The sequence below is a fragment of the Lentzea cavernae genome (assembly GCF_014653695.1).
Lineage (GTDB): Bacteria > Actinomycetota > Actinomycetes > Mycobacteriales > Pseudonocardiaceae > Lentzea > Lentzea cavernae.
This window is the reverse complement of the sequence record NZ_BNAR01000023.1, coordinates 1-57163: the sequence shown is the minus strand read 5'-3', so window position 1 is coordinate 57163 and position 57163 is coordinate 1. Positions and strand designations below refer to the sequence as shown.

The 57163-nt window shown below is 68.8% G+C and carries 53 protein-coding genes and 1 tRNA gene; 28 read left to right on the top strand and 26 right to left on the bottom strand.

The window, feature by feature from the left end; translation table 11 throughout:
- Positions 1 to 138: 138 nt before the first annotated feature.
- A complete protein-coding gene (locus IE307_RS41960; protein ID WP_191305068.1) occupies positions 139 to 2901 on the bottom strand; it encodes an AfsR/SARP family transcriptional regulator in 2763 nt (920 codons plus the stop codon).
- A 101-nt stretch (positions 2902 to 3002) separates the two neighbouring features.
- Between IE307_RS41960 and IE307_RS41955 the strand changes: the two genes are divergently transcribed.
- Complete coding sequence (locus IE307_RS41955; protein ID WP_191305067.1) at positions 3003 to 4037, top strand: ADP-ribosylglycohydrolase family protein; 1035 nt, start codon at positions 3003 to 3005, stop codon at positions 4035 to 4037.
- A gap of 172 nt (positions 4038 to 4209) precedes the next feature.
- Here IE307_RS41955 and IE307_RS41950 read toward each other — a convergent pair whose 3' ends face one another.
- From IE307_RS41950 to IE307_RS41940, 3 genes are read right to left on the bottom strand one after another with little or no spacing between them, the layout of a single operon-like run.
- A complete protein-coding gene (locus tag IE307_RS41950; RefSeq protein WP_191305066.1) occupies positions 4210 to 4944 on the bottom strand; it encodes an FAD:protein FMN transferase in 735 nt (244 codons plus the stop codon).
- 9 nt (positions 4945 to 4953) lie between these two features.
- Positions 4954 to 5460, bottom strand: coding sequence for an FMN-binding protein (locus IE307_RS41945; RefSeq protein ID WP_191305065.1), 507 nt, complete (start codon positions 5458 to 5460; stop codon positions 4954 to 4956).
- 14 nt (positions 5461 to 5474) lie between these two features.
- The gene (locus IE307_RS41940) at positions 5475 to 6833 is read right to left on the bottom strand and encodes a ferredoxin reductase family protein (protein ID WP_191305064.1); all 1359 of its coding nucleotides are present in this window, start codon (positions 6831 to 6833) and stop codon (positions 5475 to 5477) included.
- Positions 6834 to 6969: 136 nt separating this feature from the next.
- Between IE307_RS41940 and IE307_RS41935 the strand changes: the two genes are divergently transcribed.
- Both IE307_RS41935 and IE307_RS41930 read left to right on the top strand, forming a co-directional pair.
- Complete coding sequence (locus IE307_RS41935; RefSeq protein ID WP_229905577.1) at positions 6970 to 7668, top strand: response regulator transcription factor; 699 nt, start codon at positions 6970 to 6972, stop codon at positions 7666 to 7668.
- A gap of 7 nt (positions 7669 to 7675) precedes the next feature.
- Positions 7676 to 9088, top strand: a complete 1413-nt coding sequence (locus IE307_RS41930; protein WP_191305062.1) for a sensor histidine kinase — start codon at positions 7676 to 7678, stop codon at positions 9086 to 9088.
- On the opposite strand, the gene mgrA is transcribed toward IE307_RS41930, so the two are convergent.
- On the bottom strand, positions 9089 to 10117 hold the full coding sequence (mgrA, locus tag IE307_RS41925; RefSeq protein WP_191305061.1) for an L-glyceraldehyde 3-phosphate reductase: 1029 nt from the start codon (positions 10115 to 10117) through the stop codon (positions 9089 to 9091).
- Positions 10118 to 10127: 10 nt separating this feature from the next.
- On the opposite strand from mgrA, the gene IE307_RS41920 reads away from it, so the two are divergent.
- A complete protein-coding gene (locus IE307_RS41920; RefSeq protein WP_191305060.1) occupies positions 10128 to 11816 on the top strand; it encodes a hypothetical protein in 1689 nt (562 codons plus the stop codon).
- 60 nt (positions 11817 to 11876) lie between these two features.
- Here the strand turns inward: IE307_RS41920 and IE307_RS41915 are convergent.
- A tRNA-Thr gene (locus tag IE307_RS41915) sits at positions 11877 to 11952 on the bottom strand.
- A gap of 175 nt (positions 11953 to 12127) precedes the next feature.
- On the opposite strand from IE307_RS41915, the gene IE307_RS41910 reads away from it, so the two are divergent.
- From IE307_RS41910 to otsB, 3 genes are all read left to right on the top strand, one after another.
- Positions 12128 to 13555 (top strand): threonine/serine exporter family protein, encoded by a 1428-nt coding sequence (locus tag IE307_RS41910; protein ID WP_191305059.1) that lies wholly within the window; start codon positions 12128 to 12130, stop codon positions 13553 to 13555.
- Between the two features lie 70 nt (positions 13556 to 13625).
- Positions 13626 to 15059: an alpha,alpha-trehalose-phosphate synthase (UDP-forming) gene (locus IE307_RS41905; protein WP_191305131.1), complete on the top strand. Its 1434-nt coding sequence runs from the start codon at positions 13626 to 13628 to the stop codon at positions 15057 to 15059.
- Positions 15060 to 15106: 47 nt separating this feature from the next.
- Positions 15107 to 17638: a trehalose-phosphatase gene (otsB, locus tag IE307_RS41900; RefSeq protein WP_191305058.1), complete on the top strand. Its 2532-nt coding sequence runs from the start codon at positions 15107 to 15109 to the stop codon at positions 17636 to 17638.
- 30 nt (positions 17639 to 17668) lie between these two features.
- Here otsB and IE307_RS41895 read toward each other — a convergent pair whose 3' ends face one another.
- The 3 genes from IE307_RS41895 to radA all read right to left on the bottom strand — a co-directional run bounded on the left by IE307_RS41895 (position 17669) and on the right by radA (position 20234).
- Positions 17669 to 18202 (bottom strand): hypothetical protein, encoded by a 534-nt coding sequence (locus tag IE307_RS41895; protein WP_191305057.1) that lies wholly within the window; start codon positions 18200 to 18202, stop codon positions 17669 to 17671.
- Between the two features lie 349 nt (positions 18203 to 18551).
- A complete protein-coding gene (locus tag IE307_RS41890; RefSeq protein ID WP_191305056.1) occupies positions 18552 to 18695 on the bottom strand; it encodes a hypothetical protein in 144 nt (47 codons plus the stop codon).
- Between the two features lie 111 nt (positions 18696 to 18806).
- A complete protein-coding gene (gene radA / locus IE307_RS41885; RefSeq protein ID WP_191305055.1) occupies positions 18807 to 20234 on the bottom strand; it encodes a DNA repair protein RadA in 1428 nt (475 codons plus the stop codon).
- A 155-nt stretch (positions 20235 to 20389) separates the two neighbouring features.
- Between radA and IE307_RS41880 the strand changes: the two genes are divergently transcribed.
- Positions 20390 to 20818 (top strand): hypothetical protein, encoded by a 429-nt coding sequence (locus IE307_RS41880; protein WP_229905575.1) that lies wholly within the window; start codon positions 20390 to 20392, stop codon positions 20816 to 20818.
- Between the two features lie 58 nt (positions 20819 to 20876).
- Here IE307_RS41880 and IE307_RS41875 read toward each other — a convergent pair whose 3' ends face one another.
- Positions 20877 to 21677, bottom strand: coding sequence for a copper chaperone PCu(A)C (locus IE307_RS41875; RefSeq protein WP_191305054.1), 801 nt, complete (start codon positions 21675 to 21677; stop codon positions 20877 to 20879).
- 260 nt (positions 21678 to 21937) lie between these two features.
- Here IE307_RS41875 and IE307_RS41870 point away from each other — a divergent pair, with 260 nt between their 5' ends.
- From IE307_RS41870 to ispF, 3 genes are read left to right on the top strand one after another with little or no spacing between them, the layout of a single operon-like run.
- A complete protein-coding gene (locus IE307_RS41870) occupies positions 21938 to 22426 on the top strand; it encodes a CarD family transcriptional regulator (RefSeq protein ID WP_012782996.1) in 489 nt (162 codons plus the stop codon).
- A 42-nt stretch (positions 22427 to 22468) separates the two neighbouring features.
- Positions 22469 to 23161 carry a 2-C-methyl-D-erythritol 4-phosphate cytidylyltransferase gene (gene ispD / locus IE307_RS41865; RefSeq protein WP_191305053.1) on the top strand — a complete coding sequence of 231 codons (693 nt, stop codon included), beginning with the start codon at positions 22469 to 22471 and terminating at the stop codon, positions 23159 to 23161.
- Positions 23158 to 23625, top strand: a complete 468-nt coding sequence (gene ispF / locus IE307_RS41860; RefSeq protein ID WP_191305052.1) for a 2-C-methyl-D-erythritol 2,4-cyclodiphosphate synthase — start codon at positions 23158 to 23160, stop codon at positions 23623 to 23625. Before ispD ends, ispF begins: the two co-directional genes overlap by 4 nt.
- A gap of 6 nt (positions 23626 to 23631) precedes the next feature.
- Here ispF and IE307_RS41855 read toward each other — a convergent pair whose 3' ends face one another.
- Positions 23632 to 23928 (bottom strand): DUF6191 domain-containing protein, encoded by a 297-nt coding sequence (locus IE307_RS41855; protein ID WP_191305051.1) that lies wholly within the window; start codon positions 23926 to 23928, stop codon positions 23632 to 23634.
- A gap of 53 nt (positions 23929 to 23981) precedes the next feature.
- Here IE307_RS41855 and IE307_RS41850 point away from each other — a divergent pair, with 53 nt between their 5' ends.
- From IE307_RS41850 to IE307_RS41825, 6 genes are all read left to right on the top strand, one after another.
- The gene (locus IE307_RS41850) at positions 23982 to 24926 is read left to right on the top strand and encodes a toll/interleukin-1 receptor domain-containing protein (RefSeq protein WP_191305050.1); all 945 of its coding nucleotides are present in this window, start codon (positions 23982 to 23984) and stop codon (positions 24924 to 24926) included.
- Between the two features lie 25 nt (positions 24927 to 24951).
- On the top strand, positions 24952 to 25575 hold the full coding sequence (locus tag IE307_RS41845; protein WP_191305049.1) for an HAD family hydrolase: 624 nt from the start codon (positions 24952 to 24954) through the stop codon (positions 25573 to 25575).
- Entirely contained in the window at positions 25572 to 26966 is a 1395-nt protein-coding gene (gene cysS, locus IE307_RS41840; RefSeq protein WP_191305048.1) for a cysteine--tRNA ligase, read from the top strand. The genes IE307_RS41845 and cysS overlap by 4 nt, the downstream gene beginning before the upstream one ends.
- A gap of 5 nt (positions 26967 to 26971) precedes the next feature.
- Complete coding sequence (gene rlmB / locus IE307_RS41835) at positions 26972 to 27943, top strand: 23S rRNA (guanosine(2251)-2'-O)-methyltransferase RlmB (RefSeq protein WP_191305047.1); 972 nt, start codon at positions 26972 to 26974, stop codon at positions 27941 to 27943.
- A gap of 576 nt (positions 27944 to 28519) precedes the next feature.
- A complete protein-coding gene (locus tag IE307_RS41830) occupies positions 28520 to 29746 on the top strand; it encodes an MFS transporter (RefSeq protein ID WP_191305046.1) in 1227 nt (408 codons plus the stop codon).
- A gap of 255 nt (positions 29747 to 30001) precedes the next feature.
- Positions 30002 to 31423, top strand: coding sequence for a GGDEF domain-containing protein (locus tag IE307_RS41825; protein WP_229905574.1), 1422 nt, complete (start codon positions 30002 to 30004; stop codon positions 31421 to 31423).
- A gap of 556 nt (positions 31424 to 31979) precedes the next feature.
- Here IE307_RS41825 and IE307_RS41820 read toward each other — a convergent pair.
- The 4 genes from IE307_RS41820 to IE307_RS41805 form a co-directional block, all read right to left on the bottom strand.
- Positions 31980 to 32798, bottom strand: a complete 819-nt coding sequence (locus IE307_RS41820; protein WP_191305044.1) for a metal ABC transporter permease — start codon at positions 32796 to 32798, stop codon at positions 31980 to 31982.
- The gene (locus tag IE307_RS41815; RefSeq protein ID WP_191305043.1) at positions 32795 to 33586 is read right to left on the bottom strand and encodes a metal ABC transporter ATP-binding protein; all 792 of its coding nucleotides are present in this window, start codon (positions 33584 to 33586) and stop codon (positions 32795 to 32797) included. Before IE307_RS41815 ends, IE307_RS41820 begins: the two co-directional genes overlap by 4 nt.
- On the bottom strand, positions 33583 to 34500 hold the full coding sequence (locus IE307_RS41810) for a metal ABC transporter solute-binding protein, Zn/Mn family (protein WP_191305042.1): 918 nt from the start codon (positions 34498 to 34500) through the stop codon (positions 33583 to 33585). Before IE307_RS41810 ends, IE307_RS41815 begins: the two co-directional genes overlap by 4 nt.
- Before the next feature lie 98 nt (positions 34501 to 34598).
- Entirely contained in the window at positions 34599 to 35693 is a 1095-nt protein-coding gene (locus tag IE307_RS41805; protein ID WP_191305041.1) for an ABC transporter ATP-binding protein, read from the bottom strand.
- 172 nt (positions 35694 to 35865) lie between these two features.
- On the opposite strand from IE307_RS41805, the gene IE307_RS41800 reads away from it, so the two are divergent.
- Positions 35866 to 36396, top strand: coding sequence for a dihydrofolate reductase family protein (locus IE307_RS41800; protein WP_191305040.1), 531 nt, complete (start codon positions 35866 to 35868; stop codon positions 36394 to 36396).
- A gap of 4 nt (positions 36397 to 36400) precedes the next feature.
- On the opposite strand, the gene IE307_RS41795 is transcribed toward IE307_RS41800, so the two are convergent.
- The 3 genes from IE307_RS41795 to IE307_RS41785 are packed head-to-tail and all read right to left on the bottom strand — an operon-like array spanning position 36401 to position 39533.
- Positions 36401 to 37270 carry a sugar ABC transporter permease gene (locus IE307_RS41795; RefSeq protein WP_191305128.1) on the bottom strand — a complete coding sequence of 290 codons (870 nt, stop codon included), beginning with the start codon at positions 37268 to 37270 and terminating at the stop codon, positions 36401 to 36403.
- A 28-nt stretch (positions 37271 to 37298) separates the two neighbouring features.
- Complete coding sequence (locus tag IE307_RS41790) at positions 37299 to 38216, bottom strand: carbohydrate ABC transporter permease (RefSeq protein ID WP_373306082.1); 918 nt, start codon at positions 38214 to 38216, stop codon at positions 37299 to 37301.
- Positions 38217 to 38273: 57 nt separating this feature from the next.
- Entirely contained in the window at positions 38274 to 39533 is a 1260-nt protein-coding gene (locus IE307_RS41785; RefSeq protein ID WP_191305039.1) for an extracellular solute-binding protein, read from the bottom strand.
- 222 nt (positions 39534 to 39755) lie between these two features.
- On the opposite strand from IE307_RS41785, the gene IE307_RS41780 reads away from it, so the two are divergent.
- Positions 39756 to 40793 (top strand): LacI family DNA-binding transcriptional regulator, encoded by a 1038-nt coding sequence (locus IE307_RS41780; RefSeq protein WP_191305038.1) that lies wholly within the window; start codon positions 39756 to 39758, stop codon positions 40791 to 40793.
- A gap of 134 nt (positions 40794 to 40927) precedes the next feature.
- The gene (locus IE307_RS41775; RefSeq protein WP_191305037.1) at positions 40928 to 42031 is read left to right on the top strand and encodes a LacI family DNA-binding transcriptional regulator; all 1104 of its coding nucleotides are present in this window, start codon (positions 40928 to 40930) and stop codon (positions 42029 to 42031) included.
- Here IE307_RS41775 and IE307_RS41770 read toward each other — a convergent pair whose 3' ends face one another.
- Positions 42032 to 42700 (bottom strand): hypothetical protein, encoded by a 669-nt coding sequence (locus IE307_RS41770; protein WP_191305036.1) that lies wholly within the window; start codon positions 42698 to 42700, stop codon positions 42032 to 42034.
- 153 nt (positions 42701 to 42853) lie between these two features.
- On the opposite strand from IE307_RS41770, the gene IE307_RS41765 reads away from it, so the two are divergent.
- From IE307_RS41765 to IE307_RS41755, 3 genes are all read left to right on the top strand, one after another.
- Positions 42854 to 43366 (top strand): beta-class carbonic anhydrase, encoded by a 513-nt coding sequence (locus IE307_RS41765; RefSeq protein ID WP_191305035.1) that lies wholly within the window; start codon positions 42854 to 42856, stop codon positions 43364 to 43366.
- Between the two features lie 103 nt (positions 43367 to 43469).
- Positions 43470 to 44459 carry an HhH-GPD family protein gene (locus IE307_RS41760; protein ID WP_191305034.1) on the top strand — a complete coding sequence of 330 codons (990 nt, stop codon included), beginning with the start codon at positions 43470 to 43472 and terminating at the stop codon, positions 44457 to 44459.
- On the top strand, positions 44459 to 44968 hold the full coding sequence (locus tag IE307_RS41755) for a 2'-5' RNA ligase family protein (RefSeq protein WP_191305033.1): 510 nt from the start codon (positions 44459 to 44461) through the stop codon (positions 44966 to 44968). The genes IE307_RS41760 and IE307_RS41755 overlap by 1 nt, the downstream gene beginning before the upstream one ends.
- Here IE307_RS41755 and IE307_RS41750 read toward each other — a convergent pair.
- Positions 44917 to 45663 (bottom strand): alpha/beta fold hydrolase, encoded by a 747-nt coding sequence (locus tag IE307_RS41750; protein ID WP_191305032.1) that lies wholly within the window; start codon positions 45661 to 45663, stop codon positions 44917 to 44919. The two genes, IE307_RS41755 and IE307_RS41750, sit on opposite strands and share 52 nt — an antisense overlap.
- 15 nt (positions 45664 to 45678) lie before the next feature.
- On the opposite strand from IE307_RS41750, the gene IE307_RS41745 reads away from it, so the two are divergent.
- Genes IE307_RS41745 through IE307_RS41735 form a run of 3 tightly spaced genes read left to right on the top strand, consistent with a single transcriptional unit; the run spans position 45679 to position 48243 of the window.
- A complete protein-coding gene (locus tag IE307_RS41745) occupies positions 45679 to 47127 on the top strand; it encodes a M1 family metallopeptidase (RefSeq protein WP_191305031.1) in 1449 nt (482 codons plus the stop codon).
- A 10-nt stretch (positions 47128 to 47137) separates the two neighbouring features.
- Complete coding sequence (locus IE307_RS41740) at positions 47138 to 47449, top strand: antibiotic biosynthesis monooxygenase family protein (RefSeq protein WP_191305030.1); 312 nt, start codon at positions 47138 to 47140, stop codon at positions 47447 to 47449.
- The gene (locus IE307_RS41735; protein ID WP_229905580.1) at positions 47449 to 48243 is read left to right on the top strand and encodes an SIR2 family NAD-dependent protein deacylase; all 795 of its coding nucleotides are present in this window, start codon (positions 47449 to 47451) and stop codon (positions 48241 to 48243) included. Before IE307_RS41740 ends, IE307_RS41735 begins: the two co-directional genes overlap by 1 nt.
- On the opposite strand, the gene IE307_RS41730 is transcribed toward IE307_RS41735, so the two are convergent.
- Positions 48215 to 49237, bottom strand: coding sequence for an endonuclease/exonuclease/phosphatase family protein (locus tag IE307_RS41730; protein ID WP_229905572.1), 1023 nt, complete (start codon positions 49235 to 49237; stop codon positions 48215 to 48217). The genes IE307_RS41735 and IE307_RS41730 overlap by 29 nt on opposite strands.
- Before the next feature lie 96 nt (positions 49238 to 49333).
- Here IE307_RS41730 and IE307_RS41725 point away from each other — a divergent pair, with 96 nt between their 5' ends.
- Positions 49334 to 49966, top strand: coding sequence for a DUF6928 family protein (locus tag IE307_RS41725; RefSeq protein WP_191305029.1), 633 nt, complete (start codon positions 49334 to 49336; stop codon positions 49964 to 49966).
- Position 49967: 1 nt separating this feature from the next.
- Here IE307_RS41725 and IE307_RS41720 read toward each other — a convergent pair whose 3' ends face one another.
- The 5 genes from IE307_RS41720 to IE307_RS41700 form a co-directional block, all read right to left on the bottom strand.
- Positions 49968 to 50747 carry a hypothetical protein gene (locus IE307_RS41720; protein ID WP_191305028.1) on the bottom strand — a complete coding sequence of 260 codons (780 nt, stop codon included), beginning with the start codon at positions 50745 to 50747 and terminating at the stop codon, positions 49968 to 49970.
- A 30-nt stretch (positions 50748 to 50777) separates the two neighbouring features.
- Positions 50778 to 51893 (bottom strand): hypothetical protein, encoded by a 1116-nt coding sequence (locus tag IE307_RS41715; protein WP_191305027.1) that lies wholly within the window; start codon positions 51891 to 51893, stop codon positions 50778 to 50780.
- 12 nt (positions 51894 to 51905) lie between these two features.
- Positions 51906 to 52226: a WXG100 family type VII secretion target gene (locus tag IE307_RS41710; protein WP_191305026.1), complete on the bottom strand. Its 321-nt coding sequence runs from the start codon at positions 52224 to 52226 to the stop codon at positions 51906 to 51908.
- Positions 52223 to 52921, bottom strand: coding sequence for a YbaB/EbfC family nucleoid-associated protein (locus IE307_RS41705; RefSeq protein ID WP_229905571.1), 699 nt, complete (start codon positions 52919 to 52921; stop codon positions 52223 to 52225). Before IE307_RS41705 ends, IE307_RS41710 begins: the two co-directional genes overlap by 4 nt.
- 172 nt (positions 52922 to 53093) lie before the next feature.
- A complete protein-coding gene (locus IE307_RS41700; protein ID WP_191305024.1) occupies positions 53094 to 55658 on the bottom strand; it encodes an ATP-dependent Clp protease ATP-binding subunit in 2565 nt (854 codons plus the stop codon).
- Between the two features lie 323 nt (positions 55659 to 55981).
- On the opposite strand from IE307_RS41700, the gene IE307_RS41695 reads away from it, so the two are divergent.
- On the top strand, positions 55982 to 56779 hold the full coding sequence (locus tag IE307_RS41695) for a (2Fe-2S)-binding protein (protein WP_191305023.1): 798 nt from the start codon (positions 55982 to 55984) through the stop codon (positions 56777 to 56779).
- Positions 56780 to 57163: the final 384 nt, after the last annotated feature.

Below are 57163 nucleotides of genomic sequence, written 5' to 3'. Positions count from 1 at the left end.
AGAAGGCCCGACCGGCATTCTCCCCCGAGTGCCGGTCGGGCCTCCCAGAAGCAGGCGCCTTACCCCCTCGGTAATCCCCCATTCGGCAGCCTGCTCGTCCAACATCCCATGCTTTGGGACCAGACGACTAAACGCGCGCTAAACCTCGGACGAGAGCGAGTCCAAAAGCGTGCGCACCTCGACCGCGCGCGCCGAGTTGACCTGCGCGTACAGGCGCAATGCCTCCGTCAATTCCGCTGTCGCAGCAACCCATTCCGCCCGCCGGAGCAACACGCCGCCGAGCACGTGCCTGCCGAAGCCCTCGAGGTAGGTCACCCCGGCCACCGACGCCTGGTCGACGACCTGGCGGGCCAGCGCCTCCGCCTGGTCCAGCGCGCCGGCCTCCAGGTGCAGTTCGGCGAGGTTGGCGAGACCGCGGATCAACGCCACGTCGTCGCCGGAGCGCCGGTACACCTCGACGGCGTGGGCCTGGTGCTGCAGCGCGACCTCCCCGCGGCCGCGGGCCTGCTCGACCTGCGCCACGTTGTTCAGGCCGTGCGCCTCGCCGACCACGTCGCCGGACTGCTGGGCGAGCTGCACGGACTCCCAGAAGTGCAGCAGCGCCTCGTCGTGCAGCTCCAACCGGAACAGGACGTCGGCGAGCTGGGCGAGCGTCAGCACCAGGTACTGCCGCTCGCCCAGCTCGGTCGCGAGCCGGTGCGCGCGGCGAGCGTCCGGCAGCAGGACGGCTCGTCCCAGCCGGGCGTTCGTCGTGTAGGTCGTGTCCAGCATCAGGACCTGTCCGAGGCGGCTCCCCGTCACCTCGGCCGCGGCCAGACCGAACCCGACCAGCGCCACCCACTCCCCGGTGAGCGCGCGCACGGTCGCGTAGTGGTGCAGCAGCCGGACCAGCTGCCACACCTGGTCGTGCAGGCCCCTTTCCGCCGCCGCGTGCACCACCGCGACGATGTTGGGCCACTCCTGGTCGAACCAGTCGACTGGGTCCTCGAACGCCGGCAACGCCGTGGAACCGTTGTCCGCCAAGGCGAAGTCCAGTCCGTCACGGGCCGGCCTGATGGCTCTGCGGACGTGGTCGCACGCGACGAGGTAGTAGTTCACCAAGCGCCGCAACGAGTCCAGGTCCGCCCGTCCCGCGCCCCGCACGTACAGGCGCACCAGCTCGTGCATCGTGAAGCCGTCCGGCCACGGTTCGACCAGCAGGTTCACCCCGACGAGCCGGGCCAGCCGCGAGCGGGCCGCCTCGACCCGGATGCGGGTCAGCGCGGCGACGGCGTGCGGGGACATCCAGCGGCCGGGCGCCATGCCGACGGAGTGGAAGACCTCGTCCAGCTCGGACGGCAGGTCGCGGGTCGACAGGTCGAGCGCCCGCGACACCCCCACGCCCGCCTCGGGCAGGTCGAGGCCGCGCATCCGCTGCCCGTCGTCGGCGAGCTCCCCCACCAGTTCCTCGACGGTCCACTCCGGACTGATCACGAGCTTGGCGGCGGCCACGCGCAACGCGAGCGGCAGGCCTCCGCACAGCTCGGCGAGCTTCTGCGAGGCCGCCGGGTCCTCGGTGGACAACGGCCTGCCCAGCACGTCGTCCACCAGCGCACGCGCCCAGTGGTCGTCCAGCGGGCCGAGCTTGCGCACGCGGGCGCTGTGGGTGACGACCAGCCGTTCCATCTGGGACCGCGACGTCACCAGCACCACCGAGCCCGACCCCGGCGGTAGCAGCGGCTGGACCTGGTCGAACGCCGTCGCGTCGTCCAGCACCACCAGCACGCGGCGGCGGTGCAGCAGCGAGCGGTACAGGCCGACGCGGTCCTCCACGCCGACCGGCACGCCGTCCGCCGGCACGCCCATCGCCACCAGGAACCGGGTGAGCACCTCGCCCGGTTCGGTCTCGCCCAGCGACGCGAACAGCACGCCGTGCGGGAACATCTCGGAGTTCTCGTGCCCCCACGTGATCGCGAGGGCGCTCTTGCCGACACCGGGCGCACCGGTCAGCACGGCGACGGTGGTCGCCAGCAGGTTCCTGGCCGTGACGATCTCGTTCAGCCAGTCGCCGTCGTCGTCGCGGCCGAACAACCTCGAGGCCGAGGCGGGCAGCAACGCGGGCGCCACGATCCCCGCACGCGGCGCGACGGGACGTTCCACCGGGCCGATCACGCTCAACGACGGGTCGTCGCGCAGCACCTGCTCGTGCAACGCCCGCAGCTGCGGCCCGGGATCGATGCCCAGCTCGTCCACGGCACGGCGCTGGAAGCGCTGGTAGGCCTCGAGAGCGTCGGCGCGCTGCCCCGACCGGTAGAGCGCGCGCATGCTGTGGGCCACCAGGCGTTCCCGGAACGGGTACTCGGTGCACAGCCCGCGCAGCTCGCCCACCAGTTCCAGGTGGCGGCCGAGTTCGAGCTCGGCGTCGATGCGCTCCTCCAGCGCGGAGAGCCGCAGCTCCTCGAGGTCCGAGGTCATCGGGTCGCCCGGCACGTCCGCGAGCACCGGTCCGCGCCACAGGCCCAGCGCCTCGCGCAGCAACCCCGCCCTGATGGCGGCGGGCTTGCCGCGGGAGGACGCCACGAGCTGCCGGGCGCGGTGCAGGTCGAGACGCCACGGGTCGACGGTCAGCTGGTACCCGGTCGGCGTGGTGCGGATCGTCGCGGAGCCCGCGGGATCGGACTCCTCCAGCACCTTGCGCAACCGCGAGACGTACCCGTGCACGATCGTCCGCGCGGTGGCCGGAGGCGTGTCCGTCCACAGCGCGTCGACGATCTGGTCGATCGAGACGGGCCGGTTCGCCTCGACGACCAGCATGGCGAGCAGGCCGCGCATGCCGCGGCGGCCCAGCTGGACCAGCCGTCCGTCCGCGAGCACCTGGAGTGGACCGAGCACGCCGAACTCGAGTCCGGTTTTGCTCCGCATGCCCCTCCTCAAGTGCGCTGACCTCGTCACTTCAGAAGGTGCGTGAGCCCGAGTCTCAGATACAAGTACGGCCCAGATTCGCGGGACGCTACTGTTCACACGTGCCGCGAGACAGGAACTCCGTGGTTGACCGCGGCGCCGGGTGTCTTCTCGGCGGCGCTCTCGGTGATGCGCTCGGTGCCCCCGTGCAGTACCTCGGCTGGGCCGACATCCAGCGCGAACACGGTCCCGAGGGCGTCCTGGGGCCGCCGAAGCCCGCGCTGTTCACGGACGACACCCAGCTGACCCTCTTCACCGCCGACGGTTACCTGCGCGCCTGGGTGCGCGGGAAGCGCACCGGCGAGTGGGAACCGTCGGAGATGGTCTGGCACAGCTACCGGCGCTGGCTCGTCACGCAGCAGCAACCGGCCCCCGAGCGGGGTTCGGTCGGGCTGCTCGCCGACGAACGGCTGTACGAGAGCCGTTCACCGGGCCTGACGTGCCTGCGCGCCCTGGCCGCCGAGACACCGTCCACTCCGGAGAACCCGCACAACGAGTCGTCCGGCTGCAACGGCGTCACGCGCACCGCACCGGCGGGCTTCGCCCCGTCCGCGGCGATCGCGTACGACCTCGGCTGCCGTTTCGCCGCGCTGACGCACGGCGGCACGGGCGGCTGGGTGTCCGGTGGCGCGCTGGCGTTGCTGGTCCACCTGCTCGCCGTGAAGGCACGGCCGTTGCGTGAGGCGATCGACCAGGTCATCGGCCGCGTGCTGCGCGACGACACGTACACGGCGACGGTGCTGACACGGGCCGTGGTGCTGGCGGACGAGCACGACGGCTCCTCGCCCGTGCGCGTCGACCGGCTCGGCAGCGGCTGGACGGGTCCGGAGGCGCTGGCGATCGCGGTCTACACCGTGCTGACGCACCCGAAGCCGTCCCAGTTCGTCGACGCGATGCGCGCCGCCGCCAACCACTCCGGTGGCAGCGACGCCACGGCGGCGTTGACCGGCAACGTGCTCGGCGCGTTGCACGGCACCGACGCGCTGCCCCGCGACTGGCTGATGGGCCTGGAGATGGTGGACGTGCTCGACGCGATGGGCCGCGACCTCGGCATGTCCGCGGTGAACCTGGACTTCAACGAGGACCGCTACGCCTGACCAGAACAGAAAAGGCCCGCTGTGGTGCGCTCCCGAATTCGCGCCACAGCAGGCCTTCTCGCACGAGCAGTTGGTCGACAGCAGGCCGGGACTTGCCCCGAGCGCGAGCTCCGATCCAGCTCTTGATCAACGAAAACGTGCCCCGGAGTCCAAGCTCCGTTGGGCGAACATGTTAACAGATGTGTACGGGAAGTCCAGGGCTCGAGTGCACGCGACGATCTTCGTCGACGATGAAGACCTCGCAGTCCTCCTGCGCCGCAGCCCACTCGATCCCGTCCCTGCCCAGCGCAAACGCTGCTGTAGCAGTGGTGTCCGCGATCGCGAGGTCGTCGGAGAAGACCGTCACCGAGAGAATTCCCGAGACCGGCTGACCGGTGCGGCCGTCGAGGATGTGCTGTCCGCGTTCGTACAACGCTGACGTGGCAACGGCTCCGTCGCGCACGCCGAGCACGACGCTGAGCTGGTCGGCGAGATCGGGATGCCGAACGCCGACGCGCCAAGGCTTTCCGGGTTCGGGCTCGCCCGCGGTCACGACGTCGCCGCCGGCGTTGAGGCAGAACGACGTGGCGCCGCCCTCGCGCAGCATGTCCGCCGCCCGTTGCACGGCCCAGCCCTTCACGACCGCGCACGGGTCGAGCCCGCGTCCCGGCACCCGTGCCGTGAACGCGCCGCCCGTCGACTGCTCGTAGAAGTCGCACAACGACAGGACCTCGACCAGGTCCGGGGTGAGCTCCTCCCTGGTGAGCTCACCCCGGTCCAGCCGCGACACCTCGCTGTCCGGCTTGAACGGCGAGAACTGCGCGTCCGCCGCACGAAGCCAGGCGAAGGCGCTCTCGGCTAGTTCGGCGTCCCCGTCACGCAGGTCCACCGAGATCGGCAGACCCATGACGTGTTCGACGCGCCGCACCGCCACTCCCTACTTCGCGCTGTCGATCGCGGCCTGCAGCGACTGCTTGTAGCCACCGGAGGTCGCGGTCGCGCCGGACACCGTGTCGATGTCCGCGCTCTGCGCCTTCAGGGCCGACTGCTTCAGCAGCGGCAGCGCCATCCTGGTCGGTTCGCTGTTGGGCGCCCGCAACGCCTTCACGTCGACGATCTTGGTGCCCTGGAGCGTCACCTGCACCTGGACGACGCCCTCGGACGTGTTCACCGCGGGCCCGGACACGGTCCGGTTCTGGGCCTGTTGCTGCTGGGTCGTCGTCCTGGGCGCGGACCCCGTCGTCTTCGGCGCGGAGCCGGTGGTCTTCGGCGCAGAGCCCGTGGTCTGCGGAGCGGTGGTCTGCTGCTGGGTCTGCTGTTGTTCCTGGGCGGGCGGCGCGGCGGCCTCGTTGATCTCGCCCTCGTGCGCCGCACCCGGCGAGTAGAGCCAGACAGGAACCAGGCCGGCCACGCTGAGCACCGCTACGGGAATTGCCCACTTCACGTCGTCGAACCCCTTCAGTTGGCCAGCGCGAAGCGCTCGGCGTGGATCTGGTTGCTGGGCACTCCGAGTTCGTCGAGGCTCGTGATCACCGCGTCGGTCATGCCGCCGGGGCCGCAGATGAAGACGTCGCGGTCCTGCACGTCCGGCACGAGCGCGGCGATGTTCTCCGGCCCGAGCAACGGGCCGTTCGCGGTGATGGTCTTCGACGAACCGGTGACCAGGCGCAGCACCGCGCCCTTCGCCCGTGCGAGGCCTTCGAGCTCGCGCAGCAGCACCGCTTCGCGCGGGTCGCTGACGCGGTAGAGCACCACGACGTGGCCCTTGATCTCCTCCAGCAGCGCGCGGACCGGCGTGACGCCGACGCCGCCCGCGACGAGGAGCGCGTTGGGCCTGGTCTGGTGCATCGTCGTGAACGCGCCGTACGGGCCCTCGGCGAACACGCGGGTGCCGACCTTCACGTTGCGGATGTCCGCGCTGCCGGTGCCCAGGGCCTTCGCGGTGAGCCGCAGGTACTTGCCGTTCGGCGCCGCGGACAGCGAGAACGGGTTGGCCTGCCACCAGCGGTCCTTGGTGACGAAGCGCCACAGGAAGAACTGGCCCGCCCGAGCGCCGAGCTGGTCGAGGTCCTTGCCCTCGATGTAGACCGAGACGACGTTGTGCGCCTCGGGCACCACGGCGGCGACGCGGAACTGGTGGCGCCAGTTGCGGTAGAGCGGAAGCACGACGCGTCCGATGAGGACGGAGCCGAGCGCGAACGCCCAGAGGCCCCACCAGTAGCCGGTCGCGAGCGCGGACTTGCGGAACGTGCTGCCCACCGCCACCTGGTGCGAGAACGCGAGGAAGATCGCGATGTAGGTGTAGAGGTGGATGAAGTGCCAGGTCTCGTAGGCCAGCCGGCGCCGTGCGAAGCGGGCCGAGACGGCGCCGACGACCATGATGATCGCCCACGCCACCAGCGCGCGGAGGATGCCCTCCAGCTCGGTGGCCTGCCGGACGACCTCGGCGATCGGGCCGTCGGCGCCCGCGTTGCCGAACGCGATGAAGACCAGGTGCCCGATCAGCGTGAAGAAGATCGTGAAGCCGACCCAGCGGTGCCACGAGGTGAGCTTGTCCATGCCCAGGCGCCGGTCGAGCCACGGCAGCCGCGCCACCAGGAGCAGCTGGAACGCCATGGCGAGCGCGCCGTAGAGACCGGCGAGCCTGCCGAAGTTGATCAGCTTGTTCGAACCGACGCCCGCCGCGTTGAACAGGTACGTCACGAACGCCGCGTTGGCCAGGAGGAACACGTACAGGCCGGCTTTGGCCAGCACCTTGTGCGGCGTCGCACGGCCGGCCGCAGCCGGTCGCGCGGGGGGCTGCAGGGTGGTCGTCACGGCGGGCTCCTCGGTCAGGGCGGTCTCTGTCGGTCGATCTCGATCCTCAGCGTTCGAGCTGTGGCTCCCCTATGCCCGCGCTGTCGAGTTCCTGTCGATCGAGCGGGAGAGCCACCAGGTGACGCACCATGAGCACGTGGACAAGGGGAACTCGGTTCGATTGCTCGTCGTAGATGACGAGCCGCACATCGCTGACCTGGTCGCGACGGTCGCCCGCTACGAGGGCTGGCAGGCCGCGACAGCGCTCAACGGCGAGGAGGCCCTGAGAGAGGCCGCCGAGTTCCAACCCGACATCGTCGTGCTCGACCTCATGCTGCCTGACCTGGACGGATTCACCGTTCTTGATCGGCTCCGGTCGGCCGGCGCGATGGTGCCGGTGGTCTTCCTGACGGCTCGTGACGGCACCGCGGACCGTGTGGCGGGACTCACCCGAGGCGGCGACGACTACCTCGTGAAACCTTTTTCCGTCGAGGAGCTGATGGCTCGTCTGAGGGCCGTCCTGCGCCGTTCGACGGGCCCGTCGTGGAAGCGTTCGGTGCTGAAGGTGTCCGATCTGCTGATGGACGAGGACACCCGCGAGGTCCGTCGCGGTGGCAAGCTCGTGACGCTCACGCCGACCGAGTACGAGCTGCTGCGGTACCTGATGCGGCGCTCGCCGGCCGTGCTGACGAAGGCGCAGATCCTCGACCACGTGTGGGAGTACGACTTCGGCGGCCGCTCCAACGTCGTCGAGCTCGTCATCTCGCATCTGCGCCGCAAGCTCGACGACGGCCGCGAGCCGTTGATCCACACCGTGCGCGGTGTGGGGTACGTGCTCCGCCGAGCAGCTGAGTGAGCCCGCGATGAAGTTCAGCCTGAAGCCCGTCCGCGACTGGCGGCTCGGCACCCGCCTCGCCCTGGGCCTCGGCGCTCTGGCGCTGACGGTGTTCGCGATCGTCGGCTGGGTCATGGTCACGTCGATGAAGGACTTCCTCGACCGCCGTCTCGACGACCAGATGGTGATCAGCCAGACGAGCGCGGTCAAGGAGATCGACAACCACGGCAAGGTCTCCAAGCTGCCGCCGGACTGGTTCGCCGTCGTCTACAAGATCGAGAACGGGGAGCTGCGGGCCCAGCCGGGCGACCAGCAGCCCGCCGACCGCGAGGAGTTCGACGCGCTCGCGAAGAGGGCGCTGAACGCCGACGAGTTCCAGACCGAGTACCTGCGCGGCGAGGGCAAGTTCCGGTTGCGCGCGTGCCAGGTCGTCAAGAACGAGTGGATCCTCGTCAGCGCCGCCCCGACGAACGACCGCGACGGCACGATCTCCCAGCTCGTCACGGTCGGCGTGATCGCGTTCATGGCGGCGCTGATCGCGTTGGTCGTGGGCGGCCAGGCGCTGATCCGCAGGGGCATGCAACCGCTGTCGGACATGGCCGACACCGCGCACGACATCTCCTCGCACGACCTGACCGACTCGGGCGACCTCGCCGTGCGCGTGGACGGACGCGGCGGCGGCGTGGAGGTCGAGGAGCTGCGCGAGGCGTTCAACAAGATGCTCGCGCACATCGACTCTTCCTTGGCAGCCCGCACGGCCGCAGAGCAACGCCTCCGCCGTTTCATCGCCGACGCCTCGCACGAACTGAGGACGCCCCTCACGTCGTTGCGCGGCTACGCGGACCTCTTCAAGTACGCGGCGGCCAACGAACCGGGCGAACGCGAGAAGCACCTGGAGAAGCTGCGGTCGGAGGCATCTCGCATGAGCGTGCTCCTCGACGACCTGTTGTTGCTGGCGCGCCTGGACTCCGCGGCGACCGAACCGCCGTTGCGTCCGGAGGAGCTGGACCTCTCCGTGGTCGCGGAGGCGGCGGCGGACGCGTTCCGCGCGGGCAGGCCGTCACACGTGCTGGAGCTCGACGCCGACACGGTGCGGATGACCGCCGACCCGACCCGCCTGCGCCAGGTGCTCGACAACCTGCTGACCAACGCGGCCGTGCACACGCCGGCGGGCACGTCGGTGAGGTTGAAGGTGACCGCCGAGAACGGCTGGGCGGTGATCAGGGTGAGCGACACCGGCCCCGGCATCCCGGCGGCCGACCAGGCGCGGATCTTCGACAGGTTCTACCGCGTGGACGACTCGCGGACCCGCCAGCGCGGCGGCAGCGGCCTGGGCCTCGCCGTGGTCCAGTCGCTGGTGGAGGCGCACGGCGGCACGATCGAGCTGGCCAGCCGGCCGGGGTCGACGGTCTTCACGATCCGCCTCCCCCGGCGCATCTGACTACTCGGCCTGCGAGCTCGTGGCCCAGAGGTCGATGCCCGACTCGACGGCGTGCTTGTCGATCTCGGCGAGCTCGTCGTCGGTCAGCGGCGGCGCCTGCAGGGCCGCGAGGTTCTGCTCCAGCTGCCCCACCGACGACGCACCGATCAACGCCGACGTGACGCGCGGGTCGCGAATCGTCCACGTCAGCGCGAGCTGCGCCAGCGACTGCCCGCGCGACTTCGCGATCTCGTTCAGAGAGCGGATGCGTCCCAGGTTCTGCTCGGTCAGCAGGTCCGTCGACAGCGACTTGCCCTGCGTGGCACGCGACCCCTCGGGAATCCCGTCGAGGTAGCGGTCGGTCAGCATGCCCTGCGCGAGCGGCGAGAACGCGATGCAACCGGCACCGACCTCCTCCAGCGCGTCCAGCAGCTCCGGCTCGATCCACCGGTTGAGCATCGAGTACGACGGCTGGTGGATCAGCAGCGGCACACCCGCGCTCTTCAGCAGCTGGGCGGCCTCGCGGGTCTTCGCGGGCGAGTACGACGAGATGCCCACGTAGAGCGCCTTGCCCTGCTGCACCGCGGACACGAGCGCGCCCATCGTCTCCTCGAGCGGCGTCTCCGGGTCGAACCGGTGCGAGTAGAAGATGTCGACGTAGTCGAGCCCCATCCGCGTCAGCGACTGGTCGAGCGAGCTCAGCAGGTACTTGCGGCTGCCCCACTCCCCGTACGGCCCGTCCCACATGTCGTAGCCGGCTTTGGTGGAAATCACGAGCTCGTCCCGGTACGGCCTGAGATCATCCTTCAGGATCTGCCCGAACGTGATCTCCGCCGAGCCGTAGGGCGGACCGTAGTTGTTGGCGAGGTCGAAGTGCGTGACACCGAGGTCGAACGCCCTCCGCGCGATGCCGCGGCCCAGCTCGTACGGCCGGTCGCCGCCGAAGTTGTGCCACAGACCGAGGGAGATGGCGGGCAGCTTGAGACCGCTGCGCCCCGTCCGCCGGTAAGTCATCTGGTCGTAGCGCGCGCTATCCGCGAGGTAGGACATGGTGCCCACAATGTCACGTCCTAGTGGGACAGAGCAGGACATGATCCGCGCCGCCGAGGCGGGTGAGGTGCTCGACCTCTCACGCCGTGGGAACAACGTGGTGCGCGCCACGGCGATTCGGGATCTGGTGCGGTCGGGCGACGTGGACCCGCGCGGTCTCCTGCTGGTGGGAGCCCGCGTCACCGGTCAGCTGGACCTGAACTTCATCAGCACCTCGACGGCACTGCAGCTGGACGACTGCGTGTTCGAGGAACCTCTGCTGATGTACGACGCCGAACTGCCCGCGCTGTCCCTAGACGGGTCGACGCTGCCCGAGTTGCGCGCGGAGAACCTGCGCACTCGTTTCCTCGCCCTGCGGGACATGCGCTGTGCCGGAGTCGTCGACCTGGAGAACGCGCGCGTCGACGGTTCGCTGCGGTTGACCGGTGCCACCGCGAGTCTGTTGTTCGCCTCCGGCCTGCACGTCACGCGAAGCGTGCATGCCGAGCGGTTGTACGCGAGCCGGGTCTGGCTCGACGGTTGCGAGGTCGGCGGCGGTGTGGACCTGTCGGAAGCGGTGATCGTCAGCGAGTCGGGCCTCGCCTTCGTCGGCACCGAGGCGAGGATCGGCGGCGACCTGCGGTTCAGCAGGGCCTTCGTCAAAGCGGGAACCGGGGTCGTGGCCGTGGCGCTGTCCGACGCCACCTGCCGGACCCTGAAGATGAACGGGACGGTCCTGCGCGCTCCCGCGGGATCGGCGCTCCTGCTCGACGGCGCGCAGATGACGCAGGAGGTCAGGCTCGCCGGCCTCGACGCCCGCGCGGCCGCCGACACGATCCGCATGGTCGACACGGTTCTCGGCGCCGGGCTCGTCCTGAGCGGTTCGGTGCGCGCCGACGACGGTCAGGCAATGGTGCTGCACCGGACCAAGGTCGGCGCGAGCATCACGATCACCGACTCCACGATCGAGTCGGCCGGACCGCTGTCCGCGCTGGACCTCACCGACGCGGTGGTCAACGGCGAGCTCGTCCTGCGCTCCGAGAAGCTGGTCAACCGCGGCAGCGGCTTCGATCTCGACCTGTCCGGCACGAAGGTGGGCAACCGGCTCGACCTCGGCGAGTCGAAGCTGGTCGAAGCCGACGTGTTCACCGTGACGCTGAACGGGCTCACGTACCCGAACCCGCCGGCCGACACCCACGTGTGGCTCAAGATGTTGCGCCGCAACACGCTCTTCTACGAAGCCCAGCCCTACCAACAGCTCGCCGCGGTCCATCGCGCCGCCGGCCACGAGCACACGGCTCGCAAGGTCCTGATCGCGCAGCAGGAGGACCTCCGCCGCTACGGAGACCCCGGCAACAAGCTGTGGCACTGGTTCCTGGGCGTCACTCTCGGCTACGGCTACAGGCCGTCACGGGCAGTGGCCGGACTTCTGGTGACGTTCCTGCTGGCCATCGGTCTCGTGTGGACAGCAGGCCAGTTCAACGGCCTCACACCGGCCAAGGACCGCCCCGCCGACTCCTGTTCACCGGTGAACAGGATCAGTCTTGCGGCGGATCTCGCCATTCCGCTCGTGAAGCTCGGTGGCACACCGAGGTGCGAACTGGCGAACGGACCAGCCGGGCAGTGGGCGACCGGAGCGGGGTGGGCGGTGCAGATCCTGGGTTGGTCGTTCGCCACGTTGAGCGTCGCGGGGTTCACCGGGCTCGTTCGCAAGAACTGAACAACACCGGACCGAAAATGCGAAGAGGGTCCGCCGACCTGGGCGGACCCTCTTCTCCGGTGGAGCCGGCGAGGGGAATCGAACCCCTAACCTTTCGCTTACAAGGCGAGTGCTCTGCCAATTGAGCTACGCCGGCCGGCTCGTGTTCGCGAACATCGTAAGCGCCCGTTGCGGGTGCTACCTGCGGCGAACGGTCTGCTCTCAGTGTGATCGGATTGCTCCGACCGGAGTCGGACCAACCAACTGAGTGGATCAATGCGTCGGAGTGACCGCCCTGACCAGGTCAGGAGGGTAACCAACGGACAGTGATCATGTCCTCCTTTTCGGGTCGCCCGATCGGAGGTGGCCGACGACACAGCAACAGTCGAAGTGCCCGTCACGATCACACGACGGAGGTGCCTGAGATTTCCGCGAACAGCCTGCACGGCCCCGCTCTGCCCGATGACACCACGGTTCACCTGGTACTCGATCTCGCGCTGAAGATCGGTGAGGTCCAAATGTCCAGTGGGGCCGGTGCGGCCGATGTGACAGCCACGATTCTCTCGGTCACCGAGAGCTATGGACTCCCGCACACGGAAGTCGACGTGATCTACACCTCCATCAGCGTGTCGTGTCATCGCGGCACGGAGGCGTTGCCGATCACGTCGATCCGGGTCGTCCGGCAACGCAGTCTCGACTACACGCGCCTCGCGGACGTCGAGCAGCTCGTGCGCAACCTGCCACCGATCGAGGAGGCGCACGCACGGCTCGAGGACATCACGAACGCCAAGCACCCGTACCCGCGTTGGGTCGCCACGGTGGCGTGGGGCGGGATGGCCGCCGCGGTCGCGTTCCTCGTGGGCGGCGGGCTGGTGCTCGCGCTCACGGCCGCGGCCATCACGGCCGTGGTCGACCGGGTGGGGCGCGTCCTCAACCGGCGCAACCTGCCGTTCTTCTTCCAGCAGCTCGTCGGTGGCGCGCTCGGCACGGGTGCCGCGCTGGCGATCTACTCGACCGGGTTGCTGCCGGTGCGGCCGAGCCTGCTGGTGGCCGTCGGGATCGTCGTGCTGCTGTCCGGGCTCGCGCTCGTCAGCACCGTGCAGGACGCGATCTCCGGGTACAACGTCACCGCCGCGGGCCGCACCGTCGAGACCGTGCTGCTCAGCGCCGGTCTGATCGCGGGCGTCGCGCTGGCGATCCGGGCGGCCGTCCACTTCGGACTTCCCATCAAGCTCAGCGACCCGTTGCCCGCGCTGATCTCCGCGGTGCCGTTGCAGTTCGTAGCCGGCGCTGCGACGAGTGCGTTCTTCGCCCTCGCCTGTTACGCGCGGCCCCGCGCGCTCGTCGCCGCCGCCGTCTCCGGCGGGATCGGCACGGCCGCCTACGGTCTCGTGACGAGTGCAGGCCTGGACGCGCTGCTCGGGTCGGCCGTGGCCGCGGCGATCACCGGGTTCGGCGGCGCGACGCTGACCCGCCGGCTGCGCATCCCGACGCTCGTCGTCGTGCAGGCGGGCGTCGTCCCGCTGCTGCCCGGCTGGACGACGTACCGGGGCCTGTTCCAGCTCACCGCGGAGGGTGATCCGGCCGGCCTGAGCACGCTCGTGTTCGCGAGTGGCATCGCGCTCGCTCTGGCCGGAGGTGTCGTGTTCGGCGAGTACCTGGCCCAGCCGGTGCGCACGGGACTGGGGCGCCTGGAGCGCAAGTTCGCGGGGCCGCGGCTGTCCGGGCCGCTCAGGCCCGCCAAGCGTCGGTTGGAGTGAACCTCCTTGTGATGGCCGTTACACGACACGCGACACGTTCGCGTCGGCACTAACGTGGGCATTTGTGAGCATGGACATTGGCGAGAACGGGGCGGAATTCGTAGTCGTGGCCAACAGGCTCCCGGTTGACCTGGAGCGCTTGCCCGACGGAACAGAGCGCTGGAAGCACAGCCCCGGAGGGCTGGTGAGCGCTCTCGAGCCGTTCCTCCGCTCACACAGCGGCGCGTGGGTCGGCTGGCCCGGCGTCGCGGACGCCGAGGTGGCGCCCTTCGAGGACGACGGCCTGCTGCTGCACCCGGTCGAGCTGTCCTCCAAGGAGGTCGAGGACTACTACGAGGGCTTCTCCAACGGCACGCTCTGGCCGCTCTACCACGACGTCGTGGCGCAGCCCGCCTTCCACCGCCACTGGTGGAACACCTACGTGAAGGTCAACCAGCGCTTCGCCGACGCGACCGCGAAGGTGGCCGCGCAGGGCGCGACGGTGTGGATCCAGGACTACCAGCTGCAGCTCGTCCCGGCGATGCTGCGCGAGCAGCGGCCCGACCTCAAGATCGGCTTCTTCCTGCACATCCCGTTCCCGCCGGTCGAACTGTTCATGCAGCTCCCGTGGCGCACGGAGATCATCCGGGGCCTGCTCGGCGCCGACCTGGTGGGCTTCCACCGGCCCGGCGGCGCGCAGAACTTCCTCTGGCTGGCCCGCCGCCTCGTCGGCCTGGAGCCCAGCCGCGGCACCGTCGGCGTGCGCACCCGGCCGGGTGTCGTGCAGGTCGGCGACCGCACGGTGCGCGTCGGCGCGTTCCCGATCTCGATCGACAGCGCGGGCCTCGACGCCGTGGCCCGGCGCAAGGACACCCAGGCCCGCGCGAAGCAGATTCGAGCGGATCTCGGCAACCCCAAGCGCATCCTGTTGGGCGTGGACCGCCTCGACTACACGAAGGGCATCGACGTCCGGATCCGCGCTCTCTACGAGCTCATCGCGGACGGACGCGTCGACCCCGAGGACGTCGCGATGATCCAGCTCGCCACGCCCAGCCGTGAGCGGGTCGACCACTACAAGACGATGCGCCAGGACATCGAGCAGTCCGTCGGGCGCATCAACGGCGAGTTCGGGCGGGTCGGCAAGCCCGTCGTGCACTACCTGCACCAGTCGGTGAACCGCGAGGAGCTCGTCGCGTTCATGAGCGCGGCGGACGTCATGGTCGTCACGCCCGTTCGGGACGGAATGAACCTCGTGTGCAAGGAGTACGTGGCCTGCCGATATGATCTTGGCGGAGCTCTGGTGCTCAGCGAGTTCGCCGGTGCTGCAGCAGAACTGACCAGCGCGTTCCTGGTGAACCCCCATGACCTGGACGGTGTCAAGAACGCTCTTCAGGCCGCCCTCGACATCGATCCTGCCGAAGGCCGCCGTAGGATGCGCGCGCTGCGCCGCCAAGTCCTCACCCACGACGTTGATCGCTGGGCAAGGTCGTTCCTGGAGGCGTTGGGCACGCAGACCTCGGTCTGAATCCTTTCAGACCTGCCCATGACCCATCAAGTGCTCCTGGAGGGGCGTTGACCGCCGAGGCCCTCCCCGCCGAACTGCGCAGAGCGATCGTGCAGCTCGCCCGTACCCCTCGACTTCTAGTCGCGAGCGACTACGACGGAACACTCGCTCCGATCGTGGCCGACCCGGAGCAGGCCCGCCCGCTCCCGGAGTCGGTGAACGCGCTGCGTTCGCTGGCGTCGCTGCACGAGACCACATCAGCCGTGATCTCGGGACGCGCCCTGCGCGACCTGGCCACGCTGTCCCGACTGCCCGGCGAGGTCCACCTCGTCGGGTCGCACGGCTCCGAGTTCGACGTCGGCTTCGTCCACGCGCTGGACGCCGGCGCCAAGGCGTTGCTGCGCAGGCTCGAAGCCGAGCTGGAGCAGATCGCCGAAGGCCAGGAGGGCGTCCAGCTCGAGGTGAAGCCCGCCTCGGTCGCCGTGCACGTGCGTCGTGCCGCGTCCGAGGCCATCGGTGAGGCGGTGCTCTCCGCCGTCCGCTCCGGCCCGTGCACCTGGGAAGGCGTGCAGGTCACCGAGGGCAAGGCCGTCATCGAACTGGCCGTCGTCGAGACCAACAAGGGCCAGGCGCTCGACATCCTGCGCCACCAGGTCGGCGCCACCGCGGCGATCTTCCTGGGCGACGACGTGACGGACGAGAAGGCGTTCGCGCGCCTGTCCGGCCCCGACCTCGGCATCCGCGTGGGTGCCGGCGAGTCGCTGGCCCAGCACTACGTGAGCGACCCGTCCGACGTGGCGACGGTGCTGGCGTTCCTCCTGGAGGAGCGCCGCGCGTGGCTGCACGGCGACCAGGCCGTCCCGATCGAGCGCTTGACCATGCTCGCCAATGAGCGGTCCGTGGCCCTGGTGACCCCGGACGCGAAAGTCAACTGGCTGTGCCACCCCGAGCCGGACTCCGCGGCGATCTTCGCGGACCTGCTCGGCGGACCGGCCGCGGGTCACTTCTCGATCAAGCCGGAGCACGGGTCGCTGCCACTGGGCCAGCGCTACCTGCCGGGCACGATGATCGTGGAGACCCGCTGGTCGCGGCTCCTGGTGACGGACTACCTGGAGCACGACCTCGCCTCGCACCGCACGGACCTGGTGCGCCGGATCTCCGGCTCGACCAACGCGGTGATCACGTTCGCGCCGCGGCCCGAGTTCGGGCAGGTGCCGGTGCGGCTGCTGCGCGAGCGCGACGGCCTGCGGATCGTCGGCACCTCGGACCCGATGGTGCTGCGTTCGCCCGGCGTCGACTGGGAGATCACCTCGGACGGCGTGCAGGAGACCGCACGCGCCGTCGTGCGCCCGCGTGAGGGCGCGTCGGTGACGCTGGAGCTGCGTTGCGGCACCGACGACCTCTCCGAGCACGCCTCGCCCGAGTCGGTCCGCCGTGACCGCGCCGCGGGCTACTGGTCGGACTGGGCGGCGGGCCTGCACCTGCCGAAGGTGCAGACGGACCTGGTGCTGCGCTCGGCGCTGACGCTGCGCGGCCTGGTGCACAAGGACTCCGGCTCGATCATGGCGGCGGCGACCACGTCACTGCCGGAGGAGCTCGGCGGCGTCCGCAACTGGGACTACCGCTACTGCTGGCTGCGCGACGGCGCGATGACCGCCGCCGCCCTGGTGTCGGTGGGCTCGTACGCGGAGGCCGACGGCTTCCTGGCGTGGCTGCACGGCGTCCTGGAGACCATCCCCGGCCCGGAACGCCTGCACCCGCTGTACACGCTGCACGGCACCCAGCTGGGCGCCGAGGCCGTCATCGAGTCGCTGCCCGGCTACGCAGGCTCCCGCCCGGTCCGCGTGGGCAACCTCGCGAACCAGCAGGTGCAGCTCGACGTGTTCGGCCCGGTCGTCGACCTGGTGGTGTCCCTGGCCACCGCCCGCGGTGCGCTGTCGGACGCGGACTGGACGATGGTCCAGGCCATGGCCGAGGCCGTCTCGCGGCGCTGGCACGAGCCCGACCACGGCATCTGGGAGGAGCGGCACGCGCCGCGCCACCACGTGTACTCGAAGGTCATGTGCTGGCTGACCATCGACCGCGCGATCAAGCTCGGCGAGCAGTTCGGCCGGGAACTGGACCCCTCGTGGGTCCCGCTGCGCGACACGATCTCCACGGACGTGCTGAAGAACGGCTGGAACGACGAGGTCCAGTCGTTCACAACGGCCTACGACGGCGACGACCTCGACGCGGCGTCCTTGTTCGTCGGCCTGTCAGGCCTCATCGACCCCACCGACGAGCGCTTCCAGTCGACGGTGACGGCCATCGAGGCCGAGCTGCGGTCCGGCTCGACCGTGTACCGCTACAAGCGGGACGACGGCCTGCCGGGCGACGAGGGCGGCTTCCACCTCTGCGCCGCCTGGATGATCGAGTCCTATCTCCTGACCGGTCGTCGCACGGAAGCCGAGGAGCTGTTCGGCCAGATCGTCGCGGCCGCGGGCCCCACCGGCCTGCTGCCCGAGGAGTACGACCCGGTCGCCGAGCGCTCGCTGGGCAACCACCCGCAGGCGTACTCGCACCTGGGCCTGATCCGCTGCGCCCAGCTGCTCTCGCAGTGATCCAGTAGTTCTGCTGCCGCCGCGGTCCTCCTAGGGCCGCGGCGGTACTTTTTCGATGATCTTCGCCATGCCCGGCGAACTCCCGTGCAACGTGATCACGTCGCCCCGGATCAGATGCGCCCACGCGGGCGGCACGAACGGCCTCAGCCGCGCCGTGGCGCGCTCGCCGGGGTTGAGCACCGGCTTGGACTCGATCCACAACGCGGCCACCCGCTGCTGCCTGCCCGTGACGTCCCACATCGGGCGCTCTCCCCTGGCCCGCAACGGTTCCGCCTCGACGGACAGCGTCAGCTCCACCCGCAGCAGGCCTTGGATCGACTCCACGCACCGCCACTGGAACCAGGCGTCGTCCTGGTCCATCTGGATCGCGGCTTCGGCCAGCAGGGCCCAGAAGCGCGGCGTCTGCCAGGTGTGGCCGTCGAACTCGCCCAGGTGGTGGAGGACCAGCTCCCACTCCTCGAGGTCCAGGTAGTCGAGCAGGTCGGCGTTGCGCACCTCCGCGGGCACCATGGACGCCGCGAACCGCAACAACTCACCGATCTCGCTGTCGTGTCTCCCCAACACCGGGTAATTCGATCACGGCCCGTGCGGGCGCCCGCGCCGGGCCGTTCGGGAGCGCTGGCGGGCTCGCGCGAGGCCGGGCTGTTCGGGAGCCCTTGGCGGGCTCGCGCGGGTCGGGTGGGGACGACAGCCGGGACGGTCTGGTCCCCGCACCGCAGCGGACGGCGCATGGTCCCGGCTACGCGCCACGCAGGTCCTTGGCGCCGCCACGCGCGGCACGGCGCTTCCCCGCACGCACCGCCCGCCCGGACCACGTCCCTGGTCTGCAACCACGCAGGTCCTGGTGCGACCACGCACGCGCGGCCCGGCGCCACCGCGCAGACGGCCGCGACCGCCTGCACCACCCCGCGCCCTACCCCAGCCACGCGGCACCGCGCACACCCGCACGCGCTGCCGCCCCGCGATCGCCCGCACCACCGCGCGTCCACCCCGGCCACACGGCACCACCGCGCGACCACACACGGCCTCCCGCGACCGCCTGCACCACCCCGGCCACGCGGCGCCACCTCGCATCCCCACGCGCGCTGCCCAGCGCCACCGCGCGCGGCCTGCCGCGACCGCCCGCACCACGGCGCGTCCGCCCAAGCCACCGCGACGCGACACCAGCTCAGTCGTCGTCGCCCCTGCTGTCGTCACCCTTGCCGCCATCGCCCTTACCGCCGTCACCCTTGCTGCTCCGCTTCCGGTTCAGCCCGAGCACCTCCAGCGCCGACACCAGGTCGTTCGCCACCAGCGCGCGCACCCCGTCGGGCAGCGGTCCGTGGTCCGGCGGCACAAGGGCCTTCTTGAACCCGAGCCGCGCGGCCTCGCTGAGGCGCTTGCCGACGCCGTTGACGCGCCGGATCTCGCCTGCCAGCCCGACCTCGCCCAGCACCACCAGGTCGGCGGGCAGGGCGATCTCGCGTTCCGCCGAGGCGACCGCCAGCACCACCGCGAGGTCCGCGGCCGGTTCGACGAGGCGCATGCCGCCGACGGTGGCGGTGAAGACGTCCTTCTGGAACAGGTTGACCTTGCCGCGCTTCTCCAGCACGGCCAGGGCCATCGAGATGCGCGCCGAGTCGAGGCCGCTCACCGCGCGCCTGGGGGCCGGCAGGTTGGTCTTGGCCACCAGCGCCTGCACCTCGCCGAGCATCGGGCGCTTGCCCTCGACGATCACCGTGACGCAGGTGCCCTCGACGGCCTTCTCGCGCCGGGTGAGGAAGAGCCCCGACGGGTCCGGCACGCACGCGATGCCGTCGTCGCGGAGTTCGAAGCAGCCGACCTCGTCCGCCGCGCCGTAGCGGTTCTTGATGCCGCGCAGCAGCCGCAGGCTGGAGTGGCGGTCGCCCTCGAACTGGAGCACCACGTCGACGAGGTGCTCCAGAACCCTGGGCCCCGCAACGGATCCGTCCTTCGTGACGTGTCCTACCAGGACTACCGGCAGGCCGCGTTCCTTGGCCATCGCGATCAGTCCTGATGCGACGGTGCGCACCTGTGTGACGCCGCCGGGCACGCCCTCGACGCTCACCGTGGACATGGTCTGGATGGAGTCGACGATCAGCATCGACGGCTTCACCTGGTCGACCTGCCCGAGCAACGCGCTGAGCTCGCTCTCGGCCGCCAGGTACATCTCGGGGTGGAGGTTGCCGGTGCGCTCGGCGCGCAGGCGCACCTGCCCGGCCGACTCCTCGCCCGTGACGTAGAGGCAACGGCCGTGCGACTCGGCCCAGCGGTGCGCCGTCTCCAGCAACAACGTCGACTTGCCCACGCCGGGCTCACCGGCCAGCAGCACGACGGCACCCGGCACCAGACCGCCGCCCAGCACCCGGTCGAACTCGCTTACGCCCGTGGAGAGCGCCCGCGCCGACTCGATGTCGACCTCGCCGATCGGCCGCGCCTTGGAAGTCGGCGCGCCCGCCACCACGCGCGTCACCGACCCGGTGCCGCGTTCCTCGATGCTGCCCCAGGCCTGGCACTCGGGGCAGCGGCCGAACCACTTCGCCACCTCGTGCCCGCACTCGGCACAACGGAAGATCGGCCGCGCTGTCTTCGCCACGGACCGAACGTTAGAGCACGACACCGACAGAAACGCGCGTCGCAGGTCAGAGCCGTTCCGAAGAGAATTCCAAGATTTTCGCGGCAGGTTTGTCGATCCGGCGCGGTGCCCGTTCGACGCATCAGTGGAAGGACACAACACACCTGGAGGACGCAGTGAGCACCGCAACCGCGACGCAGACCCGCAAGTTCGCCCTCGGCCGCTACGCCACCGTCGTCACCCGCGTGCTGACCGGACTCCTGTTCGCCACGACCGGCCTGAACGGCTTCATCATGTTCATGCCCGCCCCGGACCCCAGCACGATGGCGGCGGACGGCGTCGCGTTCAACACCGCGCTCTACGCCACCGGGTACATGGTGCAGCTCCTGTCCGGCGTCCAGCTGGTCTCCGGCGTCCTGCTCGTCGTCGGCCGGTTCGTGCCGCTGGCGCTGGCCCTGCTCGCCCCGGTGATCGTGAACATCTTCCTGTTCCACGTCTTCCTGGAGCCGAGCGGCATGGTCATGGCGCTGCTCGTGGTCGCCGCGGAGATCGGTCTGGCGTGGGCCTACCGCGACAAGTTCCGCCCGATGCTGCAGGCCCGCTAGGACAACGAAAAACGCCGCCCCTGAAGCTCAGGGGCGGCGTTCTCGTGCGTCAGGGGGCTCAGTGGCCGCCGGACTCGTGGTTCTCGCTCGTGCGCTTGTGGTCGGACGGCGCCACGGGCACCTCGAGCGTCAGCGAGCCGGCCTTCTCGAACAGGAACGTGATCTTGACGGTCTGGGCCGCCACCACGTCGCGGTTCAGCTTCTTGAGCGTGCAGCGGATCTGCAGCACCTCGAGGTCGGGGTCGACCGCCGTCGGCGCGGCGGAGGAGTTCGACGGGCGACCGGTCGAGGACGCCGCGGACGAGTTCGACGGGGAGCCCGTGGACGACACGCCCGAGGCGTTCGACGACGGCGTCCCGGAGTTCGAGGCGGGGTTCGACGACGGGTTCGACGACGCGTTGGAGGACGGCGTGCCCACACCCGAGGACGGGGTGCCCGCGTTCGACGACGGCGCGCCCGAGGTCGGCACGACCGACGAGGAGGCCTTGGAGGACGACGGCGACGAGGTCTTCGTCGGTGCCTTCGACGCGTCGTACTCGGCGCGCAGCGCGAACCGCGCCGGGATCTCCTTGGCACCGACGACCTCGGCCTCGGCCTCGGAGGCGTCCGACTTGATCGACAGCAGCTTGTCCGGGTTCTCACCCGAGTTCGCGATGACGAACGTCAGCGGCGCGTCCTCGCCGTCGTGGTACCGGTTGCCGTCCGGCGGGAAGGCGAGCATGACGTTGCGCACGGCGATCGGGCCGGCGTTGCCGCTCGCCCCGTCGACGGCGGCGACCTGGGTGTCGGTCTGGGTGACCTGACCGGCGCTGCAGCCGACCGCCACCAGGCCGAGGCCAGCGGCCAGCGCTGCCGTCACGATAAACCGGCGAGACACTCCTGAGTTCACGGCTCCAGCGTCCTTCCTAGGGAACAACCACCAGGCAAGGAGCCTAACCGGGGCCCGAATCGAGGACGCGTTGGGCTGCCAGTCGATCTTCGGTGAGACGTACCTTGCACGCGAACAGGTGGTTTGTCAACCCCCCGCATGGCCCTGACCAGCACTAACGGATCATCGAGCAGCAATCGGAGGGTTGCCGGACGTGTTAGGATGGAGCTATCGAAAGGGGCAGAGGACACATGGTTTTCAAGGTCGGAGAGACCGTCGTCTACCCGCACCACGGTGCCGCTCTCATCGAAGCAATCGAGACCCGCGTGATCAAGGGCGAGGAGAAGAAGTACCTCGTTCTCAAGGTAGCGCAGGGCGACCTCACCGTTCGGGTTCCCGCTGACAACGCCGAAATCGTAGGCGTGCGTGACGTTGTCGGCCAGGAAGGGCTCGACAAGGTTTTCGAGGTCTTGCGTGCTCCCCACACCGAGGAGCCGACCAACTGGTCTCGGCGGTACAAGGCCAACCTTGAGAAGCTCGCCTCCGGCGACGTGAACAAGGTTGCGGAAGTGGTGCGCGACCTCTGGCGGCGCGAAAAGGATCGCGGGCTTTCCGCCGGCGAGAAGCGGATGCTGGCGAAGGCGCGGCAGATACTGGTCAGCGAGCTGGCGCTGGCCGAGGGCACCGACGAGGACAAGGCCGAGGTTCTCCTCGACGAAGTTCTCGCCACCGCCTCGTAGTTTTCAAGAATTCACAACAGAGCATCGGATTCAGTCGCGAACATGAGTGTTGTCGCGCTCGTGCCCGCGGCAGGGCGGGGAGAGCGTCTGGGCTACGGGATGCCCAAGGCGCTCGTGCCGGTCAACGGTGTACCGCTGTTGACCCGTGCCGTTCAAGGTCTGTTCGAGTCAGGCCAGGTCCAGCACGTCGTCATCGCCGCTCCACCGTCCGATGTGGATCAAGTGCACACCGCAACCGCCTCGCTGGCCCCGGCCGGCGGGGCGGTGCACGTGCTTTCAGGGGGTTCCGAACGCACCGACTCGGTGCGACTCGCCCTGCACCACGCGCTCAGCGTGATCCCGGACACCTCGATCGTGCTGGTCCACGACGCCGCTCGTGCCTTCACCCCTCCCGAGGTCATCGCCGGTGTCGTCGCCGCCGTGCGCGACGGGTACGACGCCGTCATCCCGGTGTTGCCGGTCGCCGACACGATCAAACAGGTGGACGAGGCCGGAGTTGTCGTCTCCACACCTGATCGAGCGGCTCTGCGGGTCGTGCAGACCCCGCAGGGCTTCAGAGCCGAGACTCTCAAAGCCGCCTACAGCTCCGGTATCGCCGCGACTGACGACGCCGCTCTCGTCGAGAAGAACGGTGTCGCCGTCCACACGGTTCCCGGACACGCCCACGCCATGAAGATCACCACCCCGTTCGACCTCGCGGTCGCGGAAGCACTGTTCAGCGGAGGCCAGGAGTGAGGATCGGCCAGGGCGTCGACGTCCACCCGATCGAGTCAGGTCGTGAGTGCTGGATCGCCGGTCTGCTGTGGGAGGGCGTCGACGGCTGCGCCGGCCACTCCGACGGCGACGTGGCATCGCACGCCCTGTGCGACGCGCTGCTCTCCGCCGCAGGTCTGGGCGACCTGGGCGCCGTCTTCGGCACGTCCGACCCGCGCTGGTCCGGTGCGCACGGCGTCGTCCTGCTCACGGAGGTGCGCCGCCTCGTCGAAGAGGCCGGATACCGTGTGGGAAATGCCACAGTGCAGGTCATCGGCAACGAGCCGCGCATCGGCAAGCGCCGCGACGAGGCCCAGAAGGCGCTGTCCGACGCCGTCGGCGGCCCCGTGTCGGTCGCCGGCACCACCACGGACGGTCTGGGGCTCACCGGACGCGGCGAGGGCATCGCGGCGATCGCGACGGCCCTGCTGGTCCCCGTCGCCTGAAGACCGCTAGCTCGGCTGCCTCTGCGCGGGCACCTTCAGCACGGCGGTGCCGCCGTCGAGGTCCACCCGGCTGCGCGGCGGTGCGTGGTCGCCCTCGTCGTCGCGCAGCTGCCGTTCCTCCTTGCGGTACTCGAGCTCGTCGCGCTTGCCCGCCTCGAAGGTGGCCCCGAGCTCGCCGATGCCCGCGGCGGCCATCGGAGTGCCCTTCTTCCTCCTCCGCGCGAACCTCTCGACCACCGCGAGCAGGAACAGCGCCGCCACCAACGCGGGTAACGACAACGCGAACAGGAACCCCGGGCTCATGACTGGACAACTCCCCGCACAACGGTGTGGTTCCCGCCACTAACATCCACCTGGTGCCCAAGTACGACGTGTGCCTCTCCTTCGCCGGCGAAGACCGCCCCTACGTCGAAGAGGTGGCCCGCCACCTCACCGAGCTGGGCGTTTCGCGTTTCTACGACACCGACGAGCAAGCCGATCTCTGGGGCAAGAACCTCGTCGAGCACCTCGACCAGATCTACCGCCACGACTCGCGCTTCTGCGTGATGTTCATTTCCGCGGCCTACGCCCGGAAGATGTGGACCAAGCACGAGCGCCAGTCCGCGTTCGACCGCGCCCTCGTGTCCGACTCCGAGTACGTGCTGCCCGCGCGGTTCGACGACACCGAGATCCCGGCGCTGCGCGTCGGCACCGGCTACCTGGACCTGCGCGACCGCACCCCGCGCGAGCTGGCCGAGATGATCGCGAAGAAGGTCGGCACCCCGGACAGCGGACCGAAGCCCGGCTGGGAGTACCAGCTGTTCTCCGACACCGTCGGGCTGCACATGCGCAACCTCAAGGACAAGCGGATCCGCCACGAGATGGGCGTCGCGAAGCCGAAGCGCATGATCACCGAGGACGTCGACGCGATCGACACGTTCCGGGCGCGCAGCCGCGCGTTCGACGGCATCCTCAACACCGTCGAGACCCTGCTCTCCCCCGGCCGGGTGCAGATGGCGTTCGGGCCGGCGGGCAGGCCCGGTGACAGCGACAAGATCAAGTACCTGGCCAACAGCTTCGTGGAGCAGTACGAGAGCCTGCTCGACTGGTCGGCCGAACTGCGGGGCACCACGACCCCCGACCGCTACAAGGCCCTCTACGAGGCCGCCGCACATCTCGCCGACGAGCCCCTCGAGCAGATCGAGCGGTTCGTCGAGGAGTTCGCGGTCGCCAGCAACCGGGGTGCGGGCGACCTGCGGCTGAACTTGAAGTACAACACCGACGCCGTCGAAGCCGAGCTCAAAAAGGTCCAGACCACCTAGCCGTCCGGCACGTAGAGTCGGGAGCGTGACGATTCGCGCCGCGCTCTTCGACTTCTCCGGCACGCTGTTCCGGCTCGAGCACCCCGAGCTCGAGTCCAACGGCGCCCTGATGCGTGCCCTGACCGCACCGGTCGGCATCGCCGACGGCATGGACCCCGAACTGGCCGACGCCTGGCACCGCCGCGACCTCGACGCCGACGTCCACCGCTGGGTGCACGTGAGGGTGCTCGAGGACGCGCTCGTGCCCGACGCCGGGGCGTTCTACGACCAGTTGCTGCGCCCCGAGTCGTGGGTGCCCTACCCGGACACCAAAGCGACGCTGGAGCACCTGAAGGACGTCCCCGTCGCCGTCGTCAGCAACATCGGCTGGGACATCCGCACGGTGTTCGAGCTGTACGGCCTGACGCACCTGGTGGACGAGTTCGTGCTGTCCTACGAAGAAGGCGTCATCAAGCCGGACCCGAAGATCTTCACCACCGCGTGCGAACGGCTGGGCGTCGATCCCCGCAATGCCGTAATGGTCGGCGACAGCGAGGAAGCGGACGGTGGCGCCGAGGCGATCGGTTGCTCCTTCCGGCTCGTCAACCCGGTTCCGACGAGTGACCGGCCCAATGCTCTTTTGGATGTGGCCCGTACCATTCCCGTGTGAGCCTCCACATCTACGACACGGCGAGCCGGTCCATGCGGGAGTTCCACCCGCAGGTCAACGGAACGGCGTCGATCTACGTGTGTGGGGCGACGGTGCAGGGCGTGCCGCACATCGGGCACGTCCGCAGCGGTCTGAACTTCGACGTCCTGCGCCGCTGGCTCGGCCGTGACGGGGCCGAGGTCACGCTGGTCCGCAACGTCACCGACATCGACGACAAGATCCTCACCAAGGCCGCCGACCACGGCAAGCCCTGGTGGGAGTGGGCGTACACGCACGAGCGCGCCTTCGAGGACGCCTACGACGCGCTGGGCTGCCTGCCGCCGTCGTACGCGCCGCGCGCCACCGGCCACGTCACGCAGATGGTCGAGCTGATGCAGCGGCTGATCGACAAGGGCCACGCCTACGACGTCGACGGGGACGTCTACTTCGACGTGCGCTCGTTCCCGGAGTACGGCGCGCTGTCCGGGCAGAAGCTCGACGGTGTGGAGCAGGGTGAGACGGCGGTGCGCGGCAAGCGCGACCCGCGCGACTTCACGCTGTGGAAGGCCGCCAAGCCCGGTGAGCCGTCCTGGCCGACCCCGTGGGGCGACGGCAGGCCCGGCTGGCACCTGGAGTGCTCGGCGATGGCCACGACGTACCTGGGCAGCACGTTCGACATCCACGGCGGCGGGCTCGACCTGATCTTCCCGCACCACGAGAACGAGCAGGCGCAGTCGCGCGCGGCCGGCGACGGCTTCGCGAACTACTGGATGCACAACTACTGGGTGACGCTGTCCGGCGAGAAGATGGCCAAGTCGCTCGGCAACACCGTGTCCATCCCGGCGATGCTGGAGCTGGTCCGGGCCCAGGAGCTGCGCTACTACCTCGTCTCCCCGCACTACCGCTCGCACATCGAGTACTCCGAAGAGGCGTTGCAGGAGGCGGTGACGTCCTACGGGCGCATCGAGTCGTTCCTGCGCCGTGTCGCCGAACGCACTGGTCAGGTCCAGCTGCGCGGCGACATGTGCCCCGACTTCGTGGTCGCGATGGACAACGACCTGAACACGCCCCAAGCCGTGGCAGCGCTGCACAACAAGGTGCGCCAGGGCAACACGGCGCTGGCCGACGGCGACCACGAGACGGCCCGTGCGGCCGCCGAGTGCGTGCGCCGGATGGCCGACATCCTCGGCGTCGACCCGTTGTCGCCGAAGTGGAACGACGCGTCGTCTGCCGACCTCGGCATGCGGCAGGCGTTGACCACCCTGGTCGATCGACTTCTCGTCGAACGCCAGGAAGCCCGCAAGAGCAGGGATTTCGCGCGCTCCGACGCGTTGCGCGACCAGCTGCACGACGCGGGCATCGCCGTCGAGGACACCCCCGACGGTCCGCAGTGGACTTTGAAGGACGACTGACTTCCGTGGCTGGCAACTCCAAGCGCAAGGGCGCGATGCGCAATCCGGGCTCGAAGAAGGGCGCGGTCGCCGGTTCCGGCGGGCAGAAGTCCAAGGGCCTGCAGGGCAAGGGCCCTACCCCGAAGGCGACCGACCGCCCGAACCACCCGGCGTACCGCAACGCCAAGATGGCGGCGAAGTCCACTGCCGCCAGGACCCAGCGCAGGCAGACGAAGGAGAAGGCCTCCGCCGAGACCGTGGCGGGCCGCAACCCGGTCGTCGAGTGCCTGCGCGCGGGCACTCCCGCGACGGCGCTGTACGTGGCTCTGGGCATCGACTCGGACGACCGCGTGGCCGAGGCCGTGCACATGGCCGCCGAGCGGGGGATCTCCGTGCTGGAGGTGACCCGCGGCGAGCTCGACCGGATCACCGGCGGCGCGATGCACCAGGGCCTCGGCCTGCAGGTGCCTCCGTTCGAGTACGCGACCCCGGACGAGCTGCTCGAACTCGCGCAGCGGTCCACCCAACCGCCGTTGCTGGTGGCGCTGGACGGCGTGACCGACCCGCGCAACCTGGGTGCGGTCATCCGTTCCGCGGCCGCGTTCGGCGCGCAGGGCGTCGTGCTGCCCCAGCGGCGCAGCGCGTCCATGACGGCTGTGGCGTGGCGCACCAGCGCGGGCACGGCGGCCAAGCTGCCGATCGCGATGGCCACGAACCTCACCCGCACGCTGCGCGACTGGGCCGAGGCCGGCCTGATGATCGTGGGCCTCGACGCGGACGGTGACGTGGACGTCGACGGTCTCGAGCTCGCGACGGGCCCGCTCGTCGTCGTGGTGGGCTCGGAGGGCCGCGGGCTCGGTCGTCTGGTCAAGGAGACGTGCGACCAGACCGTGTCGATCCCGATGGCCACGGGCGTCGAGTCGCTCAACGCGTCGGTCGCCGCCGGTGTCGTGCTGGCCGAGGTCGCGCGTCGCCGCCGGATCGACGCCAAGGGCTGAGTCACCTGACAGTTGTCTGACGTTATCGGCTAGTTCGCGACGCTAAGCGCTGCGATTCTCCGACGTTAGTGATCGTTTTCCTGCCCGCTCAACCGGTTTAGGTCGGCGGGCAGGAAAGTCGACTTTCCACACTTGCCAGAACCTCGCTGCCGTTCGCGTGACAAACGGCATGGCCTATTCCGCGCCACTCCCGGACGCGGGTACCGTCGTCTCGTTCGCCATTAACGGGTCCTGCCGTGCAGGAAGCGGTGCCGGTTGCACCGGTTGGGCGAGCGCGAGGCACCCGTTTGGCATCGGCTGACACGCGCCGTGACCATTTGGGGTCCAATCAGGCTATCCCGAGGTCAACTGTCAAGAAGATCAGCTGCACGTTTCGCTATTGTAACTACTTTAGGTAACTGGCCTGCTCCGTTTAGGTACACACTGTGGTAGGACAGACGTTGAACGGTCAGACAGCTTCTACCGTGATTGTCGATAGAAATTGATTACCACCGGCGGGGGCGACGTGACTCGGCGTAGAGCGAATCGGGACGTGCCGATTCGCCGCGCGCGGGCGGCGGCTGTCCGAGGCACCGCATGACGACCCGCGGGACCCTCCGCGAGCTCGTCGGTATGCGCGAGTTCCGCGCCATGTGGATCGGTTCGACCGTTTCGACCGCCGGTGATCAGCTCGCCGCGGTCGCATTGTCACTGCTCGTATTCGAGCGGACACAATCCGTTGCGGCAACCGCACTGACGTGGTCGTTGACGCTGTTCCCGCCGCTGATTTCGGGTCCGTTGCTCGGCTGGGTCGCCGACCGGTTCCCGCGACGCACGGTAATGGTGACGACGGCCTGGTTGCAGGCTGCGTTGATGGCCGCGATGGCCATTCCGGGCATGCCGCTGTGGGCGATGATCGTGCTGCTGGTGGTGGTGCTGGCGATCTCCTCGCCGTACCTCGCCGCCCAGGAGGCGAGCCTCCCGAACGTGCTCCCGCCGAAGCGCTACGACGACGGTGTGGCGCTGTTCGGCACGTCGGTCGACATAGCTCAGATGGCGGGTCTCGCCGCCGCGGGCTTCCTCGTCGCGCACACCAGCCCCGGCCTCGCACTCATGATCAACGCGGTCACGTTCGCCGCGGCGGCGATCCTGGTGCAGGTCTCCGTGAAGCACCGGCCGGCCGCGGATCCGCTGGGCCGCAAGAAGAAGTCCGACGACGAACCGCGCGGCGCGCTCACGCTGATGGTGACCGAGCCGCGATTGAGGACCCTGCTGGGCGTCCGCATGCTCGCGGGCCTCGCGATGGTTCCCGAGGGCCTGGCGGTGCCGCTGGCGGCGAGCCTGAACGCGGTCTGGGCGGTCGGCCTGATCCTCGCCATCGAACCCGCCGCGAACGTGCTGGGTGTGGCGCTGCTCTTCCGCCTCGTGCGAGATCCGGCGAAGCGGGAACGCCTCATCGGCCCGCTGGCGATCCTGTCGCTGGCGCCGTTGATCATGTTCGCTTTCAACCCGAACCTGACCTGGACGATCGTTTTGCTGGTGATCGCCGGTATAGGCGGGGCTTATCACACACCCGCTCGTTCGGCGTGGATGCGGCTGCTACCCGACCAGTACCGCGGAAGGGCCTATGGCATTGGACGCGCCGCGTTGCGCTCGAGCCAGGGCGGCGGAATGGCGCTGGCCGGTGTCGTCGCCCATTCGATCGGATCGGTGACGGCCACGATCGCGGGAGCGGGCGGTATCGGACTGCTGCTGGCGACGCAGGCGACCTTCGCGTGGCGACGTGCCCGGGGCCGCAGTGACACGAAGGCGGTGGCAATCTGAAACAGAACGGTCACCAATAGCGATATCCGTCGTGAAGGCGCAGGATGATCCATGGACGGCATTGAGGCCGGATCGAGGAAGGGTGGCGTTCAGAAGTCTCGGTTGCACATGGAAGGACACCTCCTCGTTGCGACAAGCGGCAGCGTGGCGGTCTACGACCTGATCAGCGGCGGCTTTGCTCATGGTGTTCCATGAGCGTAGGGGGTCGTGGTGAAGAACAGTTTGACTGATCGCAGGCGATCGCGGGCACTCGGCTTGGCTCCGATTCGCAACTGGGACCTTTGGACCGTTGCGCCCAGCGCGATCGCGTACTTCTTCGTGCTCGAAGCAGCCGTCGCAGTGGCCTCCATCTGGCTCCTGACGAGGCTCACCGACGTCTCCGAAACGGACTGGCTCCGCTTCGGCGCGCTCATCGCCGCGATCACCATCCACCTGACCGTCGTCCGCAGAGCGGAAGAGGCCCGCCGCAACGAGGCCTCCGGTCCCCACATCGACCTGACCTCGGTCTGGACCTTCGCAGCGGCAGTCGCACTGCCCGGCGGCCTGGCCGTGATCGCCACGATCTGGATGCGCATCCTGATCCAGCCGATCGCCCGCCGCCAGCCCTACCGCTTCGTCTTCGGCACGGCCTCGATGCTCGCCTCGACGCTCCTCTCGTGGGCCCTGGTCCACCTCTCCGGCGTCTCCCTCGCGGCCACCGGCAACATCCCGGCGGACCTGAGCCTCGTCCTGGTCCTCGCCATAGCCACAGTCGTCTACTGGTTCGTCCAGGTGATGACGGTCGCCGCCGCCTTCAAGATCGTCACCCCGAACTCCAAGGTCCTCGACTTCCTCGGCTCCAAAGTCGACAACATGCTCGAGATGAGCACCCTCGGCGCCGGCGCCATGCTCGGCATGCTCATGACCTCGCACTGGGTCGGCCCCCTGCTCCTGACGGTCCCGGTGATCCTCGTCAACGCCCTGCTCTCCCGAGCAGGCGAACGCCGCACCCACCTGGAACGCCTGCTGCGCGAACAGGAACAACTCCACCAACGCCTCGCCGCAGACGCCCACACCGACTACCGCACGGGCCTCCTCAACACCAACGGCCTCGCCGAGTACGCAGGCCGCCTGGCCGAACGCTGCCGCCTCGACGGCGAACCGATGACCGTCCTGGTGATCGACCTCGACCACTTCAAGCGCATCAACGACACCTGGGGCCACCCAGCAGGCAACGCAGTGCTGGCCGAAGTCGGCCGAATCCTCCGCGAAAAGCTCCGCCCGGGCGACGTGGCAGGCAGGGACGGCGGCGAGGAATTCGTCGTGGCACTCAAGGACACCCCGGTGGCCCAAGGCGTCACCATCGCCGAACGCATCCGCGAGGCCATCGGCTCCCTAGCCGTCCCCACAACCGACAAGCACCGCAACGTGGTCACGCTCTACGGCCGCGAAATCCAGCCCCCAGAACCAGAAGGCGCCGCCCTCCAGGCGATCTCAGCCTCGATCGGCGTAGCAGTAATCCCCGACAACGGCCCGGACATGGCCACCGCCCAGCACTCCGCGGACGCCGCGCTCTACAAGGCCAAGGAGAACGGCCGCAACCAGGTCCGCGTGGCAGGCCTCGACATCCCGCCCCGCCTCATGCCCGCCCCCCGCCAGGACGACGTGACGAAGCCGATCACCTCCCGCACGGCCTGACAGCAGGCTCACGCAGGGGTACCCCCTGGAGTCGCACCCCCCGCGACCCAACGTACTCAGCAGGTCTGACACTCCCGCAAGCCGAGAAACGGGGCCGCAAGGCAGGTGGGGCGGCTCTCCAGCGATGCGCAGGCGAGCGCCCCTGCCATGCGATGCAGGAAGGCGAGCCGTCCCCGCCACGCGATGCCGCAGGCGAGCCGGGTTGATGTGTGCGATGCCGAAGGCGAGCCGTCTTTACCAAGAGGCTAGGGCGGTGGGTCCCATCACGAGTCGCACCACAGCTCTTGCTGCATGCAGGTAGGGGTGTCAACTCGACACGCTTTTCGTCGAGTTGACACCCCTACCTGCATGTGGCCCGCTCTTGGTGCGACTCGTGATGGGACCCACCGCCAACGCACCCGACAAACCAACCGGCAGCCGCCCAACGCAACAGGCGTGCCATCAACCCACGAACGGCGCCGGCCCCCATCTCAGATTGCCGGGGTCTGGGGCAGAGCCCCAGGGGAACCACCAAACGCAACAGGCCGCACCCAACCCAACCACCCGCAAAACCGCATCAAACCAAAACCCGCCGCCTCAAAGCCCCAATCCCACGACAAACCAAATAAATCACAAAACTAACAGCCGTGACCAAAGCCGAAACCGGCAACCCAGGCTGCAAAGACAACAAAATCCCCCCAACAGCCGCCACCTCAGCGAACACCACGGACAAAACCGTGGCCCGCAACGGCGAGGCCGTGACCCGCATGGCCGCAGCAGCCGGCGTGATCATCAACGCCAACACCAGCAAAGCCCCCACCACCTGCACAGACAGCGCAGTGGCAACCCCAACCAGAACCGCGAACACCACAGACAGAGCACGCACCGGAACCCCACGCGACACAGCCACATCAGGATCCACAGAAGCAAAGAACAACGGCCGATAAATAAACGCCAACACAACCAACACAACACCAGAAGACACAACCAACAGGTTCAGATCGGTCGAGTCAACCCCAACAATCTGCCCAGTCAACAACCCGAACTTGTTACTAGCCCGCCCCTTGTAAAGAGCAAGCATCAAAATCCCCATACCCAGCCCGAACGCGAGAATCGCCCCGATCACCGAGTCACGATCACTCTCCCGCCGGGACAACACCCCGAGCAACACCGCGGCGATGATCGACCCGGCCAGCGCCCCGTACCCGATCCCCACCCCGAGCAACAACGCCGCAGCACCACCGGTGAACGCCAACTCACTGGTCCCGTGCACCGCAAACGCCATCTTGCGAGTGACCACGAGCGGCCCGAGCACCCCAGCCACAAGCCCCAGCACAGCAGCCGCGATCAACGCGGTCTGAACGAAATCAAGCTCCAACAGGTCGAGAAAGCTCACGACGCAGCCTCCGCCGACAGGTGATGCGTCTGCTCCTCACAAGCCCCAGCCCCGACGACCAGGATCTGATCACGCACTCGCACAACCTCAACAGGCGTCCGATACAACTCGGACAACGTCCGCGAGTTCATCACTTCTTCCGGCGTACCAACACGGAACCGCCCACCCACCAGGTACAGCACCCGATCCACCAACGGCAGCACCGGATTCAACTCGTGCGTCACAAAAAGCACGGCGGTGTCAGCCTCCCGCCGCCGCTTGTCGATCAGCTCGGAGACCACCCGCTGATTGGCAAGGTCCAGCGACAGCAGGGGTTCGTCGCACAGCAGCACAGCCGGATCCCCGACCAGAGCCTGAGCGACCCGCAACCGCTGCTGCTCCCCACCCGACAACACCCCGACGGGCGAGTCCGCATACCGGGAGCCGCCGACCGAAGCGATGGCCGCGTCGACACGGATCCGCCGCTCCCGACGCCCCCGCAGACCGAACCCCCAGGAGTGGCCGTCCAGCCCCAGCCCCACGAGGTCGCGGCCGCGCAACGTCATGGACTGGTCGAGCGCTCGCTGCTGCGGGACGTACCCGATGGCGTGGTTGCCGCCGGCGATCAAGACCGTGCCGGAGGACAGCGGCTGAAGGCCGAGGAGCACGCGCATCAGGCTGGTCTTGCCGGAGCCGTTCGGGCCCAGGACCGCCAGGAACTCGCCGGGCTCGACGTCGAGGTCGAGCCCGTCCCACAGCACCCTGTCCCCGTAGGACAGGCGTGCCCCGCGCAGCGAGATCGCGCTCATGCCTTGAGCGCCCGCGACAGCTCGTCAACCTGCTTGCTCATCCAGTCAAGGTAGCCGGTCACGCCCTCGGGCAGCGTCTCGGTGACCGCGACGACGGCGACGCCGGCCGTCTTGGCCTTCTCGACCACGCCCCTGGTGACCTGGTTCTCGGTCTGGGTGTTCTCCACCAGCACGTTGACCTGCTTGGACTCGACGAGCTGGTTCATCTCGGCGAGGGCGGCGGCGGGCACGTCCGACTCCTCCTCGATCGCCTTGCTGAAGGCATCGGGGGTGACGTCCTGCGCGCCGGACTCCTCGATCAGGTAGTGCGCGATGGGCTCGGTCGACGCGACCTTCTTGCCCGTGCCGACGCCGGCGACCTTCTTCTCCAGCTCCTCGAGCTTGGCGGAGAAGTCGGCGGTGTTCTTCTCGAACGTCGTCTTCTTGTCCGGTGCGATGGCGCCGAGCTCGTTCGCCGCGGCCTCGGCCACCGCCTGAACGGTGTGCAGGTCGTACCAGACGTGCTCGTTCACGCTGTGGTCGTGACCGTGCTCGTCGGTCTCGGGCGCGCCGGTCTGCGGCTCGGCGTGGTTGTCGGCGAGCGGGAACGCCTCGATCTTCTTGGTGGCGTCACTGGTGATCAGCTTGGCGAAGAAGTCGTCGTAGCCGCCGCCGTTGAACACGACCAGCTTGGCGTCCTTGACCAGGGCCGCGTCGGCGGGCTTGCTCTCGTAGGAGTGCGGGTCGGCCGAGGGGTCGTCCAGCAGGGCCTTGACCTCGACCGCGTCGCCGCCGACGGCCTTGATGACGCTGCCCCAGACGTTCGTCGAGGCGACGACCTGGATCTTGCCGCTGTCGGAAGACGGCGCGGAGGTGCCGCAGGCGGCCAGGCTCACGACGGCAAGGGTGCCGACCAGAGCGTTGCGGAGAGTCATCACGCCGTCCCTCGATCAGGTAATGGAAACCGTTGTCGAGTTCATATTACGACACGAAAAAGCCCCCGACGGTCACGCCGGGGGCTTGAACGTGTGAATCAGGACTCCAGGCGCTCGCCCGACTCGGGGTGGAACAGGTGGATCTCGCTGTGGTCGCGGACGGCGACCTTGACGTGCTGACCCAGGGTCGGAGGCGTGCGGCCGTCGACGCGGACGACGAAGCGCTGCGAGGCCTCACCGATCTTCACGGCACCGTGCACGAGCGCGTCGGCGCCGAGCTCCTCGACCAGCTCGACGGTCATCTCCATGCCCTCCTCGCCCGACGGCACGATGCCGAGCGCCTCGGGGCGGATGCCGAAGGTGACCTCGTCCAGGCCGCCGGCGGCGTCGAGCGCGGCACGCGACAGCGGCACGATGATGCCGTCGAGCTTGGCGCCCTCGGAGCTGATCGGGACGGTCTTGAGGTTCATGGCCGGCGAGCCGATGAAGCCCGCGACGAACGCGTTGGCCGGGCGGTCGTACAACGCGCGAGGCGTGTCGCACTGCTGCAGCAGGCCGTCCTTGAGCACCGCGACGCGGTGGCCCATGGTCATGGCCTCGACCTGGTCGTGCGTGACGTAGATCGTGGTGGTGCCGAGGCGCTGCTGGAGGGCGGCGATGTTCGCACGCGTCTCGACGCGCAGCTTGGCGTCCAGGTTGGACAGCGGCTCGTCCATGAGGAACACGGACGGCTCGCGCACGATGGCGCGGCCCATGGCGACGCGCTGGCGCTGACCACCGGAGAGCGCCTTCGGCTTGCGCTCCAGGTACTTCTGGAGGTCGAGCATCTTGGCGGCCTCTTCGACCTTCGCCTTGATCTCGGTCTTCGGCACACCGCGCAGCTTGAGCGCGAAGCCCATGTTCTCCGCGACGGTCATGTGCGGGTACAGCGCGTACGACTGGAACACCATCGCGATGTCCCGGCCCTTCGGCGGGACGTTCGTGACGTCCTTGCCGCCGATGTTGATGGCGCCCTCGTCGATGTCCTCGAGGCCCGCGAGCATGCGCAGCGCCGTCGACTTACCGGAACCGGACGGGCCGACCAGCACCAGGAACTCGCCGTCTGCCACCTCCAGCGAGAGCTCGTCGACCGCGCGCACCGGCGGGTTGCCGGAGAAGATCCGCGACGCCTTGACGTAGGACACCTCTGCCATGTGACGCACCTTTCACCCTTGTCTGGACGCGACGTTAGGTGTTGCAAGCGCTTACGTGAACAGACGAAAGCGCTTACGTTTCGGGATGGGGCAACGTAAGCGCTTGCGTTGCGATGAGTTCCGGACGGCACGCCGGTCTACCTCTCGAGAACCGAACACGGGAGGCAAACCGATGGGCAACGTGCGACTGCACTTCTCGATGTCACTGGACGGCTTCGTGGCATCCGCGGACAACGGCTTCGACTGGCTGTCCCGCACGACCGACCAACCCGGACTCGTCAGCTCCTACGCGGAACGCACCGGCGCCATCCTCGGCGGCAGGAAGGGCTGGGACGCCTTCCCCGACCCCTCGGCCGCGTACGGCGGCCAGTTCAAGGGACAGCTCTTCGTCCTGACCAGCCACCCGGAGGACGCCACGCCCGCGGCCGGTGTCACGTTCCTGAACTGCGACGTCGCCGAGGCGGCGCGGATCGGGCTCGAGGCGGCGGACGGCAAGGACCTCGAGGTGCTCTCGCCGACCATCGGCGGCCAGTTGCTGCAACGGGGTCTCGTCGACGAGATCGCCCTGCACATCGCGCCCGTGCTGCTCGGTCACGGCCTGAGGTTCTTCGGCAACCCCGGCGGGGTGCCGATCCACCTGCACCGGCTCGACACCGACGACCCCCACTCGGAGGTGGACGTGCGGTACCGGCCGGTGCGGTAGACGATCAGCCCTTCACGGCGCCGGACGCGAGGCCCTGCACCAGGAACCGCTGCACCAGGTAGAACACGACGATCGCCGGGATCGCCACCAGGATCGACGCGGCGGCGAGGTGCCCCCACTCCGTCCTGTTCTGCTGCACGAACACCTGCAGCCCCACGGCGAGCGTCTTCGACTCGTCCGCGGCGGACAGGAACGCGGACGCGAACGCCACCTCGCCCCAGGCCGTGAGGAACGCGTAGAACGCCGTGACCGCGAGACCCGGCTTGGCCAGCGGCATGATCAGCCGCCAGAACACGCCGAACGGCGACAGCCCGTCCACGCGGCCTGCCTCGTCGATGTCGTTGGGCACCGTGTCGAAGTAGCCCTTCAACATGTAGGTGCAGAACGGGACCGCGGTCGTGCAGTAGACCAGCACGAGGCCGATGGAGGTTCCGTTGAGCCCCAACGCGATGAGGATGTTGTACAGCGGCACGATCAGCACCGCGAACGGGAACATCTGCACCAGCAGGAACGACATCATCAGGCCGCGCTTGCCGGGGAACCGGAACCGCGACGCCGCGTACCCGGCGGTGGCCGAGATGAAGACACCGAGCACCGTGGTCATCAGCGCGATCAGCACGGAGTTGCCGAACCAGGCGAGGAAGTCGCCCTTTTCTCCTGACAGCACACGGGTGTAGTTGTCGAAGGAGGACTCGTTGAACAGCTTCGGAGTCGGCTCGACAGCGCGCGCGTCCGGCTTCAGGGAAGTGACGAACACCCAGAAGACCGGGAACACCGCGATGATCGAAGCGACGATCAGCGTGGCGTGCAACGCGATCGAGGCGCCTCGGGACCGGTCGGTCCTGCGCGGCCGGGCGCCGCCGGCCTGCACCATCTTCAGGGACGAAGCATCGAGCGTCACGTCACCACACCTCGCCCTGCTTGCGCAGCGCCCGCCGGTAGATCGTGGCGAACACCAACAACACCGAAAGGATCAGCACGCCGTACGTCGAAGCGACGGCGTAGTCGCGGGACGCGCCGGAGAAGAAGCGCTCGAACGCGTAGGTGACCAGGATCCGGGCGTTCGGGTTGGGCCCGGCGATCAGGTAGATGACCGGGAACATGTTGAACGTCCAGATGATGCCCAGCAGCACCACCGTCGACGAGACCGAGCGCAGGCCCGGCAGCGTGACGTGGCGGAAGCGCTGCCACGGCGTGGCACCGTCCACTTCGGCCGCTTCGTAGAGATCGCCCGGGATCGACTGCAGCCCGCCGAGCAGCGCCACCATCATGAACGGCGTGCCGAGCCAGACGTTGACGATGATCACGGACACCAGCGCCCAGTTCGACTGGCCGAGCCACACCGGGTCCGGCAGGCCGACCGCGCGCAGGAGCTGGTTGATGATCCCGTACTGCGCGTTGAACATGTACTTCCACGAGAACGCGCTGATGAACCCAGGCACCGCCCACGGCAGGATCAGCAGCACGCGGTAGAGGGTGCGGCCCTTCACCTGCCGGTTCAGCAGCATCGCCAGGCCGAGACCGATGGTGTAGTGGAAGAACACGCACGAGAACGTCCAGATCAACGTGCGGACGAGCGTGCCCCAGAACGCACCGAACGACTCCCCGCCGGTGAGCACGTTGACGTAGTTCTTGAACCCCACCACGTCGTAGCTCGCCGGCCGATCGAGGATCGGGTTGGCGATGTTGCCCTCGTTGATGTTCGTGAAGGTGAAGAACACGCCCTGCGCGAGCGGGTAGAGCACCAACACCGCGATGACCACCACGACCGGCAGCACCATCGCATACGCGTACCAGTACCTGTCCAGGAACCGACGCACCGAGACTCCCCTTCCGGCGAACGGCCGGGGTCGTGAAACCCCGGCCGCTCAACACGATCAGCCGATCGAGTACTCGGTGACGACCTTCTCCTTGTACGCCTTCGCGACGTCGTCAAGAGCGGTCTTGGCGTCCTTCTTACCGGCGAGGAAGTCCGCGTAGCCGACCTTCAGCGGGTCGAACAGCTCGCCACCCTCCGGGATCCACGGGCGCTCGTGCGCGACCTTGGTGACCGGCTCGAACGCGGCGACGACGGCGTTGGCCTTGACGTCGGCGTTCTGGTAGGCCGACTTGCGGGTCGGCAGCAGGCCCAGCTCCTTGGCGATGGTCGCCTGCGACTCGACCGACGCCATGCAGGTGATGAACTTGATGGACGACTGCTTCGCCTTGGTGCCCTGGCGGACCACGTAGTCGTGGCCACCGACCGGCGCGCTGCCCTTGCCCGCGGACGGGCCGGGGACCGGCGCGATGCCGAGGTTCGCCGGGTCGCTGAACGCGGCGCCCTTGAGGTAGTCGGCGACGGCCCACGGACCGTTGACGACCATCGCGGCGTCACCGGACGAGAACGCGGCCTGCATGTTCGAGTACGAGTTCGTCGCGTCGAGCGCCGTCGTCGCGGCCTTGCCGTCGAGCAGGCTCTTCGCGGTCTCCAGCGCCTTCACGTTGGCCGCGGAGTTCACGACGATCTTCTTGGCCGAGGCGTCGACCAGGTCGCCGCCCTCGCCGTAGATGAACGGCAGCGCGTAGTACGCGTCGTTGTTGAGGAAGAACGCCTTCTCACCGCCGAGCTTCGCGGCCGCGGCCTTGAGCTCGTCCCACGTCTTCGGCGGCTCGACACCGGCGTCGGCGAGCTTCTTCTTGTTGTAGAGCAACGCGAGCGAGTCGGTCACCTGCGGCACCGCGTAGGTCTTGCCCTCGTACTTGGTGGAGCCGAGCGGGGCCTCCAGGAAGTCGGAGGTGTCCTTCGCGAGGTCGGTGTCCGACAGGTCCGCGACGTAGCCCAGCTTCGCGAGCTGCGGCACCCACGCGACCTCGGAGCGGAAGACGTCCGGTCCCTGACCACCCTGAGCCGCGGTCTTGTAGTTGTTGAGCGCGCCGTCGAAGGCCTGCGTCTCGACCTTGACCTTGTAGCCGTCCTTGGTGGCACAGCCTTCCGCGATCTTCTTGAAGACCGGGCTCTCGTTGGGACCACTGGTGTCCCAGAAGGTCACCTCGCCCGAGTCGGATCCGCTGTTGCTGCTCGATCCGCCGCTTCCGCAGGCGGTGAGCACGAGGGCGACACCCGTCGCCATGGCGGTCACGAGGGTTGTCCGTCGCATCGTTGCTGCCGTTCCCTCCAGCTGGGGCCCCGTCTCCCAGTGAGACGAGGGTCTTGCAAGTTTTTGCGAGAATGTTGCGGGCGATTTCACTACCCGAACCATGGTCAGGTCAAGACGTCGACCGTAACCAAGCCGTAACGGCCCTGTCTTGCAAACGCGCGTTGCAAAATTTTTCTGGACACGGCAGGCTTGCGCCGTACCTGATCTGAGCTGGGAGGCAACGTGTCCGGACTGTCCGAGATCGCCAGGGCAGCCGGGGTGTCCATCTCGACCGTGAGCCGTGTTCTCAACAGGCGCGCGGGTGTGAACGAGGAGACCCGGCAGCGCGTGCTGTCGGTGCTCGCGGAGATGCCGTACACCCCACGAGGCCTCGGTGCGCTGCAACGCACGGGCGTGATCGGCCTGCTGGTGCCGGAGCTGTCGAACCCGGTCTTCCCCGCGTTCGCCGAGGCGCTGGAGACGCGGGCCGCGCGCCTGGGCTACTCGTCGCTGCTGTGCAACACCCGCAGCGGCGCCCCGATGGGCGAGGAGGAGTACGTCCGGATGCTCCTGGCCCGCGGGGTCGAGGGCATGGTGTTCGTGTCGCCGGAGATCACCAACGTCGAGGTGCCGCTCGGCCAGGCGCCGCGCCCGAGCTACTACGCGAAGCTCCTCGCCGACGGCGTCCACATGGTCTTCCTCAACGGCGCCACACCCGCGCTGGACGTGCCCGACGTGACGGTGGACGAGCAGCTCGCGGGCTACATGGCCACCAGGCACCTGATCGAGCTCGGCCACGAGCGGATCGGGTTCGTCTCGGGTCCGGCGCGGTCGCTGCCGTCCCGGCTCAAGCGCGCCGGCTGGGCCGCCGCGCTCGAAGAGGACCACCTGCCGGCGGGTTCGGAGTACGTCGCGCACGCGCCGTTCAGCGCGGAGGGCGGCGGTCAGGCGGTGGCGCAACTGCTCGACACGGTGACGCCGACGGCGGTCATCTGCTCGTCCGACCACATGGCGCTCGGCGTCATGCGCGAGGCGCACCAGCGGAAGATCTCCGTACCGGAAGAACTCTCGGTCGTCGGGTTCGACGACATCCCGCTGGCCGCCTACTCGTCGCCCGCTTTGACGACGCTCGCGCAGCCGATCGAGGAGATGGCGGCGGCGGCGATCGACGAGCTCGTGCTGCGCCTGGACCCGGATCGCCGCAGGCAGAGCACCGACAACTACACGCGCGTGTTCCGTCCGCGGCTGGTCGTGAGGGAATCGTCTGCGCCTCCGAAATGAGATGACCGGTTGACCTAATTGGTCTGGACCAACTTCTGAACAAGGCAGATGGGTCAACCTGCGCGGATGCGTCATTGGAGGGACGCAGGTCACCCTGGCTTCACGAATTGGTTCTGAACCGTTACGGTCCTTTCATGGCGCGGTCGATGCATGTGCGACGTCCGGCAACGCTGGCCTCTCTGGCCGCTGAGCTGGGCGTTTCCCGGACAACGGTGTCCAACGCGTACAACCGGCCCGACCAGCTCTCTCCCGAGCTGCGTCGGCGGGTGTTGGACACGGCCCGAAGGCTGGGTTATCCCGGCCCGGATCCTGTGGCGCGTTCGTTGCGCACGCGCAAGGCCGGTGCGGTGGGCCTGTTGCTCACCGAGAACCTGTCGTACGCGTTCCGCGACCCGGCCGCGATCGGGTTCCTGGAGGGCCTCGCGCTGGCGTGCGAGGACGCCGGGACCGGTCTGCTGCTGGTGCCCGCGAACCCCGAACGCGAAGACGTCGCGTCCGTGCACCGCGCGGGTGTCGACGGCTTCGTCGTCTACTCGGTGCCCGACGACGACCCGCACCTCGCCGCCGTGCTGGAGCGCCCGGTGCCCACCGTGGTCTGCGACCAGCCGGACCTCGGCACCGTGGACCGCGTCGGCATCGACGACCGCGGCGCGATGTACGAGCTCGCGAGGCACCTCATCGGCCTGGGCCACCGCCGCATCGGCGTCGTGTGCATGCGCCTCGCGCGTGACCGCAACGACGGCTTCGTGACGCCGGACCGCCAGCACGCCGCGCACTTCCACGTGCAGCGCAACCGCCTGTCGGGCCTCGCCGAGGCCTTCAGCGAGGCCGGCGTCGACTGGTCGCAGGTGCCCGTCGCCGAGCGCTTCGACCACAACATGGCCTCCGGCGCGTCCGGCGCGGCCCAGGTGCTCGACCGCGATCCGGGGATCACCGCGTTGATCTGCACCTCGGACGTGCTCGCGCTGGGCGCGATGAACGAGGCGGCCCGCCGCGGCCTGCGCGTCCCGCACGACATCTCGGTGACCGGCTTCGACGGCATCCGCGCCGGCGAGGAGGCCGGGCTCACGACGGTCCGCCAGCCGGTGCTCGAGAAGGGCCGGGCGGCGGGCAAGCTGCTGCTCGACGCCAACGAGCGCACGCGGCCGCGGTCGGTGAACCTCGCGACCGAGCTGATCATCGGCAAGACGTCGGCGGGTCCGCGCGGGGGCGCCGAGGAGCGCTGGTTCGGGCCGTGATCAGTGCTCGAGCCTGAAGACAACGGGTGAGCTGGCCTTCCCGGCCAGCTTCGCCACCAGCAGGTAGTCGCCGGGCCCCACGCGCGTGTGGGCCCCGCACCCCTCCTTCGAGGTGGAGCCCGCCCACTTCGTGCCGTAGTTGAACGTCTCCTTCGGCTGCAGCACGCGGGTCTCGGTGCCCACCGCCGACAGGCAGTGGTTGCTCGACCAGAGCACCGTCGCGCCGTCCGCGGTCAGGACCGTGAGCTCGCGGTGCTGGCGCCCGATGTCCCTGATGCACGGCACCGGACCGGTGTTCGTGATGTCCATGGACAGTTCCGGCTGGTCACCGAGGGTGTAGAAGGGCTTGTTCGCCTTCGCCGCGACGCCGATCACGTCGTCGGGGCACGGCTGCGGCGGCCCCGGAGGCGGTGGTGGCGGCGCGGCCTCCGTGGGTGAGGGCGGCGGGGTCGTGGAGGACGAGGCGGCGGCCGGGCTCTCGGACATGCTCGGCGGCGGGTTCGAGGAGGACGCCGCCGCGGCGTTGGTGGGCTGGGCGGTCTCGCCGTCGGAGCCGAACATGCCGACGATCCAGATGATCAGCAGGAGTGTGACCAGCGCTGCCCCGATCGCGGCGAGACGGCGGCGCCAGTACACCGTGGACGGCAGCGGACCTGTGGGCTCGATCACGGCCCGAACGTAGCCCGACCAGCGCGGATCCAGGCTTAGGCGAGCGTCGCTCGATCCGGTGAACGTGATATTGGCCGGAACCCCTTGTGAACGTGTGCTAACACCGGTTCCAATCGATGCGGGGTCCGCCGGTAGGCCATGGAGGTGTGTCACATGACCGCGATCGACGAACTGCTCAAGCGGAACTACGAGCTCGGGAACGTGGTTCCCGGAGACCGTTCGTCCGCGAAGCCGTCCCTGCAGGTGGCAATCCTGACCTGCATGGACTCGCGCATCCGGGTGTTCGAGATCTTCGGCTTGAAGCAGGGTGAGGCGCACGTGCTGCGCAACGCGGGAGGGGTCGTCACCGACGACGCGATCCGCTCGCTCGCACTGAGCCAGCGCAAGCTCGGCACGCGCGAGGTCCTGCTCGTGCACCACACGAACTGCGGTCTCGAGATGGTGACCGAGGACGACTTCAAGGACGAGCTCGAGGCCGACACCGGCCTGCGCCCGACCTGGGCCGTCGAGGCGTTCAAGGTCGTCGAGCAGAGCGTGCGCGGGTCGATGGCGCGGCTGCGGCACAGCCCGTTCATCCCGCACACCGACAAGATCCGCGGGTTCGTCTACGACGTGCACACCGGTGAGCTCCGCGAGGTCGACTCGGCGGAGTCCCAGGCCGCCTGAAGCTCCTCGTGAGTCCTCGTGAAGGGCTCTGCGAAGGGCTTGTGCAGGACTTTGTGAAGGGCCCCCTCCGGGGGGCCTTTTCGTTGCGCGACAATGGCAGGCGATGAATCACGAGTTGCTGCTGGGCTGGTGGGACACCGCCGCCCGCGACCTGCCGTGGCGCCGTCCCGACTGCACCGCCTGGGGTGTGCTGATCAGCGAGATCATGCTGCAGCAGACACCCGTCTCCCGCGTGGAGCCGATCTGGCACGAGTGGCTGGCACGCTGGCCCGTGCCGTCCGCGATGGCCGCGTCCTCGCAGGGCGAGGTGCTGCGGATGTGGGGCAAGCTCGGCTACCCCCGCCGCGCCATGCGGCTGCACGAGGCCGCGACCGCCATCGCCCGCGACCACGGCGACGTGGTGCCGTCGGACATCGAGACGCTGGAGTCGTTGCCCGGCATCGGCAGCTACACGGCTCGTGCGGTGGCCACGTTCGCATACGGGCAGAAGTGCGCCGTCGTCGACACCAACGTCCGTCGTGTCGTTGCGCGGGCTGTGCACGGGGCCGGTGACGCCGGGCCGCCGTCGACCAAGCGGGACCTGCGGGACGTCGAGGCGATCCTGCCCGAGGACCAGCACGACGCCGCGGTGTTCTCGGCGGCGTTGATGGAGCTCGGGGCGTTGATCTGCACGGCGAAGAACCAGAAGTGCGCCGACTGCCCGCTCTACACCGAGTGCGCGTGGCAGCTCGCCGGTCGTCCTGCGTATGCGGGGCCGGAGAAGAAGGTGCAGAAGTTCGCCGGCACCGACCGGCAGGTGCGCGGCAAGCTGCTCGACGTGCTGCGGGGTGCGCCCGGACCGGTGCCCAAGATCCAGCTCGACGTCGTGTGGAACGACGTGACGCAGCGCGAGAAGTGCCTTGTGTCCCTGTTGAGCGATGGACTTGTTGAACAATCCCACGACGGTCTCTTCCACCTGCCCGGTGAGGGAATTGTTGAACAATCCCACGACAGCTCGCCGTCCGCTCGTCGGATCGTTCAACAATCCCACGACGGCCTCTTCCCGCCGCCTGATCGAGGGATCGTTCAACAATCCAACAAGGGGACGATCTGATGCACGCGCTCGTGGCGTTCTTCGACGACGAAGCGGACAAGAAGGTCCGTGAGCTGCAGAAACGGGTCGGCGGGAAGTTCCAGTACCCGCCGCACCTCACCTACGCCGTAGCGACCACCATCGGCCCCAAGGTCCGCAAGGAGCTGCGCGAGGACCTCGAACGGCTCTGGATGCCCGACCTCTACCTGCACTCACTCAGCACGTTCTCCACGTCCGAGAACGTGCTGATGCTCGCCGCCGTCGTCGACACCGAACTGCTCGCGGTCCACTCCGCGATCCACGACGTGCTGGCGAGCAAGGTCAAGAACCCGAGCGCCTACTACCTGCCGGGCAACTGGGTGCCGCACTGCACGCTCGTGCACGACGTCGACGACGAGGCGATGAAGGCCGCGTTCGCCACCGTCTTCCCGGTGGAGCCGATCCGCGCGAAGGTCCGCGAGGTGTCGATCGTCGACACTCAGAGCGGCGAGATCGACGTGCTCAAGAAGGCCTCCACAGCACCCCGGTAGACCCACGGCGCGCTGTCGTGCACGACGTGACCAGCCTCCTCGACGTAGAGGTACTGGCCCTTCGACCGGCGCGCCGCCTCGGCCATCTGCCCTGGTAGCTGGCCGCCCTTGCCCGCCTCGATCACCAACGACGGGCACCGCACGGCGTCGATGAACTCCCAGTAGGCCCGCGTGCCCCAGTGGCCGGCGATCTCGTAGAGGTCGTCCATCTCGGCGATCAGGTGCCAGCCGTCCTCGCGTTCCTCGAAGTACTCGGCGAACAGCGGCGCGCCGAAGTACGACGTCACGTGCCCGAGCGACTGGAAGGGCACCGGCCAGGCGTCGAAGAGCCACTTCCACTCGTCGATCGTGCGGCCCCTGTTGTCCGGGGCGAAGTCCTCGACCACAATCGCGCGCACCAGGTCCGGACGGGTCGCCGCGAGACACCACGCGTGCAGCCCGCCCATGGAGTGCCCGATCACCACGGCGGGCCCGAGGCCGAGCTCCTCGATGGCGGCAGCGGCGTCGGCGACGAAGTCCTCGGTGCGGAACGGTCCCCGCCGCGGGTTCCTGCCGTGTCCGCGCTGGTCGATCCCGACCACGCGGCCGAACGGCTCGAGCCACTGCGCGACCGGCCACCAGGCGGTGGCCCTGCTCATCAGGCCGTGCAGGAGGAGCACGCCTTGACCCGTTCCGCCGAACTCGACCACCGACACAGGGATGATTAACGCATGAAGGCCCGCCCGTACCTGATCGCCCTGGTGTTGATCGTGCTCGTCGCAGGTCTGCTCGTCGTGTTCAGAACGCCGAGCAACGACCCGGCGAAGCAGCAGGAGACGTCACCGCAGGCAGCGGTGGAGGCCGGTGCGGGCGCGGGCGACGCGTACTACCCGACGGACGGCAACAGCGGTTACGACGTCACGCTCTACGACCTGGCGATCACCTACGACCCGGGGTCCCAGCAGCTCGACGGCGTCGCCTCCGTCACCGCGACCGCGTCGGAGGACCTTTCGCGCTTCAACCTCGACCTCGAAGCCCTGAAGGTGAGCGAGGTGAAGGTCGGCGATCAGCCCGCGAAGTTCGTGCAGGAGGGCGACCACGAGCTGGTGATCACGCCCGCCGCCCCGCTCGCGAAGGGCAAGCCGTTCACCACGACGATCACCTACGGCGGCAAGCCCACCACGATCAACGACGCCTCGCTGGGCCGCAGCGGCTGGCAGATCTCGTCGACCGGCGGGGCGTTCGCCGCAGGTCAGCCCCACTCCGCGACGACGTGGTTCCCGGCCAACGACACCCCGCGCGACAAGGCGGCGCTGAAGGTCTCGGCCCGCGTCCCCGACGGCTGGACGGTGATCTCGAACGGCATCGAGGGGCCGGTGGCGCGCAGCGGCGGCTGGACGACGTTCACCTGGTCCGAGGAGACCCCGCTCGCGACGTACCTGGCCACGGTGGCCATCGACAAGTTCGAGGTGGTGCGCTCGAAGCTGCCCAACGGCACGCCGGTGGTCGACGCCTACGCGCCCGGCACGTCCGCCGAGAAGAAGCCGATCCAGTCGCAGCTGCCGCAGGTCCTCGCCTACCTGGAGACGAAGTTCGGCCCGTACCCGCAGCGCGCCGCCGGCGGCATCTGGGTGGCGGACCAGATCGGGTTCTCGCTGGAGACCCAGACCCGGCCGATCTACGCGGCGTGGGCCGACCTGGAGACGCTCGTGCACGAGAACGCCCACATGTGGTTCGGCGACTCGGTGTCGATCGAGAACTGGGCGGACATCTGCCTGAACGAGTGCCTCGCGTCCTACGCGCAGTGGCTGTGGCTGGAGAAGGACGGCACGGACCTCGACCAGCGCTACCGCGAGCAGGTCGAGCAACGGCGCGAGCGGTCGTCGTTCTGGGCGCCGAAGCTCTACGACATGGGCAAGGGCAACGAGTTCCGGGGCGTCTACGACAAGGGCATCCTGGGCATGCACGCGCTGCGCAAGCAGGTCGGTGACGACGTGTTCTTCAAGGCCCTGCAGTCGTGGACGGAGAAGCACCGCGAGGGCAACGCCACCTGGCCCGAGTTCGAGGACCACTTCAAGCAGGCCTCGGGACAGCCGCTGGACGCGTTCTTCAAGGCCTGGTTCCGGGACTCGGGCATTCCCGGCGATCAGTACCTGCTGCCTGTCGGTGTGCGCCGCTAGGCTGGTTCTCATGGCAGTCGTGAAGATCAACGCGATCAAGGTCCCCGAGGGCAACGGCCCCGAGCTCGAGAAGCGGTTCGCCGCCCGCCTGGGCGCGGTCGACGAGCAGCCCGGCTTCCTCGGCTTCGAGCTCCTGCGCCCGGTCGCGGGTGAGGACCGCTACTTCGTCGTCACGCACTGGGAGACCGACGAGGCCTTCGTGGCGTGGCGCGACGGTCAGGCCGGTGCGGCCGCGCACTCCGGTGAGCGCGCACGGCCCGTGTCGAGCGGCGCCGACCTGCTGGAGTTCGAGGTCGTGCTGGGCAGCAAGCCCAAGCAGTGATCGAAGAGGCCTACGACAGAGCCGCCGAGCTGATCACCGGCGCGGACGCCGTCCTCGTTTGCGCCGGTGCCGGCATGGGGGTCGACTCGGGTCTCCCCGACTTCCGCGGCACCGAGGGCTTCTGGCGGGCGTACCCGCCCTACGAGCGGCTCGGGCTGAAGTTCGAAGAGATCGCCGACCCCGTGCACTTCGCCGACGACCCGGCGCTGGCATGGGGTTTCTACGGCCACCGGCTCGCGCTGTACCGCGCGACCGTGCCGCACGAGGGTTTCGCCGTCCTGCGGTCGTGGGGTGCGCGCGCTTTCACGTCCAACGTGGACGGCCAGTTCCAGCGGGCGGGGTTCGCGGACGTGGCCGAGGTCCACGGGTCGATCCACCACGCCCAGTGCGTGGAACCGTGCACGGACGAGATCTGGGAGTGCTCGTTCGACGTCTCGGTCGATCCGGAGACGATGCGGGCGGTGGGCGAGCTGCCGTCCTGCCCGAACTGCGGCGGGCTGGCGCGGCCCAACATCCTGATGTTCGGCGACTGGGGCTGGGTCCCGCACCGCAGCCAGGCGCAGCTGGACTCGCTGACGGAGTGGCGTCGCACGCACCGCAAGCTCGCCGTGGTCGAGATCGGCGCCGGCACCGCCGTGCCGACCGTGCGGCGTCAGGCGGAGCTGGCGAGCGCCGCCACCGGTTCGCTGATCAGGATCAACACCCGTGAGCCCGCCGTGCGGCACGGCCGTGGTGTGTCTCTTCCCGTCGGCGCCCTGGAAGCCCTCACAGCCTTGGCACGACGAACTGGCTGACGACGGCCCGGTGGTCGCTGCCGGGCACGTCGAACACGTCCACCGTGTCCACGAGCACCTTCGAGTCCACCAGCACGTGGTCGATCGTGACCGGCGGAGGCCAGAACCCGCTGCTCGACGGCCACGTGTGGATCAGTCCCTTGCCGACCTGGTCGGCGGCGTCCACGTACCCCTTGTTGAGCAGCCGCGTGAGTCCGACGTGGTCGAGGGTGGCGTTGAAGTCGCCCGCGAGCACCCTGATCGCGCCGGTCGAGTCGGGCGAGGGCAGCCCGGCGAGCTCGCGCTGCCACGCCTCCGGCCCGGCGGTGACGACGGGCGGCAGCGGGTGCACCGAGACGACCTCGATGTCCTTGCCCGGCAGGTCCACGAGCGCCCCCGCCTGCTGCAACGTGCCGGGCGGCGTCAAGTTCCGCTGCGAGAGCGGGAACCTCGAGGCGATGCCGCTGCCCGACCCGCCCGGTTCGTCGAGGAAGACCCGGTTGGGCAGCACCTGGTTCAGCCCGGCGCGTTCGAGGTCGCGCACCATCTCCGGCGTCAGCTCCTGCATGGCGAGGATGTCGACCCGGCGCGCCTTGACCTCGCGGACGATCGCACCGGCGTCCGCGATGCCGACGAGGAGGTTCGAGGTCATCAGCCTGACCTGCTGCCCGACCCCGTTCGGCCGCGAGTCGGGGAACGCCCTCGGCGCCACGTTCGCGACGAGCACGACCCCCACGAGCGTCATCGTCAGCCCGACCACCCACCGCCTGCGGAACAGCGCGAACAACCCGATGAGCAGCCCGAGAACGGTGATGTACGGGGTCAGCGAGGTCGCGGCGATCATGTACCGCGTCCCGTCGATGCCGAGCAGCCTGACCAGTGCCGCCGTGACGAACGCCATCGCGCACACGACCAGCAGGAACGTGGCGAACCCGCTTCGCGGCGGCTTCACCTCGGTGGTGACCACGTCGTGCAGTGTGCCCGAGCGCGCGTCGGTCTCCGGTGTGGTCTTCACACCCTGAAGGACGGCCAGAGGTCCACTCCCGTTGCCTGCCGGGAACTGTCAGACCCCTCCGCCACACTGGACCCAACCGACCTGAGGGGGACCATCGTGGGTGCCAAGGACTGGATGCTCTTCTACGCGTCAGACGACGTCAGCAAGGTGCTGCGCGCGTCACCGAAGCTCGACAGGGAGGCCACCGAGGCCTTCGTGCGGCGCCTCTACCCGTCGCACGACATCAGCCCGGTAGAAGACGGCAACCTCCACTACAGCAACCCACCGGAGGGAAAGGTCTACGCGGGCGTCTTCCCGGGCCTGTCCGTCATCTGCACCTGGGAAGCGGCCGGCGACTCGTACACCGACCTGCCCGCGCGCTTCGTCAGCGAAGCGGCGGGCCGCACCCTCTACCTGCACGCGATGCACAGCGTCGTCGACTTCTTCTCCTACGCCATCTGGGAGCCCGACGGCACCCTGCGCCGCGCGTACAGCCTCTCGCCGGACAGCGGCGTGATCGCCGACGTCGGCACTCCCCTGCCGTTCGAGGAGAAGTACCTGGCGGGCGACCCGGAGTTCCTCGCGTCCCTGGACCCGGACGAGGAGTACCCGTTCCGCTTCCACCCGCTCGAACTGGCCGAGGCGGCCCTGCGCGAGCTGTTCGGGTTCAACTACGAGGGCGCCTGGGAGGACGACGACCCGGACCTGGAGGAGGTCGTGCTGGCGGGCTACACCGTGACGCCGCGCTGACTCAGGCGGTGGGTGCCGAGCTCCTCGGCTGCGCGCCCGGAATCCGGTCGAGCACACCGATGATCGCGTCGACGGTCTGCATCACCGACGTCGGCACGATCGGCCCCGTCTCCACGGTGTAGGCGATGCCCGCCTCGACCGTGAGGGTCCGCAGGTTGCCCGCCTGCGACTCGCCCTGCAGTCGCTGCACGACCGCCGGGGTGATCATCGCGGCCGCCCGGTGCGGATCGGCGGTGGCCGCCAGGTACAGCTGGTCCAGGCCCGCGGGCAGCCTCAGCTCGTGCCACTGCGGCTGCGAGCTGGAGGCGAGGCTCTGAGGCGCCTCGGCCACCCACCTCGGTGCGCCACGGCCTCCTCCGAGACTGTTGATGGCGAGCTTCAGCGGTACCAGGCCGGCGGTCGCCACCTCGATCCGGTGCTCGACGTGGGTGACCACCTTGTCCTGGGTGGACGCGCTGTTCAGCTCGATCGACGCCTCGGTCACCCGGACCTGCCAGCCGTACCGCTCGAAGTCGACGGCGTGGTCGAACCGCGATTCCGACGCCCGGTGCAGCCAGCCGATCACGTCGCCGTACTCCTCCGCGAACGGACGGCGCAGGTCAGCAGACCAGGCGGATGCAACCGTGAGCGTGCCGCCCAGACCCGCCGCGAACTTGGCCAGTTCGGCGGCGTGGTCGAGGGCGTCCTGGCGTTCCTTGCGCGACCTCCACCAGAACACCAGCGCGATCAGAGCCACCAGGATCAATACGAGCAGTCCCAGCTTGAGCTTCCACGGTTCCATGTCGTCCGTTCCCCCGGTGGTTCAGGTGAGTCAGATGTCGAGGTAGCCCTCGATGCGCTGCTTCGACTGGTCAGAGCCGGTCTGGTCGTACGAGTTGGCCTTGTCGGCCATGCCCTCGTTGCGCAGACCTTTCTCGTGCGTCGGGTTGACCTGCGCCAGCGCCTCGTTGCCGGCCGCGTCCGCCATCGACTTGCCGAAGCCCTGCTGCACGCGCTCGCCGATCATGCCGTCCTTGCTGTTCAGACGGGTGAGCGGATTGGCCTTGAGCTTCTGCAGGTTGCTCAGGCCCCGCAGCTGCACGTCGGCCGCGTGGCTCGCGACCTTCTTGTCCGCCATGGACTTCTGGAACGCGGTCCGCACGTTCTTGAGGCGGGCGCCGAGGTTGCGCAGGAACTGCATGATCTTCTGCAGGAACTGGCGCAGCTTCGCGACGATGCGGGACACCCGGCTCGCCGTCGAGGCCACGCGGACACCCGTGGCGGCGCCCGCCGCGGCGGTGGAGGCGCCGAAGCTCGGAACCGCGGCGGCCAGCGCCGGGATCCAGATCATGATCAGCCAGGTGATCAGCTCGGTGAGGATGGCCTTGATGATGTCCTCGATGATCGTCATGATCATGGACGAGATCATCAGCATCTCGGCGAGCTCGCCCGCCTGACCCGCAACGCCGTCGATGCCGCTGGCGAACTCACCCAGCTTGGTGCTGGCGACCTCGGCCGTCGGACCGCCCCAGCTCTGCACCGAGCTCGACAGGTCCTGGTCGAACGTCTCACGCAGCTTGCCGATGCCCTCGGCGATCGCACCGTAGTTCTCGCCAGCCTGGCTGAGGGCGGGGCCGTCGCCGCTGACGAAGTGGATCGCGTCCTCGAGCGGCTGGCAGACGCTGATCAGGAAGTTCAGCCCCTGTCCGACGAGCCAGCCGATCGGGTCCAGCGCGATGCCCTGGGCGGCGGTGCCGACCGCGCTGATCAGCGCGCTGCCCTCGGAGGCCAGCGCGGCGCTGCCGCCGGTCTCCCCGCTGTTGCCGACCGCTTCCTTGGTCTTGAGGTAGCTGCCGTAGAACGGCGTGGCCTCCGCGGCCTTCTGCCCCGTCGTCTTCTCGCCGACGGTGATCTTGACGCCGCCTGCCTCGAACTCCTCTTCCGCCATTGCCGGCGCCCCCTACTTCCCGCTGATGTCGATGTCGACGCCGCTGAAGATCGCCTGCAGGGCGTCCTCCTGGTCCTGATAGCCCTGAGCGGTGCCGCGGAACTTGTCGCCCGCGGACTGCAACCCGTCTTGCAGGTCCTTCATCAGGTCCTTGAGGTCGGCGAGCATCTGGTCGTACTCGTCCTTCACGAACAGGCCGACGATCCCCCACGACTTCTGGCCCACGTCCGCCTTGTCCACGAGCCCGGCGATCTCCCCCGCCGTGCCCTTGTGACCGTCCAGCTTGCCCGCGAACGCCGTCAGCTCCGCAGGTTCGACCTCGAAGCCGCTCATCGTCCGTCCTCGTCGTCGTCGTAGAGGTTCAGGTAGCCGCCACCCTGTTTCGGCGGTGCCTGGGGCGGGGGCTGCGGGGACCGTGACTGCCACGAGTCGCCGCGGAGCACGTTCTGGTCGCCGAAGTCCTCGGGAGCATCTGGCGCCTGCCTGCGTGGCGGCGGAGGGGGAGGCTGCTGCCGGTTCGGTGGCACCGGCGCGGGAGGCGGCTGGCGGATCGGCCCCGTCTGGGGTGCGGGCGGAGCCTGCGGCGGCATCGGGGGCCGTGGCGGCGCAGGGGCCTGCGCCTCCTCCTCGGTCGCCCGCCGAAGGTCCTCTTTGGACATTCCGAAGAGCTGCGCCTGCGTCTCCAGGACCTGGTCCTTGAGGTGCATGTCGTCGCCCAGTGCCCCTTCCACGATCCCCGCCTGGCGGCGCGCCGCCTCCGCGACCGCCTTCTGCAGCGTGGACATCAGCTCGGCGGCCAGCGCGTGCGGCGGGCGCCGCATGGCCTGGTCCGTGAGCCTGATGTCCTTGATCGAACCGGAGGGACCTGCGACGACGGTGACCGCCCGGTCCGCCGACGTGGCCACGGCCTCCAGGTCGACCAACTGCTGTTGCATGTCGCCGATGTTGGCGAACTGCTGGTCGACGCGTTTCATCTGGGACTGGAACCGCTCGAACTGCGCTACTAGCTGGTCGAACTCAGCCGACACCGCTGGGGCCTCGCTTTCCTTCAGGTCACCGTGACCAGAGATTGTCGACATCGAACCGCCGGCGCACAGGCGAAACGGTCAAATCCACATGGCCTTGTGACCCTTCGGTCGCGCACACGAGAACGGCCCCCGGGCGGGAAGCCTGGGGGCCGTTCAGGTCGTGCTGTCTAGCTCACTCGGTCTCGGTCGCCGGAGCGTCGTGCTGCTCGGGGGCGGCCGCGGTGGCGGTGAGGTCGACGGGCGGGGCGTCCGGCACGCGGTTCGGCTTGGCCTCGCCGCGGAACACGAACTTCGCCTTGTCGTGCTGGTCCGACTCGCCGTCCCAGCCCTCGACGTCGGTGATGATGATCTGGCCCGGCTGGAGTTCGCCGAACAGGATCTTCTCCGACAGGGTGTCCTCGATCTCGCGCTGGATCGTCCTGCGCAGCGGACGAGCACCCAGGACCGGGTCGAAGCCGCGCCTCGCGAGCAGGGCCTTGGCCCTGTCGGTCAGCTCGATCGCCATGTCCTTGTTCTTCAGCTGCGTCTCGACGCGGGCGATCATCAGGTCCACCATCTTGATGATCTCGTCCTGAGTCAGCTGGTGGAAGACGATGATGTCGTCGATGCGGTTGAGGAACTCGGGGCGGAAGTGCTTCTTCAGCTCGTCGTTGACCTTGTTCTTCATGCGCTCGTAGTTGGACGCGCCGTCCTGACCCGAGGTGAAGCCGAGGCCCACTGCCTTGCTGATGTCCGACGTGCCCAGGTTGGACGTGAAGATGATGACGGTGTTCTTGAAGTCCACCGTCCGGCCCTGACCGTCGGTCAGGCGGCCGTCCTCCAGCACCTGGAGCAGCGTGTTGTAGACCTCCTGGTGGGCCTTCTCGATCTCGTCGAAGAGCACGACCGAGAACGGCTTGCGGCGCACCTTCTCGGTGAGCTGGCCGCCCTCTTCGTAGCCGACGTAACCGGGAGGGGCACCGAAGAGCCGCGACGCGGTGTACCGGTCGTGGAACTCGCCCATGTCGATCTGGATGAGCGCGTCGTCCTCGCCGAACAGGAAGTTCGCGAGCGCCTTCGAGAGCTCGGTCTTACCGACACCGGACGGGCCGGCGAAGATGAACGAGCCGGAGGGGCGCTTCGGGTCCTTCAGACCGGCGCGGGTGCGGCGGATCGCCTTCGACACGGCCTTGACCGCGTCGACCTGGCCGATGATCCGCTTGTGCAGCTCGTCCTCCATGCGGAGCAGACGCGTGGTCTCCTCCTCGGTGAGCTTGAACACCGGGATGCCGGTCCAGTTGGCGAGGACCTCGGCGATCTGCTCGTCGTCGACCTCCGCGACGACGTCCAGGTCACCGTCCTTCCACTGCTTCTCCCGCTCGGCCTTCTGGCCCAGGAGCTGCTTCTCAGCGTCACGCAGCTTCGCCGCGCGCTCGAAGTCCTGCGCGTCGATCGCGGACTCCTTGTCGCGACGCACGTCCGCGATCTTCTCGTCGAACTCGCGCAGGTCCGGCGGCGCGGTCATCCGGCGGATGCGCATCCGCGCACCGGCCTCGTCGATGAGGTCGATCGCCTTGTCCGGCAGGAACCGGTCGTTGATGTACCGGTCGGCCAGCGTGGCGGCCGCGACCAGCGCGGAGTCGGTGATCGAGACGCGGTGGTGCGCCTCGTACCGGTCGCGCAGACCCTTGAGGATCTCGATGGTGTGCTCGAGCGACGGCTCGCCCACCTGGATCGGCTGGAAGCGGCGCTCCAGCGCGGGGTCCTTCTCGACGTGCTTGCGGTACTCGTCGAGCGTGGTGGCGCCGATCGTCTGCAGCTCACCGCGCGCGAGCATCGGCTTCAGGATGGAAGCCGCGTCGATCGCGCCCTCGGCGGCACCCGCGCCGACGAGCGTGTGGATCTCGTCGATGAACAGGATGATGTCGCCGCGCGTGCGGATCTCCTTGAGGACCTTCTTCAGGCGCTCTTCGAAGTCACCGCGGTAGCGCGAGCCCGCGACCAGCGAGCCGAGGTCGAGCGTGTAGAGCTGCTTGTCCTTGAGCGTCTCGGGCACCTCGCCCTTGACGACCATCTGCGCCAGGCCCTCGACGACGGCGGTCTTGCCGACGCCGGGCTCGCCGATGAGGACCGGGTTGTTCTTGGTGCGGCGGGACAGCACCTGCATGACCCGCTCGATCTCCTTGGTGCGCCCGATCACCGGGTCGAGCTTGCCCTCACGCGCCGAGGCAGTGAGGTTGCGCCCGAACTGGTCGAGCACCAGGGACGACGACGGCGTGCCCTCGCCACGACCGGTCGACTCCGACGCGCCCTTCTCCGTCGAGTAACCGGACAGCAGCTGCAGCACCTGCTGCCGCACCCTGTTGAGGTCGGCGCCGAGCTTCACGAGGACCTGGGCGGCGACGCCCTCGCCCTCGCGGATCAGGCCGAGCAGGATGTGCTCGGTGCCGATGTAGTTGTGGCCGAGCTGAAGCGCCTCACGCAGTGAGAGCTCCAGGACCTTCTTCGCACGTGGGGTGAAGGGGATGTGACCGCTGGGGGCCTGCTGGCCCTGGCCGATGATCTCCTCGACCTGCTGGCGGACGCCTTCCAGCGCAATCCCCAACGACTCGAGCGCCTTGGCGGCGACACCTTCACCCTCGTGGATCAGACCCAGGAGGATGTGCTCGGTGCCGATGTAGTTGTGGTTGAGCATCCGTGCCTCTTCTTGGGCAAGGACAACCACCCGCCTCGCGCGGTCGGTGAACCTTTCGAACATTCGCACTCCCTGACTGCTGCGTCGGCGGTCCTCGGCTCCACCGATCTACCCTGGTGAGCGCGGCACCGTGGCTCCACTGTAGTAGGCGGTACCGAGGCCTGTGGTTCCCGTAAGCGGCCAGCCGCGTCCGTGGAACATTGACATCAGCATCAACGCAGGTCGGACCCGACGGATTCCACAGATCGGGCGATGTCCGCTGAACGCGAACAACCCACCGTCGAGCGAAACTCCTGTGACCGGGGCCACCTCGGGAGGCACAGAACAGGTGTCTTGGGTAAGGTTAGGCAAGCCTCATACAGTCTCGATGAGATTGGACTTGCGCGTTGACCGTACCTGCGAGGGTCTCACAGCAGAACCCGCGTGCGCTCACGCCTCTGGCCGAGTCCATCGCCCGCCTGCAGACCGGCACCGAAATCATCTTCGGCACCCCTTCCGGCGACTGGACGACCTGCTCCGACCTCCTGGCCGAGCCCACCCGCTTCGACCTGTGGCGCAAGGACCTCGCCGAGTGGATGGTCGAGCAGTACGGCGAGTCCGACGACAGGGCCACCGCCGGCTACGTCATGGGCTGGTACCTCCACCAGCCCGCCAACCTGGCAGGCCTCCTCTTCCACACGGCCCGCCGCGTCCCCACCCTCAAGCCCTCCGACATGGCGTTCCGCATCGCCGCGCAGGGCCGCCCGCACCCCGACGGCACCGCCCTGATGTGCGACGAGTTCGCCTGCCTCCCCGACGACCCGGCCTCGAACCACCCGGCCGCCACCGTCGTGGCCAACGAGGCAGCCCTCGCCGCCCTCCTCCGCGCCCGCTACGCAGCCCACGCAGCCCAGTTCGTGGCCTCCTTCGGCCAGGTGGTCCGCTTCGGCCGCCGCCAACTCTGGGCAGCGGCGACGGACATGCTGGAGTACGCCCCGTGGGCGGCAGGCCGCATGTTCGGCGACGAGAACGCAGGCGTCACCGACGCCGCCATGATCCTCCCGGAAAAGCTGGCCCCGTTCGTGGCGGCTTCCTCACTGCACCTCACCGACGAGGGCTGGAAGCGCAAGCGGAACTCCTGCTGCTTCCACTACGTCCTGCCGAACGCGGAGCCCTGCACGGCCTGCCCGCGCACCTGCAACTGACCTTCGCACGCTCCCGCAAGGGTCCCCCGTGGCTGAGCACCCCCCGCGACCCAACGTACAGAGCAGGTCTGACAGTCCCGGCAGGTCCGGAACTCCCGGCAGGCCCGGAACGTGAGGCAGGCCCGCGACGCTGAAGGCAAGCCGCCTCCCCACGCAATGCCGAAGGCGAGCTGCCCTCCCACGCGATGCCGAAGGCGAGCCGTCAGAGCACGCGCAACGGGCACGCAGATCGCTCGCGATGCCGCAGGCGAGCCGTCCTTAGCAGGAGGCCTCGGCGGTGGGGTCCCGTCACGAGTCGCGCCACAGCTCTTGCTGCATGCAGGTAGGGGTGTCAACTCGACGCGCTTTTCGTCGAGTTGACACCCCTACCTGCATGTGGCCAGC

What these genes read in the sequence shown, in the direction of transcription:
- IE307_RS41855 (WP_191305051.1), bottom strand. Translation starts at nt 23,928, where the DNA reads ATGAGCCCGGGGTTCCTGTTCGCGTTGTCGTTACCCGCGTTGGTGGCG.
- IE307_RS41800 (WP_191305040.1), top strand. Translation starts at nt 35,866, where the DNA reads ATGGGCAACGTGCGACTGCACTTCTCGATGTCACTGGACGGCTTCGTG.
- IE307_RS41700 (WP_191305024.1), bottom strand. Translation starts at nt 55,658, where the DNA reads ATGTTCGAAAGGTTCACCGACCGCGCGAGGCGGGTGGTTGTCCTTGCC.
- IE307_RS41870 (WP_012782996.1), top strand. Translation starts at nt 21,938, where the DNA reads ATGGTTTTCAAGGTCGGAGAGACCGTCGTCTACCCGCACCACGGTGCC.
- IE307_RS41710 (WP_191305026.1), bottom strand. Translation starts at nt 52,226, where the DNA reads ATGAGCGGCTTCGAGGTCGAACCTGCGGAGCTGACGGCGTTCGCGGGC.
- IE307_RS41765 (WP_191305035.1), top strand. Translation starts at nt 42,854, where the DNA reads ATGACCGCGATCGACGAACTGCTCAAGCGGAACTACGAGCTCGGGAAC.
- IE307_RS41815 (WP_191305043.1), bottom strand. Translation starts at nt 33,586, where the DNA reads ATGAGCGCGATCTCGCTGCGCGGGGCACGCCTGTCCTACGGGGACAGG.
- IE307_RS41805 (WP_191305041.1), bottom strand. Translation starts at nt 35,693, where the DNA reads ATGGCAGAGGTGTCCTACGTCAAGGCGTCGCGGATCTTCTCCGGCAAC.
- IE307_RS41920 (WP_191305060.1), top strand. Translation starts at nt 10,128, where the DNA reads ATGTCACGTCCTAGTGGGACAGAGCAGGACATGATCCGCGCCGCCGAG.
- IE307_RS41830 (WP_191305046.1), top strand. Translation starts at nt 28,520, where the DNA reads ATGACGACCCGCGGGACCCTCCGCGAGCTCGTCGGTATGCGCGAGTTC.
- IE307_RS41745 (WP_191305031.1), top strand. Translation starts at nt 45,679, where the DNA reads ATGAAGGCCCGCCCGTACCTGATCGCCCTGGTGTTGATCGTGCTCGTC.
- IE307_RS41905 (WP_191305131.1), top strand. Translation starts at nt 13,626, where the DNA reads ATGGACATTGGCGAGAACGGGGCGGAATTCGTAGTCGTGGCCAACAGG.
- IE307_RS41960 (WP_191305068.1), bottom strand. Translation starts at nt 2,901, where the DNA reads ATGCGGAGCAAAACCGGACTCGAGTTCGGCGTGCTCGGTCCACTCCAG.
- IE307_RS41785 (WP_191305039.1), bottom strand. Translation starts at nt 39,533, where the DNA reads ATGCGACGGACAACCCTCGTGACCGCCATGGCGACGGGTGTCGCCCTC.
- IE307_RS41715 (WP_191305027.1), bottom strand. Translation starts at nt 51,893, where the DNA reads ATGGCGGAAGAGGAGTTCGAGGCAGGCGGCGTCAAGATCACCGTCGGC.
- IE307_RS41910 (WP_191305059.1), top strand. Translation starts at nt 12,128, where the DNA reads ATGTCCTCCTTTTCGGGTCGCCCGATCGGAGGTGGCCGACGACACAGC.
- IE307_RS41720 (WP_191305028.1), bottom strand. Translation starts at nt 50,747, where the DNA reads ATGGAACCGTGGAAGCTCAAGCTGGGACTGCTCGTATTGATCCTGGTG.
- ispD (WP_191305053.1), top strand. Translation starts at nt 22,469, where the DNA reads ATGAGTGTTGTCGCGCTCGTGCCCGCGGCAGGGCGGGGAGAGCGTCTG.
- IE307_RS41755 (WP_191305033.1), top strand. Translation starts at nt 44,459, where the DNA reads ATGCACGCGCTCGTGGCGTTCTTCGACGACGAAGCGGACAAGAAGGTC.
- IE307_RS41930 (WP_191305062.1), top strand. Translation starts at nt 7,676, where the DNA reads ATGAAGTTCAGCCTGAAGCCCGTCCGCGACTGGCGGCTCGGCACCCGC.
- mgrA (WP_191305061.1), bottom strand. Translation starts at nt 10,117, where the DNA reads ATGTCCTACCTCGCGGATAGCGCGCGCTACGACCAGATGACTTACCGG.
- IE307_RS41740 (WP_191305030.1), top strand. Translation starts at nt 47,138, where the DNA reads ATGGCAGTCGTGAAGATCAACGCGATCAAGGTCCCCGAGGGCAACGGC.
- IE307_RS41810 (WP_191305042.1), bottom strand. Translation starts at nt 34,500, where the DNA reads ATGACTCTCCGCAACGCTCTGGTCGGCACCCTTGCCGTCGTGAGCCTG.
- IE307_RS41795 (WP_191305128.1), bottom strand. Translation starts at nt 37,270, where the DNA reads ATGGTGCAGGCCGGCGGCGCCCGGCCGCGCAGGACCGACCGGTCCCGA.
- IE307_RS41775 (WP_191305037.1), top strand. Translation starts at nt 40,928, where the DNA reads ATGGCGCGGTCGATGCATGTGCGACGTCCGGCAACGCTGGCCTCTCTG.
- IE307_RS41760 (WP_191305034.1), top strand. Translation starts at nt 43,470, where the DNA reads ATGAATCACGAGTTGCTGCTGGGCTGGTGGGACACCGCCGCCCGCGAC.